Annotated in this window: 57 protein-coding genes (1 of these 57 running past the window's edge); 18 read left to right on the top strand and 39 right to left on the bottom strand. The window is 43.8% G+C overall.

What is annotated here, in order from left to right; genetic code table 11:
• The 4 genes from hemW to gpr form a co-directional block, all read right to left on the bottom strand.
• A protein-coding gene (gene hemW, locus GPK60_RS11250) for a radical SAM family heme chaperone HemW (protein ID WP_346727769.1) crosses the window boundary here: on the bottom strand, nucleotides 1-281 show its beginning. Its footprint begins 889 nt before the window's first position; the window shows 281 of its 1,170 coding nt (coding positions 1-281); it begins with the start codon at nucleotides 279-281; the stop codon falls past the left edge of the window.
• Nucleotides 271-2,085 (bottom strand): translation elongation factor 4, encoded by a 1,815-nt coding sequence (gene lepA, locus GPK60_RS11245; protein ID WP_022118843.1) that lies wholly within the window; start codon nucleotides 2,083-2,085, stop codon nucleotides 271-273. Before lepA ends, hemW begins: the two co-directional genes overlap by 11 nt.
• 80 nt (nucleotides 2,086-2,165) lie before the next feature.
• On the bottom strand, nucleotides 2,166-3,425 hold the full coding sequence (locus GPK60_RS11240; protein ID WP_022118842.1) for a stage II sporulation protein P: 1,260 nt from the start codon (nucleotides 3,423-3,425) through the stop codon (nucleotides 2,166-2,168).
• Nucleotides 3,426-3,468: 43 nt separating this feature from the next.
• The gene (gene gpr / locus GPK60_RS11235) at nucleotides 3,469-4,383 is read right to left on the bottom strand and encodes a GPR endopeptidase (protein WP_215660120.1); all 915 of its coding nucleotides are present in this window, start codon (nucleotides 4,381-4,383) and stop codon (nucleotides 3,469-3,471) included.
• Between the two features lie 256 nt (nucleotides 4,384-4,639).
• Here gpr and rpsT point away from each other — a divergent pair, with 256 nt between their 5' ends.
• The gene (gene rpsT / locus GPK60_RS11230) at nucleotides 4,640-4,903 is read left to right on the top strand and encodes a 30S ribosomal protein S20 (RefSeq protein ID WP_022118840.1); all 264 of its coding nucleotides are present in this window, start codon (nucleotides 4,640-4,642) and stop codon (nucleotides 4,901-4,903) included.
• A 79-nt stretch (nucleotides 4,904-4,982) separates the two neighbouring features.
• On the opposite strand, the gene holA is transcribed toward rpsT, so the two are convergent.
• The 7 genes from holA to hemA all read right to left on the bottom strand — a co-directional run bounded on the left by holA (nucleotide 4,983) and on the right by hemA (nucleotide 12,791).
• Nucleotides 4,983-5,960, bottom strand: coding sequence for a DNA polymerase III subunit delta (gene holA, locus GPK60_RS11225; protein WP_147631643.1), 978 nt, complete (start codon nucleotides 5,958-5,960; stop codon nucleotides 4,983-4,985).
• A 223-nt stretch (nucleotides 5,961-6,183) separates the two neighbouring features.
• Nucleotides 6,184-6,381 (bottom strand): small, acid-soluble spore protein, alpha/beta type, encoded by a 198-nt coding sequence (locus GPK60_RS11220; protein ID WP_147631644.1) that lies wholly within the window; start codon nucleotides 6,379-6,381, stop codon nucleotides 6,184-6,186.
• Between the two features lie 98 nt (nucleotides 6,382-6,479).
• Complete coding sequence (locus GPK60_RS11215; RefSeq protein ID WP_147631645.1) at nucleotides 6,480-6,665, bottom strand: PspC domain-containing protein; 186 nt, start codon at nucleotides 6,663-6,665, stop codon at nucleotides 6,480-6,482.
• 140 nt (nucleotides 6,666-6,805) lie between these two features.
• Complete coding sequence (hemL, locus tag GPK60_RS11210) at nucleotides 6,806-8,086, bottom strand: glutamate-1-semialdehyde 2,1-aminomutase (RefSeq protein WP_147631677.1); 1,281 nt, start codon at nucleotides 8,084-8,086, stop codon at nucleotides 6,806-6,808.
• Nucleotides 8,086-9,069, bottom strand: a complete 984-nt coding sequence (gene hemB, locus GPK60_RS11205) for a porphobilinogen synthase (RefSeq protein WP_215660117.1) — start codon at nucleotides 9,067-9,069, stop codon at nucleotides 8,086-8,088. Before hemB ends, hemL begins: the two co-directional genes overlap by 1 nt.
• A gap of 19 nt (nucleotides 9,070-9,088) precedes the next feature.
• On the bottom strand, nucleotides 9,089-11,518 hold the full coding sequence (cobA, locus tag GPK60_RS15705; RefSeq protein ID WP_215660114.1) for a uroporphyrinogen-III C-methyltransferase: 2,430 nt from the start codon (nucleotides 11,516-11,518) through the stop codon (nucleotides 9,089-9,091).
• Between the two features lie 4 nt (nucleotides 11,519-11,522).
• Entirely contained in the window at nucleotides 11,523-12,791 is a 1,269-nt protein-coding gene (hemA, locus tag GPK60_RS11195; RefSeq protein WP_215660111.1) for a glutamyl-tRNA reductase, read from the bottom strand.
• 207 nt (nucleotides 12,792-12,998) lie between these two features.
• On the opposite strand from hemA, the gene GPK60_RS11190 reads away from it, so the two are divergent.
• The 3 genes from GPK60_RS11190 to GPK60_RS11180 are packed head-to-tail and all read left to right on the top strand — an operon-like array spanning nucleotide 12,999 to nucleotide 15,455.
• Nucleotides 12,999-13,790, top strand: a complete 792-nt coding sequence (locus GPK60_RS11190; RefSeq protein WP_215660108.1) for a sirohydrochlorin cobaltochelatase — start codon at nucleotides 12,999-13,001, stop codon at nucleotides 13,788-13,790.
• A gap of 11 nt (nucleotides 13,791-13,801) precedes the next feature.
• Nucleotides 13,802-14,596, top strand: coding sequence for a cobalt ECF transporter T component CbiQ (gene cbiQ / locus GPK60_RS11185; protein ID WP_022119092.1), 795 nt, complete (start codon nucleotides 13,802-13,804; stop codon nucleotides 14,594-14,596).
• A 19-nt stretch (nucleotides 14,597-14,615) separates the two neighbouring features.
• On the top strand, nucleotides 14,616-15,455 hold the full coding sequence (locus tag GPK60_RS11180) for an energy-coupling factor ABC transporter ATP-binding protein (protein WP_215660105.1): 840 nt from the start codon (nucleotides 14,616-14,618) through the stop codon (nucleotides 15,453-15,455).
• 45 nt (nucleotides 15,456-15,500) lie between these two features.
• Here the strand turns inward: GPK60_RS11180 and GPK60_RS11175 are convergent, their stop codons facing one another.
• From GPK60_RS11175 to cbiD, 13 genes are all read right to left on the bottom strand, one after another.
• Entirely contained in the window at nucleotides 15,501-15,827 is a 327-nt protein-coding gene (locus GPK60_RS11175) for an energy-coupling factor ABC transporter substrate-binding protein (protein ID WP_173896578.1), read from the bottom strand.
• Nucleotides 15,824-16,615 (bottom strand): energy-coupling factor ABC transporter permease, encoded by a 792-nt coding sequence (locus GPK60_RS11170; RefSeq protein WP_215660103.1) that lies wholly within the window; start codon nucleotides 16,613-16,615, stop codon nucleotides 15,824-15,826. Before GPK60_RS11170 ends, GPK60_RS11175 begins: the two co-directional genes overlap by 4 nt.
• A 54-nt stretch (nucleotides 16,616-16,669) precedes the next feature.
• On the bottom strand, nucleotides 16,670-17,296 hold the full coding sequence (locus GPK60_RS11165; RefSeq protein WP_173866126.1) for a precorrin-8X methylmutase: 627 nt from the start codon (nucleotides 17,294-17,296) through the stop codon (nucleotides 16,670-16,672).
• On the bottom strand, nucleotides 17,286-18,815 hold the full coding sequence (locus GPK60_RS11160; RefSeq protein WP_022119097.1) for a cobyric acid synthase: 1,530 nt from the start codon (nucleotides 18,813-18,815) through the stop codon (nucleotides 17,286-17,288). The genes GPK60_RS11165 and GPK60_RS11160 overlap by 11 nt, the downstream gene beginning before the upstream one ends.
• Nucleotides 18,803-19,891, bottom strand: coding sequence for a threonine-phosphate decarboxylase (locus GPK60_RS11155; protein ID WP_147632597.1), 1,089 nt, complete (start codon nucleotides 19,889-19,891; stop codon nucleotides 18,803-18,805). Before GPK60_RS11155 ends, GPK60_RS11160 begins: the two co-directional genes overlap by 13 nt.
• Before the next feature lie 20 nt (nucleotides 19,892-19,911).
• Complete coding sequence (cbiB, locus tag GPK60_RS11150) at nucleotides 19,912-20,895, bottom strand: adenosylcobinamide-phosphate synthase CbiB (protein ID WP_173896577.1); 984 nt, start codon at nucleotides 20,893-20,895, stop codon at nucleotides 19,912-19,914.
• Nucleotides 20,892-22,313 carry a cobyrinate a,c-diamide synthase gene (locus GPK60_RS11145; RefSeq protein WP_215660100.1) on the bottom strand — a complete coding sequence of 474 codons (1,422 nt, stop codon included), beginning with the start codon at nucleotides 22,311-22,313 and terminating at the stop codon, nucleotides 20,892-20,894. The genes cbiB and GPK60_RS11145 overlap by 4 nt, the downstream gene beginning before the upstream one ends.
• Nucleotides 22,310-24,355 (bottom strand): precorrin-6A reductase, encoded by a 2,046-nt coding sequence (gene cobK / locus GPK60_RS11140; RefSeq protein ID WP_215660097.1) that lies wholly within the window; start codon nucleotides 24,353-24,355, stop codon nucleotides 22,310-22,312. Before cobK ends, GPK60_RS11145 begins: the two co-directional genes overlap by 4 nt.
• Complete coding sequence (gene cobJ / locus GPK60_RS11135; protein ID WP_276572168.1) at nucleotides 24,348-25,082, bottom strand: precorrin-3B C(17)-methyltransferase; 735 nt, start codon at nucleotides 25,080-25,082, stop codon at nucleotides 24,348-24,350. The genes cobK and cobJ overlap by 8 nt, the downstream gene beginning before the upstream one ends.
• A complete protein-coding gene (locus tag GPK60_RS11130; RefSeq protein WP_215660092.1) occupies nucleotides 25,075-26,136 on the bottom strand; it encodes a cobalt-precorrin 5A hydrolase in 1,062 nt (353 codons plus the stop codon). The genes cobJ and GPK60_RS11130 overlap by 8 nt, the downstream gene beginning before the upstream one ends.
• A 7-nt stretch (nucleotides 26,137-26,143) precedes the next feature.
• Nucleotides 26,144-26,908, bottom strand: coding sequence for a precorrin-4 C(11)-methyltransferase (gene cobM, locus GPK60_RS11125; RefSeq protein ID WP_022119104.1), 765 nt, complete (start codon nucleotides 26,906-26,908; stop codon nucleotides 26,144-26,146).
• A 1-nt stretch (nucleotide 26,909) separates the two neighbouring features.
• Nucleotides 26,910-27,596, bottom strand: a complete 687-nt coding sequence (gene cobI / locus GPK60_RS11120; protein ID WP_215660090.1) for a precorrin-2 C(20)-methyltransferase — start codon at nucleotides 27,594-27,596, stop codon at nucleotides 26,910-26,912.
• Nucleotides 27,597-27,723: 127 nt separating this feature from the next.
• Entirely contained in the window at nucleotides 27,724-28,890 is a 1,167-nt protein-coding gene (gene cbiD / locus GPK60_RS11115) for a cobalt-precorrin-5B (C(1))-methyltransferase CbiD (protein WP_215660088.1), read from the bottom strand.
• 272 nt (nucleotides 28,891-29,162) lie between these two features.
• Here cbiD and GPK60_RS11110 point away from each other — a divergent pair, with 272 nt between their 5' ends.
• Nucleotides 29,163-29,948 (top strand): hypothetical protein, encoded by a 786-nt coding sequence (locus GPK60_RS11110; protein ID WP_173896571.1) that lies wholly within the window; start codon nucleotides 29,163-29,165, stop codon nucleotides 29,946-29,948.
• A 90-nt stretch (nucleotides 29,949-30,038) separates the two neighbouring features.
• Here GPK60_RS11110 and ttdB read toward each other — a convergent pair whose 3' ends face one another.
• From ttdB to GPK60_RS11095, 3 genes are all read right to left on the bottom strand, one after another.
• Nucleotides 30,039-30,665 carry a L(+)-tartrate dehydratase subunit beta gene (gene ttdB / locus GPK60_RS11105; RefSeq protein ID WP_022119108.1) on the bottom strand — a complete coding sequence of 209 codons (627 nt, stop codon included), beginning with the start codon at nucleotides 30,663-30,665 and terminating at the stop codon, nucleotides 30,039-30,041.
• Entirely contained in the window at nucleotides 30,665-31,564 is a 900-nt protein-coding gene (ttdA, locus tag GPK60_RS11100) for a L(+)-tartrate dehydratase subunit alpha (protein ID WP_022119109.1), read from the bottom strand. Before ttdA ends, ttdB begins: the two co-directional genes overlap by 1 nt.
• Before the next feature lie 81 nt (nucleotides 31,565-31,645).
• The gene (locus GPK60_RS11095; protein ID WP_215660078.1) at nucleotides 31,646-32,911 is read right to left on the bottom strand and encodes an SLC13 family permease; all 1,266 of its coding nucleotides are present in this window, start codon (nucleotides 32,909-32,911) and stop codon (nucleotides 31,646-31,648) included.
• A 306-nt stretch (nucleotides 32,912-33,217) separates the two neighbouring features.
• Here GPK60_RS11095 and GPK60_RS11090 point away from each other — a divergent pair, with 306 nt between their 5' ends.
• Nucleotides 33,218-34,096 carry a LysR family transcriptional regulator gene (locus GPK60_RS11090; protein WP_173897985.1) on the top strand — a complete coding sequence of 293 codons (879 nt, stop codon included), beginning with the start codon at nucleotides 33,218-33,220 and terminating at the stop codon, nucleotides 34,094-34,096.
• Nucleotides 34,097-34,102: 6 nt separating this feature from the next.
• On the opposite strand, the gene GPK60_RS11085 is transcribed toward GPK60_RS11090, so the two are convergent.
• Nucleotides 34,103-35,092 (bottom strand): guanosine polyphosphate pyrophosphohydrolase, encoded by a 990-nt coding sequence (locus tag GPK60_RS11085; protein ID WP_173897992.1) that lies wholly within the window; start codon nucleotides 35,090-35,092, stop codon nucleotides 34,103-34,105.
• 204 nt (nucleotides 35,093-35,296) lie between these two features.
• Here GPK60_RS11085 and GPK60_RS11080 point away from each other — a divergent pair, with 204 nt between their 5' ends.
• Complete coding sequence (locus GPK60_RS11080; protein WP_173897994.1) at nucleotides 35,297-36,172, top strand: YitT family protein; 876 nt, start codon at nucleotides 35,297-35,299, stop codon at nucleotides 36,170-36,172.
• A 305-nt stretch (nucleotides 36,173-36,477) separates the two neighbouring features.
• On the opposite strand, the gene GPK60_RS11075 is transcribed toward GPK60_RS11080, so the two are convergent.
• Nucleotides 36,478-36,876 carry a response regulator gene (locus tag GPK60_RS11075; RefSeq protein ID WP_215660075.1) on the bottom strand — a complete coding sequence of 133 codons (399 nt, stop codon included), beginning with the start codon at nucleotides 36,874-36,876 and terminating at the stop codon, nucleotides 36,478-36,480.
• Between the two features lie 479 nt (nucleotides 36,877-37,355).
• On the opposite strand from GPK60_RS11075, the gene GPK60_RS11070 reads away from it, so the two are divergent.
• Together GPK60_RS11070 and GPK60_RS11065 are read left to right on the top strand one after the other, a co-directional pair.
• Complete coding sequence (locus GPK60_RS11070) at nucleotides 37,356-37,562, top strand: hypothetical protein (protein ID WP_173898000.1); 207 nt, start codon at nucleotides 37,356-37,358, stop codon at nucleotides 37,560-37,562.
• Nucleotides 37,559-37,726 carry a hypothetical protein gene (locus GPK60_RS11065; RefSeq protein ID WP_173896566.1) on the top strand — a complete coding sequence of 56 codons (168 nt, stop codon included), beginning with the start codon at nucleotides 37,559-37,561 and terminating at the stop codon, nucleotides 37,724-37,726. Before GPK60_RS11070 ends, GPK60_RS11065 begins: the two co-directional genes overlap by 4 nt.
• A gap of 125 nt (nucleotides 37,727-37,851) precedes the next feature.
• Here the strand turns inward: GPK60_RS11065 and GPK60_RS11060 are convergent, their stop codons facing one another.
• The 4 genes from GPK60_RS11060 to GPK60_RS11045 all read right to left on the bottom strand — a co-directional run bounded on the left by GPK60_RS11060 (nucleotide 37,852) and on the right by GPK60_RS11045 (nucleotide 43,823).
• Nucleotides 37,852-39,357, bottom strand: coding sequence for a leucine-rich repeat domain-containing protein (locus GPK60_RS11060; protein WP_173898004.1), 1,506 nt, complete (start codon nucleotides 39,355-39,357; stop codon nucleotides 37,852-37,854).
• 237 nt (nucleotides 39,358-39,594) lie between these two features.
• Nucleotides 39,595-40,017, bottom strand: coding sequence for an RNA methyltransferase (locus GPK60_RS11055; protein ID WP_252191382.1), 423 nt, complete (start codon nucleotides 40,015-40,017; stop codon nucleotides 39,595-39,597).
• On the bottom strand, nucleotides 40,018-41,943 hold the full coding sequence (locus GPK60_RS11050) for an ADP-ribosylglycohydrolase family protein (protein ID WP_215660071.1): 1,926 nt from the start codon (nucleotides 41,941-41,943) through the stop codon (nucleotides 40,018-40,020).
• A 134-nt stretch (nucleotides 41,944-42,077) separates the two neighbouring features.
• Nucleotides 42,078-43,823 (bottom strand): recombinase family protein, encoded by a 1,746-nt coding sequence (locus tag GPK60_RS11045; protein ID WP_252191381.1) that lies wholly within the window; start codon nucleotides 43,821-43,823, stop codon nucleotides 42,078-42,080.
• A gap of 337 nt (nucleotides 43,824-44,160) precedes the next feature.
• Between GPK60_RS11045 and GPK60_RS15360 the strand changes: the two genes are divergently transcribed.
• A complete protein-coding gene (locus GPK60_RS15360) occupies nucleotides 44,161-44,346 on the top strand; it encodes a hypothetical protein (RefSeq protein ID WP_014080774.1) in 186 nt (61 codons plus the stop codon).
• On the top strand, nucleotides 44,339-44,947 hold the full coding sequence (locus tag GPK60_RS11035; RefSeq protein ID WP_005348504.1) for a hypothetical protein: 609 nt from the start codon (nucleotides 44,339-44,341) through the stop codon (nucleotides 44,945-44,947). Before GPK60_RS15360 ends, GPK60_RS11035 begins: the two co-directional genes overlap by 8 nt.
• A gap of 47 nt (nucleotides 44,948-44,994) precedes the next feature.
• Here GPK60_RS11035 and GPK60_RS15545 read toward each other — a convergent pair whose 3' ends face one another.
• Nucleotides 44,995-45,129: a hypothetical protein gene (locus GPK60_RS15545; protein ID WP_005348500.1), complete on the bottom strand. Its 135-nt coding sequence runs from the start codon at nucleotides 45,127-45,129 to the stop codon at nucleotides 44,995-44,997.
• Nucleotides 45,130-45,598: 469 nt separating this feature from the next.
• Here GPK60_RS15545 and GPK60_RS11030 point away from each other — a divergent pair, with 469 nt between their 5' ends.
• A complete protein-coding gene (locus GPK60_RS11030) occupies nucleotides 45,599-47,626 on the top strand; it encodes a tetratricopeptide repeat protein (RefSeq protein ID WP_346727768.1) in 2,028 nt (675 codons plus the stop codon).
• Between the two features lie 37 nt (nucleotides 47,627-47,663).
• Here GPK60_RS11030 and GPK60_RS11025 read toward each other — a convergent pair whose 3' ends face one another.
• The 5 genes from GPK60_RS11025 to GPK60_RS11005 form a co-directional block, all read right to left on the bottom strand.
• Nucleotides 47,664-48,536, bottom strand: coding sequence for an ATP-binding cassette domain-containing protein (locus GPK60_RS11025; RefSeq protein ID WP_005348496.1), 873 nt, complete (start codon nucleotides 48,534-48,536; stop codon nucleotides 47,664-47,666).
• Nucleotides 48,537-48,539: 3 nt separating this feature from the next.
• Nucleotides 48,540-49,196, bottom strand: a complete 657-nt coding sequence (locus GPK60_RS11020) for a hypothetical protein (protein ID WP_008705633.1) — start codon at nucleotides 49,194-49,196, stop codon at nucleotides 48,540-48,542.
• Complete coding sequence (locus GPK60_RS11015) at nucleotides 49,193-50,263, bottom strand: ABC transporter permease subunit (protein WP_009265790.1); 1,071 nt, start codon at nucleotides 50,261-50,263, stop codon at nucleotides 49,193-49,195. Before GPK60_RS11015 ends, GPK60_RS11020 begins: the two co-directional genes overlap by 4 nt.
• A 116-nt stretch (nucleotides 50,264-50,379) precedes the next feature.
• On the bottom strand, nucleotides 50,380-51,558 hold the full coding sequence (locus tag GPK60_RS11010; RefSeq protein WP_215660067.1) for a HAMP domain-containing sensor histidine kinase: 1,179 nt from the start codon (nucleotides 51,556-51,558) through the stop codon (nucleotides 50,380-50,382).
• Nucleotides 51,546-52,220: a response regulator transcription factor gene (locus GPK60_RS11005; protein WP_118737430.1), complete on the bottom strand. Its 675-nt coding sequence runs from the start codon at nucleotides 52,218-52,220 to the stop codon at nucleotides 51,546-51,548. Before GPK60_RS11005 ends, GPK60_RS11010 begins: the two co-directional genes overlap by 13 nt.
• A 220-nt stretch (nucleotides 52,221-52,440) precedes the next feature.
• On the opposite strand from GPK60_RS11005, the gene GPK60_RS11000 reads away from it, so the two are divergent.
• The 6 genes from GPK60_RS11000 (at nucleotide 52,441) to mobQ (ending at nucleotide 57,573) form a co-directional block, all read left to right on the top strand.
• Entirely contained in the window at nucleotides 52,441-53,358 is a 918-nt protein-coding gene (locus GPK60_RS11000; protein ID WP_215660064.1) for a ParM/StbA family protein, read from the top strand.
• 3 nt (nucleotides 53,359-53,361) lie between these two features.
• Nucleotides 53,362-53,745, top strand: a complete 384-nt coding sequence (locus tag GPK60_RS10995; RefSeq protein WP_055290463.1) for a hypothetical protein — start codon at nucleotides 53,362-53,364, stop codon at nucleotides 53,743-53,745.
• 18 nt (nucleotides 53,746-53,763) lie between these two features.
• Nucleotides 53,764-54,480, top strand: coding sequence for a replication initiator protein A (locus tag GPK60_RS10990; protein WP_055219545.1), 717 nt, complete (start codon nucleotides 53,764-53,766; stop codon nucleotides 54,478-54,480).
• Nucleotides 54,477-55,334, top strand: coding sequence for an ATP-binding protein (locus GPK60_RS10985; protein WP_055290462.1), 858 nt, complete (start codon nucleotides 54,477-54,479; stop codon nucleotides 55,332-55,334). The genes GPK60_RS10990 and GPK60_RS10985 overlap by 4 nt, the downstream gene beginning before the upstream one ends.
• 170 nt (nucleotides 55,335-55,504) lie before the next feature.
• Nucleotides 55,505-55,726: a DUF3847 domain-containing protein gene (locus GPK60_RS10980; protein WP_009265797.1), complete on the top strand. Its 222-nt coding sequence runs from the start codon at nucleotides 55,505-55,507 to the stop codon at nucleotides 55,724-55,726.
• A 137-nt stretch (nucleotides 55,727-55,863) separates the two neighbouring features.
• On the top strand, nucleotides 55,864-57,573 hold the full coding sequence (gene mobQ / locus GPK60_RS10975; RefSeq protein ID WP_215660061.1) for a MobQ family relaxase: 1,710 nt from the start codon (nucleotides 55,864-55,866) through the stop codon (nucleotides 57,571-57,573).
• The last annotated feature ends 98 nt before the right edge of the window (nucleotides 57,574-57,671 follow it).

The raw sequence follows: 57,671 nt of genomic DNA, 5'->3' as shown, positions 1-57,671 counted from the left end.
TCTTCCCGGATATCCGGGAAACGCTCCCGGATCGCCTGCATGATCCGCATGATCTCACTGCCCTCCAGAACAGAAGGGGTACCGCCACCGAAAAAGATCGTAGATACCACGTAATCCTCCGCCAGATCAAACTGACGGATCTCTTCTATCAGGCAGTTGACATATTGTTTCTGAATTTCTTTTTCTGCCGGAAAAGACAAAAAATCACAGTATGCACATTTCCGGACGCAGAATGGGATGTGCAGATATAATTCCAGTTCTTTTTTCATATTATTTATCATCCAGCTTCAGCACGCTCATAAATGCTTTCTGCGGAATCTCCACGCTGCCGACCTGACGCATACGTTTCTTTCCTTCTTTCTGTTTTTCCAGAAGCTTTCTCTTACGGCTGATATCACCGCCGTAACATTTTGCAAGTACGTCCTTACGCATTGCTTTTACAGTCTCTCTGGCAATGATCTTGCTGCCGATCGCTGCCTGGATCGGGATCTCAAACAGCTGTCTTGGAATCTCCTCTTTTAATTTTTCGCACATCTTGCGTCCGCGTTCATACGCCGATCCTTCAAATACAATAAAGGAAAGGGCATCGACTTCTTCTCGGTTGACCAGAATATCCAGTTTGACAAGTTCGGAACGCTTGTACCCTTTCATTTCATAGTCAAAAGATGCATAACCTCTGGAACGTGATTTCAGAGCATCAAAGAAATCGTAGATAATCTCATTGAGCGGAAGGTCGTATTTGAGCAGTGCTCTTGTCTCTTCCATATATTCCATACCAAGGTAAACACCTCTTCGCTCCTCGCAGAGCTGCATGATCGAACCGATGTATTCGGTCGTGACCATGATCTCGGCACTGACCATCGGCTCTTCCATGTACTCGATCTCAGCCGGATCCGGAAGGTTTGCCGGATTTGTCAGCTCCATCACTTCTCCGTTTGTCTTATGGACTTTATAAACAACGCCAGGAGCCGTTGTCACAAGATCCAGATTGTATTCTCTCTCCAGACGCTCCTGAATGATCTCCAGGTGAAGCAGTCCTAAAAAGCCACAGCGGAAACCAAAGCCAAGTGCGATCGATGTCTCCGGCTCAAACTGCAAAGATGCATCGTTTAACTGCAGTTTCTCCAGTGCATCTCTCAGATCCGGATATTTTGCTCCGTCTGCCGGGTACATACCGCAGTAAACCATCGGATTTACCTTTTTATAACCAGGAAGTGGCTCCGCACATGGACGGTCTGCATCCGTGATCGTATCGCCGACACGGGTATCTTTGACATTTTTCAGACTCGCTGTGATATAACCTACCATACCGGCACGCAGTTCATCACACGGGATAAACTGTCCTGGTCCGAAATAGCCGACTTCTACGACTTCTGCCTCAGCTTTCGTCGCCATCATGCGGATCTTTGTGCCGCGTTTTACAGTTCCTTCTTTGATCCGGCAGAAAACGATGACACCTTTGTAGGCATCATAAAGAGAATCAAAGATCAGTGCCTGAAGTGCTGCTTTCGGATCACCCTGCGGTGCCGGGATCTTCTGCACGATCTGCTCTAAGACCTGATCAACATTCAGCCCGGTTTTGGCTGAGATACGCGGTGCATCCTGTGCCTCAATGCCGATCACATCCTCGATCTCATTGACCACGCGGTCCGGATCTGCACTTGGAAGATCGATCTTGTTGATAACCGGAATGACATCCAGATCGTGATCCAGTGCCAGATAAACATTTGCCAGTGTCTGTGCCTCGATGCCCTGTGCCGCATCGACAATCAGGATCGCTCCGTCACAGGCTGCAAGGCTTCTGGACACCTCATAGTTAAAGTCCACATGTCCCGGAGTATCTATCAGGTTAAATACATACTCTTCGCCGTCTTTTGCTTTGTAGATGATACGGACGGTCTGTGCTTTGATTGTAATGCCACGTTCTCGCTCCAGATCCATATTATCAAGTACCTGTGCCTGCATCTCACGGCTCGTCAAAAGGCCGGTCATTTCAATGATGCGGTCTGCCAGTGTGGATTTGCCATGGTCAATATGTGCTATAATACAAAAATTTCTGATATTCTTCTGATCTATACCTGCCACAATTCTATCTCCTTATTCCTAAACTTGCATTCTAAGTGGCATTTTAGCACATATTGTCTTTGTCTGGCAATCTTTTTCTGCTATCTGCCGGCAAGCACCCTGTCCAGGATATCTGCCAACGGCTCCATGGCATTTTTCTCTTCTTCTACGGTGTTCAGCTGGCTGCCCGCCTCGATCAACAGTGCCCGCGGCTTCAGATGCAGATTGTAGCGAAGACTCTGAAGATAAATATGTCTGGTGAACCCCGGATAATATTCCTGTGCTTTGATCTGAAGCTGAAAGGAAAACGCCAGATTCTCTTCAATATACGGATTAGGCAGATAGTCAACGTTTCCGTTTCTCGCAGTCCGGCTCAGCCCGTTAAAAAACATGATCTTCGCCACCTGTTTGCCATCGATCTGCGTGACCAGCTTCTCCCCATCCAGCCCATCCCGGTGCAGGTCGATCACCACCTCAACCGTTGGATTGGCCGCAAGAATGCTGCTGATCTCAGTCTCCGCCAGATTGTATGCCGTGTTGCGATCCAACACACCGTCTATCATGTCAAATACGCTTGTATTATGGATTACATTATATCCATACTTGTTTTCCAGCAGCTCTGTCAGATAATTTCCCATGCCCACAATCGTATCAGAAATATTTCCTTCTTCCGAATCTGCAAATGCTTCCTGCGAATGGGTATGATAGATCAGAATCTGCGGCACAGATGCATCTTTTTTTATGCGAAGATCCTGACCTGCAAGTTTCTCTGCATTGATCTGCTCCGGATCCGCTGTCGTAGATGCATCTACGGTATAATAATTTCCGACCAGCGTCTGGAAATCCTGAAGTTCTTCCATATTTACCGTTTCCTGCTGTTCTTTTGTTTCTTCGGTCTGTGCTTTTTTGTTTTTCTTTCTCTTTTTCTTTTTTACTGCTTTTTGAATGACCGTTTTTTCTGTCTCCTCCATGGATTCTGCTTCTGCCTTCTGCGGCATCTGATCCTGTGTGTTCTGTACTTCTGAAGACTTTTGCGTTTCCTGTGTTTTTTCACTTTCCGGATTTTTTTCTGTTTCTTCCCGTACTGTCAGCTGCGGCTCTTCTGATAAGAAATAGGACTCCTTGCTCTCCCAGTAAGTCAGAAGCGGAACGACTTCTTTTGTAAGCAGGGAAAGCCAGCTTTGATTCTCTGTACCTTTCACTGGTGCAAGTGTAAATACCGGTGCATAGAGCTGTGCTGTTTTCCTTGTCAAATTTTTGCCCCCACCTGCGATCGACACACCCTTCACCAGAACATAAAGCCCCAGGCCGAAAATGACTGCCCACAGACTTCCGTGTATCCAGTTTTTAAAACGCTTCATGCCCTCACCTCATTCATTGCAATATATGAGGTGTTTTTTTTCATTATGCAAGCTGAAGGGCAAGATTGAGCCCTTCTGAAATCGTATAGCTCAGACGTTTCACCGTCTCATCAATATCCTTTGGCGTCACAAACATCGTATTTAAATGTGATGGAATCCTTTCTTTGATCAGCTGATATTTCTGTGCATAATCTTCCATATCAAGGGCATGAATCAGACTCTCCATCGTATCATTGACAATGGTTGCCGCATCTACAACAGTGGGCACGCCGATGGCAATGACCGGAATGCCAAGAACCTGTTTATTTAAACCATTTCTGTGATTTCCGACACCGGAACCCGGATTGATCCCGGTATCTGTGATCTGGATCGTACGATTCAGCCTGCGTGTACTGCGGGCTGCCAGAGCATCCACTGCAATGATCAGGTCGGGATGCGTTTCCTTTACCACGCCTCTGATGATCTCCAGCGTCTCCATGCCTGTCTGAGCCATCACGCCCGGAACGATGCCGCTGACCGGATTTCGCTGTTCTTCCCCAAGCGAAGCTGCCCCGAATTCCCGGATCATATGCCTGGTGATGCAGATGTTGCCAACCACATAAGGTCCGAGTGCATCCGGTGTCACATCCCGGTTTCCAAGTCCGACGATCAGCACCGATTTTTCCTCTTCTCCCATCAGACTTTTCAGATGTTCTGCCAGTTTCTGCGATATTTCCCGGTGATAATCCTCATCCGGTGCCGACATATTCGGGGCTTCCATGGTAATATATGTCCCGACCGGTTTCCCCATCGTTTTTGCCCCGTTTTCTGTCTCGATCATCACCCTGGTCGTATGGATCTCCAGTTCTTCATCATCCTCCTCTTCAATCCGCACACCCCGAATTTTTACGTCATCTTCTTCAAAACTTTCTCTTGCTTCCAGTGCGAGGTCTGTTCTGATACGAAATCTTCCAAACATGCTCTGTTCCCTCCTGCTGTTTCGTTTTTTTTGCCTGATTTTGTTTCCATCTGATCTGCTTTTATCAGTGTCTGTAATTCTTATAGAAATATTCCATATTTTTTCAAAATTTGATATTGACATTTGGCAGGCTTTGGTTTAGACTATGAGAGTATGTTTGAAGTATGTTCATTAGAACGTCCGTGTCCGGCTTTAATGTAACAGAAATCATATCATTTTATAGAAAAATTAGAATAAAAAATTGGAGGTGTACAGATTGGCTAACATCAAATCCGCAAAGAAAAGAATCCTGGTTAACAGAACAAAAGCTGAGCGTAATAAATCAATCAGATCTGCTGTTAAAACTGCTATCAAAAAAGTAGAGGTTGCAGTTGTTAACAAAGATAAAGAAACTGCAGTAAATGCACTGGGTGCTGCTACAGCTATCATCAACAAAGCTGCATCGAAAGGCGTTTATCACAAAAATAACGCTGCTAGAAAAGTTTCTCGTTTAGCAAAAGCTGTAAACAGCTTAAATTAAACCAATTTTTATAAATATATAACCCATCAGGTACCGTCAGCCTGATGGGTTTTTTATTTTGAAGGCAAAAACACTCTTATCAACTCGAATATTTGACAAGCAGAAGCTCCACGCTCATCACATCGTTCATACGCCCTGTTTTGACTGCCTCTTCCATCCTGACGCAGTCCTGCAGAGCTTCTTTTAAGGTTTTCAGTGAAAAGTATTCTGCCTGTCGCAGACAGTTCCGCACAATAAATCCTGCCATTTTCAGACGCTCCGAAATCGTTTTTGCACTGTATCCTTCCTCGGAAAGCTCTTTTACCTGCATCAGAAGATTAAACTGGCGTGTGATCAGATAGAGAATACGCATCGGCGGTTCTTTTAATGCCAGCAGATCATAGTAAAGCTCCATAGCTTTCTTCTGCTTTTTCTCTGCCATCGCATTGATCATATCGAAAATTTTATTTTCCGTCTGCTCACTGCAGATCACTGCGACATCTTCTTCAGTAATGGATTCTTTCTCCATACAGTAACAGATCAGTTTTTCCAGTTCCTGGCGTATCCGCTCCATATCCGTCCCCGTTTTTTCCAGAAACTGTTTCATCGCACCGGAAGTGATCATTTTTCCCTCTGTTTTCAGTATACCAAGTATCCATCTGGTCAGCGTCTGTTCGTTCTGTGCCGTAAACTCAACCACACTGCCTTTTTTGCTGACTGCTTTATAGAGCTTACCTCTTTTGTCTACTTCACTTTCCACAAACAGCATGATGGTTTCCTCTGGTATGGACGGGATGTATTCTGCCAGCTGCTGATTAGCGTTCTTAAAAAATCCGCTGTCCTCGATCAGAAGCAGGCGATGTTCTGCAAAGAACGGCATGGTATCCGCCTGCGCGATCATTTCTTTTACATCGATGCCTTTTCCGCTGTAAATGCTCAGGTTAATAGTATCCCCTTCCGGAAGAACTGCATTTTTTAAGCGATTTTTGTATTGCTGCTTCAGATAGGCTTCTTCTCCATAGAAGAGATATACCGGCTTAAAGCTTCCTTTTTTGATATCCTCCACCACAGACTTCATATGGTTTCCTTTCTTCTGTCATGGCATCCGAAACAGATTTATCTTAGTCGGAGAAGACTCCCACTTCTATAAGGACGAGCAACAAATTTGTCTTAGTGGGAGTGCAATCTCCGACTAAGATAAACGCTCCGCGAGGATGCACAGCGATTCTGTTGGGTAAATGTCAGCAAAGCTGACCAGAATCGCGTGCCAAGTCTCACGTGCGTTCGACTTGAAAAACCGCTTAAGCACCGGACTTTTTCTCTTCACGCCGTCTTCGTGTCATAAGGCCTCCGATGCGGCCGGTTTCCTTTGCAGTCAACGCCTTCCAGCCCTGCTCCATTACTTTATCGAGAAGTCCCAGTTCTTTTGCGATCTCATATTTTAATTCTTCTTCCGGTGCCAGATTATTTAAATCAATTTTTTCTTTTTTCTTAGACATATAGACCATACCCCTTTCTTTTCTGGAGTATGGCCTGATTTTTCATTTACTATTCATAAATCTTACAAAAGGGATCTGCCAGGGAGCAGATGCTGCTTTTAGTACTCTTCCGGCATGATGATCGCTGCAATGATATACAGGATCACTCCAGTACTGGTGCAGCCAAGTAATACACACAGAAGACGCACGATTGTCGGGTCAATACCAAAATATTCGCCGATACCGCCGCATACGCCACATATTACCCTGTTCGTTTTTGATTTGTAAAGTCTCTTTGGTTCCATAATCTTTCATCCTTTCATAAACTTTTTCCTGCTCACTTATAACTCACCTTCGTCAAAAATATTGCCAATCCTGGCCGAGTACTTTTTCCATTCTGTTTTATACAGTTGAAGGTTTCCTGTTCGGTTCGCTCGCCTGTCGTTCACTTGCACATTAAGAAATTCTCCGCCTTCTGCAGTGCATAAGCCAGATTTTCTTCCGTATGTGCCGCTGACACAAACATGGCTTCAAACTGTGCCGGTGCAAGATGGATTCCATTGTCCAGCATATATTTAAAATACCGTGCATACTCAGCAGTATCTGAGGTTTTGGCGGAAGCATAGTCAACAACCTGCTGTTCTGTGAAAAACAGGGAACCGATTGAGCCGACATGGTTTACCTGCCATGCATGTCCGCTCTTTCTGACATTTTCTTTCATGGTTTCAAAGAAAGTATCGCTTTTCTGATTGAGTTCTTCATAAATCTGCGGATTGTTTTTCAAAATGGTAAGCTGTGCAATGCCTGCTGCCATGGCAACCGGATTGCCGCTTAAGGTTCCTGCCTGATAAACCGCTCCGACCGGTGAGACCATCTCCATGATCTCGCGTTTTCCTCCGTAAGCTCCGACCGGCATGCCGGCTCCGATGATCTTGCCGTATGTCACAAGATCGGCATCGATACCAAAATAACCCTGTGCACCCTGAAGTCCAAGTCGGAATCCGGTGATCACTTCATCGAAGATCAGAACGCTTCCATGCTCGCTACAGAATTTTCGAAGTCCTTCCAGAAATCCCTTTTTCGGCGGAACAACGCCCATATTGGCTGCCACCGGCTCTACGATCACGGCAGCGATTTCCTTTGGATATTCGGCAAACAGTGCCTCTACGCTTGCCAGATCATTGTAAATGGCAGATAACGTATCCTGTGTACATCCCGCCGGTACACCGGCACTGTCCGGGATTCCGGCTGTCATAACTCCGGAACCTGCTTTTACCAGAAGTGCATCGGAATGTCCATGATAGCATCCGGTAAATTTTACGATCTTATCCCTTCTTGTATAACCTCTGGCTGCACGGATGGCACTCATCACGGCTTCTGTTCCGGAATTGACCATACGCACCATTTCAAGTGACGGGATCACATCTGTCATCAGCTCTGCCATCTCTACTTCTTTTTCAGTGGCGGCTCCAAAACTCAGTCCTTTTTCACATGCTTTGATCACGGCTTCTTTGATCGCCGGATGGTTGTGTCCGAGGATCATCGGTCCCCAGGAACCGATAAAATCCAGATATTTGTTTCCATCGACATCTGTCATATAAACACCGTCTGCCTGTTCAATAAAACGCGGCGTGCTGCCAACACTTCCAAAAGCACGCACCGGGCTGTTCACGCCACCCGGCATCAAAGTAACTGCTTTTTTAAAAAGTTCTTCTGATCTTGTCATCATCCAATCTTCCCTTCATCCATCATTTTTGCAATCTCTTTTGCAAAATAGGTGAGATAAATATCGGCTCCGGCACGGTAAGCACCGACTGCCATCTCACCGACGATCCGTTCTTCATCAATATAGCCTAGTTTGGCTCCTGCTTTTACCATAGCATATTCTCCGCTGACGCTGTAGGCTGCAACCGGTGTGTTGACCACTTTTCGCACTTCTGTGATCACATCCTGATAAGCCATCGCCGGTTTTACCATAATGATATCCGCTCCCTCTTCGACATCGAGCAGAGCCTCTTTGATGCCTTCTCTTTTATTATGAAAATCCATCTGATATGTTTTGCGATCACCAAAAGACGGAGCAGAACCTGCCGCTTCACGGAATGGACCATAAAAGGCGGATGCATATTTCACGGCATAAGACATGATCGGTGTGCCTGTATGTCCCGCCTGATCGAGCATCGTACGGATCGCACGCACACGGCCGTCCATCATATCGGATGGTGCTACCATATCTGCTCCGGCTTCCACATGAGAAAGAGCGGTCTTTGCAAGCAGATCCAGCGTCCTATCATTGTCCACATCGTGTCCGCACAACATGCCACAGTGTCCGTGTGATGTGTACTCGCACATACAAACGTCCGTGATCAGATACAGTTCCGGGAATTTTTCTTTTGCTTCCCGAAGTGCTCTCTGCACAATGCCATTTTCGTTGTAGGCTCCGCTTCCCACTTCGTCTTTCTGATCCGGGATGCCAAAAAACATCACATTTTTCACACCGGCATTTAACAGCCGCTCCAGTTCAAATCCCATGCAGTCCACACTGTAACGGTACTGTCCGTCCATGGACGGGATCTCCTCCCGGATGTCGTTCCCTTCTTTTACAAACATCGGATAGATCAGGGAAGACTTATCCATTCTCGTCTCTCTCACCATTCTTCTGAGTGTATCGTTTCCTCTTAATCTTCTTGGTCGGATTGTCATATCCATCTTTTGTTACCTCCTACATTTAAAGCTGCTTCCGGCACAGCTCTTTTACTTTATCCAGAACGCTGTCCATCGTTGCTTTTTCAGACATCCAACTCTGCATTCCAAGCTCATCTGCTGCCTGCTTCGTCTGTTTTCCGATGCATACTGCCCGGACAAGGGAAAAATCAAGCCCTTTGGCTGCCTGTGCGAACCCTCGCACGGTCGATGCACTGGTAAAGACCGCAAAATCAATCTTTCCCTGTTCAAATTCTGCCTTTTGATCGATCAGTTCTGAGCTTTCGTACAGAGTGCGGTAGGTTGGAACATCATCGATCTGCACATCCGGTACTTTCTGAAGTTCCAGTATCAGTTCCTGATTTGCAGTCTCTGCCCGCGGTATCAAAATCCGCTCTCCCCCCGTGCAGGCCCGGGCAAGGCTGGATCCCAGATGTTCTCCGTCAAAAATTTCCGGTTTTAAATCTGCCAGAATACCATGCTTTTTCAGTTCCTTTTCAGAACCGCTTCCTATAACAGCAAATTTCGCCGCCGCAAGTTTGCGGATATCCGCTTCATGTTCTGCCAGTTTTTCAAAAAAGACTCTCACTCCGGTCGGGCTGGTAAATACGATCCAGTCATAACTTTGAATAGCTTCCATACTTTGCTTCAGTTTTTGATTTTCTGAAATCGCTTCTGTTTTGATCGCCGGAAGTTCCAGCACTTCTGCCCCTTCTCTTCGAAGCTTTTCCGCCATTTGGGAAATCAGTTCTTTTGGTCTTGTGACCAGGATTTTACGTCCTGCAAGCGGCAGTGCTTCATGCCATGCAAATCTATCGGCCAGAGCACATACTTCGCCAACCACGATGATGGCCGGTGTCTGAATCCCTTGTTTTTGTACCTCTTCCGGCAGTGTTGAAACGGTTGCACTGATCCGTTTCTGTCCTGCCGTGGTTCCCTGCTGTAAAATGGCAGCAGGCATATCTGCACGCATACCCGCCTTTAAAAGTCCATCGCAGATATCTGCAAGTGCCGTCACTCCCATCAGAAAAACCAGAGTTCCCTTTGTCCTTACCAGTGCCTCAAAATCAATATCATAGGTATCGCCTTTTTTCTTATGCCCGGTAATGATATGTACCGAAGAGCAGAAATCCCGGTGCGTGACCGGAATCCCGTTGTAGGCAGGGACTGCAATCGCAGAAGTCACACCCGGTACGACTTCATACGGTATCTGATGAGCCTTTAAAAGCTCCAGTTCCTCCCCGCCTCTGCCAAACAGAAACGGATCGCCGCCTTTTAACCGCACAACCCTCTTGCCTTCCAGTGCTTTTTTCACAAGGATTTTGTTGATCTCTTCCTGCGGCATCAGATGATGGCTTGCCCGCTTGCCGACATTGATCTTTTCGGCATCCTCTGGGATCATACTTAAAATAGCCTGACCTGCCAGTGCATCATAAACAACAACTTCTGCCTTCTGAAGCACACGCTTTCCTTTCAACGTAAACAACCCCGGATCGGAAGGACCTGCTCCTACCAGCCAGACTTTTCCCGGTTTTATATCATCTTCTTTTACAGCAGTGCAGCTTTGTGCATGACATTCTTTTTTCAGCCCTTCTGCGAGCAACATGCCCATTGTTTCGGCATCTTCCGGATTTCCTTCGATCTGACCTTTTTTATATATTCCGGTTGCTTCCTGGTAATACAGGCCACGTAGCAGAAGTTTTCCGTTTTTCATTTCTGCATAGGCAGCGATCGGTGAACTGCACCCGCCATTTAAATATTTTACAAAAGCCCTCTCTGCTGCCTGTGCTGTCTGTGCCGCCGGATCGTTATAGGCTTTCAGAAAAGCATAATCTTCTCCTTTTCTTCCCTGAACCGCCAGAATCCCCTGCCCTGCTGCCGGAATGATCTCATCCGGCTCAAAATAGCGATAAATGCGGTTTTCCAGGCCAAGCCTCTTTAAACCTGCTGCTGCCAGGATCAGTGCTCCGTATGCTCCTGACTGAAGTTTCTGCAGCCTGGTCTGGATATTTCCTCTCACCGGAAGAAAAATTACATCCGGATACAGCTCTTTAAGCTGCAGCATCCGTCTCTGGCTGGAACATCCGACCGGAAGCGTTCTGTCCCATTTTTCTGCGCCTTCCGGAAGCACCAACACATCTCTTGGATCCTCTCTTTTGGAAAATGCAAGCAGCGGCAGCTCTTCGGAAAGTTCCATCGGCATATCTTTCAGACTGTGTACGGAAAGATCGCTGCATCCATCTCGAAGTGCTTTATCCAGTTCCTTCACAAACAGACCTTTGCCGCCGATTTTCTCCAGCGTGCGATCCAGGATTTTGTCACCGGTCGTTTTCATGGTCAGAATTTCTACCTGACATCCCGGTTTCTTCTCTCTGATAAAATCCTGGACCATCTCGCTTTGGATCACCGCCAGACGGCTTCCTCTGCTTCCTATGACAATGTTATGCTCTGTCATATTTTTATTCTCCTTTTTCATTAAAGTCAAACGCATTTGAAACCTGGCACGCATAAATCTCTTCCAGTCCATCTATGCACTCCCGAAATGCTGCATCGCTGATCCGTCCCCGCAGTTCAAAAAGCATTTTGTTGGTCACTTTCTGTGCCGCTCGATGGATCTGTTTTTCCAGTGTTTCTTTTTCAGATACTTCCATTGGAAGCTGATGCAGGATTTTATACAGACGCAGATCCAGGTCTGTCGCAACTTCTTCTTTGATCTTTCCGATACGCGGTATCACATCAAGGCATCGATACCAGTTGCAAAATTCTTCCATCTGCTCTTTCAGAATGGATTCTGCCTCTCTGATTCCAGCCTTCATTTTCTCGCTCAAAACATCGACTTTGAAATAGTCGATATCATAAAAACGGATGTACATCAGTTTCTGCACCTCCGGATCAATATCACGCGGCACTGCCAGATCTACAAGGATCAGTTCATGATCCAGATCAACTGCCTGAAGTCCTTCTTTTGTGAGCGTATAATTCGGGCTTGCCGTGGCACTGACTACAAAATCACAGGAACTGATCAGACCCATGCGTTTTCCATAGTCAATACGCCTGCATCCCTGCGGAATCTGCACGACACCGCTGCGGTACTGACGCACGGTAACGGTCACATCCGCGCCTTCCTGCTGCAGAACGGTTGCGGCAAGTTTTCCCATCTCCCCGTTTCCGATGACCATACATTTTTTGCCTTTTACTTCCAGACCTTCCTGTCGAAGTGTCTGAAGTGCCCGGTGGATCACCGAATGATTGCCTGCGGAAAACGTCACATTTGTCCGCACTTTCTTGCCGGCAGTCACCGCCATGCGAAACAACACTTCCAGCACATTGTCCGCCGCATAATGCTCTCTTGCCGTCACAAGTGCTCCCTTTACCTGTGTCAGAATCTGATCTTCTCCTAAGATCCTGGATTCCAGTCCGCAGGCAAGACGGAACAGATGCTGCACGGCATCTTCTTCTTTTCGCTCCGTAAAATATTTCTGATACTCATCGTTATGGATTGCCCGTATCTTACACAGAAGTTCATAAAGGGCGATCACACACCCCTCTTCCGTGCTGACCCAGAGTTCCATACGGTTACAGGTCGATAACAGGACACAGCCACAGATTCCTTTTTCCTGTTTTATGATCTCCAATGCTTCCACTGTCTTTTTTTGGGTAAATGAAAAAATCGTCCGGATATCAATCGCAGCTACGCTGTGATCGATCCCTATCATTTGTATTGCCATAACGTTCTTCCTTTGAAAAATAGATTCTGTAAATATCCTGTCAATCATAGCACAATTCCCGACAAAAATCTACTTCCGGAATTGACTTTTGAGATAGCGGATGTTACACTTCTTTTACTCATACGATTTCGTTTTTTGATCTGCAGTTACTGCACAGTCTCAGAAAACTTTTCTGCTATGCTCAAAAAGAAAGGATTTATCAGATTTATGTGTACGAATCAATCAACAACCAAAGCTATCCTCGTTGTAAGCTTTGGCACCAGTTATCACGATACAAGAGAAAAAACCATTGACTGTATTGAACAGGATATCGCACAGACATTTCCTCATCACCATATTTACCGTGCCTGGACCAGCAAAATGATCCTTAAAAAGCTGAAACAGCGTGACGGTATACACATCGATAACGTACGAGAAGCCATGGAACGCATGCAGCGTGACGGCATTACCGATGTGACAGTTCAGCCAACCCATGTGATCAACGGCATTGAGAATGATCTTATGAAAGAGGATGTTCTCGCTTTTTCAGATTCCTTTTCCAGGATCACTTTCGGTGTCCCGCTGCTTACTTCCGAGCAGGACAGCCGTGAAGTCGTCAAGGTTCTGACTGATGCTTTTGGCGACATCCCAAAAGACGAGGCACTTGTTTTCATGGGACATGGAACACCGCATTATGCCAATGCGATCTATGCAGCACTGGATTACACCTTTAAAGATCTTGGTTACTACAATCTTTTTATGGGAACTGTAGAAGCTTACCCGTCCATGGACTCCCTGCTGCGTCTGGTCGGCAGTCTGAAGCCGTCCCGCGTCCATCTGGCTCCGTTTATGATCGTTGCCGGTGACCATGCACACAATGACCTGGCAGGAGACGATGCTGATTCCTGGAAATCCCAGTTTGAGCAGGCCGGTTATCCGGTTCTCTGTCATTTAAAAGGTCTTGGTGAATACGAAGGAATCCGCCAAATTTTCCTGCGGCATATCCGCGAAGCACAGTAAAGGAGTTTTTTATGCATATGCATCATCATAACACCGGAGGTATTGCTATTGATTCTTATGCCTGTAATTCCAGGCTTCGGCATATCAGTGCGGGATTCAAAGCCGGATTTTCCATGCTTCTGCTTCTGTTCTGTATTTTTGCAGACCATCCTGTTATCTCTGTTTTGTTGATCTTATTTGCTGCTTCCGTCACGGTTTTTCTTGGCGGTATTCCTTTGCATGATTATCTTTCCGTGCTCGGGATTCCCGTTTTTTTTGTGCTACTTGGCGGCATCGCCATCGCTGTCGATCTCTCTTTACAGCCGACTGGCGATTTTTACCTGAATCTGTTTTTTTGTTACCTTTGTGTCACGTATGCCGGCATTCTGAAAGCGTTTTTTTTGATGCTGAAAGTGTTCGGTGCTGTAAGCTGCATGTTCCTAATGACACTTTCCACACCGTCACACGAACTTTTCTCGGTTCTCCATAAGATTCACTGCCCTTCTCTTTTTACAGAACTGATGCATATGATCTACCGCTACATTTTTATTCTGCTGGAGGTACAACATAATATGCAGATTTCCGCGGAAGCAAGGCTTGGATTCTGCGATTTCAGAACCTCCTGTTATTCTTTCGGGCAGATTGCAGCCAATCTTTTTATCGTTGCACTGAAAAAAGCGAATGCCTATTATGATGCAATGGAAGCACGCTGCTATGATGGAACACTTTGTTTTCTGGAAGAGAAAAAGAAACTGCCCCTTCCGTACATCATAGCTTCCGGAACCTTTTTTCTGTTTCTTGTTGTTCTTTGGCTTTTCATAAGATGAATTTAAGATAGGAGATAATATGAAAGAATCCATTCTTGAAGTAAAAAATCTGCATTTTGCGTATGACGAACACCATACGGTTTTAGATGGGATCAGTCTTTCTGTCTTTGCAGGTGAGCGTATCGCCATACTTGGTTCCAACGGAGCCGGAAAATCTACATTTTTTCTGAACCTGAACGGAGTGCTCACTCCAGCCGAAGGCGAAATTTCATACCGCGGTACAAAAATCACCAGAAAAACACTGAAAAAACTGCGTCAGCATATCGGTATTGTCTTTCAGGATGCCGATAATCAGATCATTGCTTCTTCCGTTCTTGCTGAAGTCTCTTTTGGTCCTATGAACCTGAAGTTGCCTCGTTCGGAAGTCGAAGAACGTGTAAATACTGCGTTAAATTATATGAACATCTCACAATTTAAAGACCGCCCTCCCCATTATCTGAGCGGAGGTGAGAAAAAACGGGTATCGATTGCAGACATTATTGCCATGAAATCCGAAATTATTATTTTTGATGAACCAACTGCATCTTTAGATCCTCTGAATGCTGCCATGCTTGAAGAAGTCCTTGAAAAGTTAAGCCGGGAAGGAAAGACACTTCTGCTCTCCACGCACGACGTGGATTTTGCCTACCGCTTTGCAGACCGTATTCTTGTTTTTGACAACGGCCGCATACTTGCCGACGGCACGCCGCTTGAAGTTTTTAAGAATATTTCCGTCTTAAAACAGGCTAATCTGAAACGCCCGCTTTTGCTGGATGTCTGCGAAGATCTGGCTGCACATGGATTTTTTCCGAAAGGATCTTTTTATCCCAGGGATTTTTCAGAATTTCATACATATCTTGCACAGAGAAATTCTTTTTAATAAAAACTGCCGCACAGTTTGAATCCGTACGGCAGTTTTGTTTTCTTATTTTTTTTCTTCCTCTTTATCTTCCCATTTTTTCCGTTCATAAAATCTTCCCATCAGAAATGCGATCACACCAACTCCGATCCCGGTCTGTACACAGAAGATCAGACTTTCAATTTCTCCAGGCAGTTCACTTCCTGTAAGACTTTCTATAACCGGAGTAAACCATGGTTCATAAGCTTCTCCTTTGATTTCTTCTACCATAACACTGCCCGCATCATCGGAACCGCCAAATTCTGCTCCTTTTTTTGCAAAGAACGGAACAACTGCGAGCAGCACAGCTACAACTAACAGAAGAAGGATTGTTTTTTTATTCTTCGCACTCATTCTTTTTCCTCCTCGATCTCAAAATCAATCGCTTTTAGTTCACTTTTTGCAAAACTCTCCAGTGCGATCACAACAACAACGGTAAGAATTCCTTCGATCACTGCCAGCGGAAGCTGTGTCGGTGCAAATATACCGAGAAATTTTACAGCAGATGCTGTTACCCCACCCTGTGCAGACGGATAGGCAAGTGCAAGCTGCACACTGGTTACGCAATAGGTAAACAGATCTCCAAGTGATGCGGCAAGAAAAACCGTGATACGGCGGTTGATCCTGGTTTTTGAAAGTCCCTTATAAATCAGCCAGGACAGGATCGGACCTGCAATCGCCATGGAAAAACAGTTTGCTCCAAGTGTTGTCAGTCCACCATGGGCGAGCAACACTGCCTGGAAGATCAGAACAATGATTCCAAGTACACTCACTGCACATGGTCCAAACAGGATTGCACCAAGACCGGTTCCTGTCATATGGGAACAGCTTCCGGTCACAGAAGGGATTTTCAGGGATGACAGCACAAATACAAAAGCTCCTGCCATTGCGATCAGTGTAATGGATCTGCGGTTTTCCTGCACTCTCCTGTTCAGCGATCGAAATCCAAATACTAAAAACGGCAAACAGACAATGCCCCATGCAATACAAAATGCCGGAGGCAGATATCCTTCCATAATATGCATGGCATTTGCTGTCGGTGCCACAGCCAGAATAGCTGCCGCTGCATAAACAGCCTTTGCAAGCCACGATATCTTCTGATTTTTAATTTTTTCTGTGTTATTTTTTCTTTGCTTCTTCATTTTGTTTTCCTGTTCCTTTTCTTTTTTCTTAAAAAACGTCTGCAAATGACTCTGTCACATATTATAAAGCAGTGCATTACAGATGCAGGCTGCGATGTTGCTGCCTCCTTTGCGTCCTCTTGCTACAATATACGGCACATCTGCCTGCATGATCAGTTCTTTTGACTGTACGACGTTGACAAAGCCGACCGGAACACCGATCACAAGTTCTGGTTTTAACTTTTTCTCTTCGATCAGCTCATAAAGCCGGATCAGGGCAGTCGGTGCATTGCCGATTGCAAAAATCAGCGGTCTGTTCATGGCTGCCGCCTTGTCCATACAGGCAGTTGCTCTTGTCGTCCCGTTTTTCTTTGCTGTCTCTGCCACATCTTCATCTGACATAAAGCAGAAGACTTCTCCGCCGTATGCTGCCAGTTTTTTCTTATTGATTCCGGATTTTGCCATCTGCGTATCGGTCACAATGCAGGCTCCGTTTCGGATCGCTTCTTTTGCTTTTTCAACAACACCTTCGGAAAAACAGAGATTATCTGCATAATCAAAATCTGCACTAGTATGAATGCAGCGTTTGATGATCGGTTCTTGTTCTTCCGGAAAGGTTCTCTCCCCAAGTTCTTCTGTGATCAGTTCAAAACTGCGTTTTTCAATTTCCCGCGGAAGTACATTTTCCAGTTCAATCTTCATCATCTGTCCCCTCTTCCATAATTTCATAAATACGCGAAATATCCATATGTTTGCGAAGTGCATCTGCAAGAATATTGTACTGGATTTCTTTGAATTTTGCAAAATCCACGCCTGCGATCTGTGTCATATCCAGTCCTTTGGCTTCTCCGATGGCTGTTACGATCGCTTTTACTACTTCTTCTTTTTCAAAAATTCCATGTACATATGTTCCATAAACATTTCCATGACAGACGCCATCTGCTTTTGCCGCACCTTTCTCTTCTCCGGCAAAGCTTGTGATTTCCGTAAAAGCAGCTGTCTGTTCTCCCAATGTCGTGCTGCCCATATGGATTTCATAACCTTCCATTTCCATATCACTTAGATTTTGCAATATTCCGCCAACCTTTTTGAATCTTCCGGTTACTCTTGTCCTGGTCTTTTTCTCGGTAAATACCGTGTCCGTATCCAAAAGCCCGATGCCTTTCATCTCACCTCCGGCCTCCACGCCATGCGGATCTTTTAAGGTTTTTCCAAGCATCTGATAACCACCGCAGATCCCGAAAATGATCTTTCCCTCTGCCGTCGCTTTGCAGATGGCATTTTCCAGTCCGCTCTGCCTCAGCCATTTTAAATCTTCCATGGTATTTTTTGTTCCCGGAAGCAGGATCATATCCGGATTTTTCAGTTCGGAAACGGAAGTCACATAACGCAGTGAGACACCCTCCATGCTTTCAAACGGATTGAAATCGGTAAAATTGGAAATCCGCGGGAGGCGGATCACTGCAAGATCGATCGCAGCCACTTCCTGGTTCCCGCAGAAACGTTCGGTCAGGCTGTCCTCGTCCTCCACTTCAATGTGCAGATACGGCGTAACTCCGACTACCGGAATCCCCACACGCTCTTCCAGCATTTCAATGCCCGGATCGAGAATGCTTTTATCCCCGCGAAATTTGTTGATGATAAGACCTTTGATGCGAGCACGCTCTTCTTTTTCAAGCAACTCCACCGTTCCGACCAGCTGTGCAAATACGCCGCCGCGGTCAATATCTCCGACCAGAAGCACCGGTGCATGTGCCATCTTTGCCATGCCCATATTTACAATGTCCTCGGATTTCAGGTTGATTTCTGCCGGACTTCCCGCACCTTCGATCACAATGATATCGTATTCTTCTGATAACTTATGAAAAGCCTTCAGGATATCCGGCACCAGTTTCTTTTTATAACGGAAATAATCTCTCGCACTCATCGTCCCAAGCACTTCTCCGTTTACGATCACCTGCGATCCGACATCGTTTGTCGGTTTTAAAAGAATCGGATTCATATAAACACTTGGTTTGATGCCGGCTGCCTCTGCCTGCATGACCTGTGCACGCCCCATCTCCAGACCTTCTTCGGTGATAAAGGAGTTCAGTGCCATATTTTGTGATTTAAAAGGAGCTACTTTGTAGCCATCCTGTGCAAAAATGCGGCAAAGCCCGGCTGCCAGCAGACTTTTTCCTGCATTTGACATCGTTCCTTGTACCATGATTACTTTCGCCATCCGTATATCGCCCCACTTTCTTTTTGTTTCTCCCGGATAATATCCTGAAATATTTTAATCAGCTGATCGTTCTCTTCTCTTGTCCGCACTGCAATGCGGAAATACCCTTTTGAAAGCCCCCGGTAATTGCTGCAGTCGCGGATCAGAAGCCCTCTTTTTTGGCACTGCTCTTCCAGATCTTCCGGGCCTTTGAAAAACAGATAATTTGCCTGAGAATCAAATGTCTCCATCTCCAGAAGATGCAGTGCCCTTGCCAGGTATTTGCGTTCTTCCCGGATCAGCCAGCGTGTATTATGTACGTAAGTATCTTCCGAAAGTGCCGCAATGCCTGCCTCCTGTGCCGGTATGGAAACGCTCCATGGCTGTATGACATCCCGGATTTTTTCCATAAGATCTGCATCTGCACTTAAACCATAGCCAAGACGCAGCCCCGGTATGGCATAAATTTTCGTAAAGGCATCCACAAGAAACAGATGCGGAAAACGCTCCAGAAACGTTCGCATGCTGTAACTGTCCGGTGCCATCAGAAATTCGTGGAAACATTCATCCAGCAAAAAATGTATCCCATACTTTTCACATTTCTCTGCGATCCGCACCAGAAGTGGCTGCTGTATCAGAACACCGGTAGGATTGTTTGGATTGCACAAAATAATCATATCCAGATCATCTGAAAGTGCTTCCAGATAAGCAAGATCCAGTGCATAGCCCTTCTCTTCCCCCAAAGGATAATAAAAAATCTCGCATCCGACTGCCGAAAGTGCAGCCTCATACTCCGCAAATCCCGGCTCCAGAAGCAGTGCTTTTTTCGGTTTTAAGGCCGCTGCAAAAGCATAGAGCAGCTCAGACGCACCATTTGTACAGATCACCTGCTCTTCTTTTACATATTCATGTTCTGCGATCGCATGGCAGAGCTTCCGGCACTGTACATCCGGATAATTTACAATCTGTTCCATGCTCCGATAAACCGCCTCAATTACAGAAGAGGGCGGTCCGAGTGGATTGATATTTGCGGAATAATCCAGAGTGCAGGCCTCTGAATAAATATCTCCGCCATGTTTGTGACGCTTGTTGTTCATGGTATGTTCCCTTCCTGGCATCATAACAATGTGAGTATGTTAAAGCTGCAATAAAGAAGCATAACAACGATAAGAAGCAGCCCTGCAGACGCATACATCAGCCTGTTTGCTCTTCTGATATCCTCACATTCCACGGGACGCAGTGCATCTCCGATCGTTTTCTTTTTATATAAAGTTCCAAAATACCAGGCATCTCCGGCAAGCTGCACGCCGAGTGCCCCTGCCATGGCTGCCTCCGTCTGTGCCGAATTCGGGCTGGCATGGTTATAGCGGTCTCGTTTGAAGATCTTCCAGGCATTTTTTGCTGACAGACCGGTAAGTCCTGCTGCCGCCACCATAAAAAGAGCAGACAGTCTTGCCGGAATGTAATTGAGTACATCGTCCACCTTTGCTGCAAAACGACCGAAATACAGATATTTCTCATTCTTATATCCGACCATAGAATCCATCGTGTTGACTGCCTTATAAAAAGCTCCGAGTACAGGCCCGCCAACTGCCAGATACAGAAGCGGTGCCATCACTCCATCTGAGGCATTTTCTGCCACTGTCTCTACTGCTGCTTTTGTTACACCTTCTGCCGTCAGCTGATCCGTATCTCTGCCAACAATCATGGAAACAGCACGGCGTGCTGCCTTTAAATCTTCTTTTTTCAGTTCTCTATAAACCTTCATACTCTCATCTTTCAGAGATTTTGCCGCCAGCATCCAGTAGCAGAACAATGCCATCACAGCCAGATGCAGATACGGATGGATTTTTCCGGCCAGATACAGCACAGCTGCCACCGCTCCGGCTGTTACGCTGCAGACGATCACTGACAGAAATACACCGGCTGTTTTTTCGCCCTGTCCTGTCTTTGGAAAAACCGCCCGAAGCCCTTTTTCCGTAACGGAGATCAGATTGCCGACCAGCCGGATCGGATGATAAAAGCAGTGCGGATCACCGATCAACAGATCAAGAAACACACCGAGCAAAAGTGCCATCATCCCTTCTCTTCCATATATCATGATACTTTTTCCCTTTCCAGTTTTTTTGCCATACAATTTTCCAGGAACCGAAATGCGAACATCGGATTGGAATAATAATATAGGTGCGGAAATCCCATCAGACTGCCATCTTTTGCATAACTGCAGCTCCAGCTTCTTTTCCCGGCCGGTTTTTTTGCCAGACAGGCACTTCCCGGATCGGTGCTGTCAAAATAGTGGAATTCATGGGCACGCACCGGAAATCCCTGCTGCCATATGTTTCTTGCCTCTGCCTGTTCTTCGTTCAGATCCAGTGTGATATATCCAAATCTTCCCAGCTTTTCGGTGCGGTACGCAACTGCGTTTATCACGCCTGCCATCGGATATGTCTTTCCTTCCATGTCCTGCATTTCCTGATGAAGGTACATAAAACCGCCGCACTCTGCCAGGATCGGAATCGCTTTTTTTTCACAGGAGCGGATCGATGCAAGCATTTCGCTGTTTTCGGAAAGCCCTGCTGCAAACAATTCCGGATAACCTCCCGGCAACAAAAGTCCATCTGCGTTTTCCGGCACTTTCGCATTATGGAGCGGCGAAAAGAATGTGATCTCTGCCCCCAGTTCTTCCAAAAGCTTCAGGTTGTCTTCATACAGAAAGCAGAATGCCTCATCTTTTGCCACTGCGATCTGTGGTCTCTGAGTGCGTATCTTCTGAACGTGCGGATCTGCAAAAAGCTGTTTCAGGGATTTCGGCATATCGTCCTCCATCTCTTTCGCACCTTCCGCCATCTGCAAAATGCTTTCAATATCCAGCGTTTTCTCCAGAATATCCGCCAGACGCTGCATCTGCTCTCTTAAATCGCTGATCTCGTCCGGGAGTACCAGCCCGAGATGACGACTCTCCAGATGCCAGTCTGCAATTTTCGGGACATATCCAAACACACAGATTCCCAGTTCCGATTCGATCTTCGGTGTCAGCATGCGGCAGGTCATCTCAGAAGTCTGATTTAAGATCACGCCTTTTATTTTACTGTCTTTCTGATAATCCAGAAAGCCTTTGATCTGGGCAAGGATGGACAGGCTCATGCCTTTGGCATTGACGATCAGAATGACCGGCGTGTCGGTGACCCTGGCAAGATCATAGGAACTTGCCTTTGTGCGGATGCCGCCAAGTCCGTCGTAATAGCCCATCACACCCTCGATCACGGAAAGATCGGTCTGCTGTGCCGTTTTTGCAAACAGACAGCGTGTCATCTCTTCTCCGGTAAAAAAAGTATCCAGATTCCTGGAGATGGTACCGAGCACTTTTGTGTGAAACATCGGATCAATGTAATCCGGTCCGCATTTAAAGGAAGAGACACGATATCCTCTGTTTTTTAATATTTGCAATATCCCGCAGGTGATCATCGTCTTTCCGCTTCCGCTTGACGGTGCTGCAAGCATAAATCTTGGCTGTTTCATGCTGTTTCACCTCCTGTGCAGGAGAAAATATAAACCGGATTCTGCCCCATCATCATCTCATAAGAGCCCAGTTTCTTTCCCTTTGCCACCGATACCTGTGCGATATCCACATCGGTAAACGCCATGCTCTTCAGGCACTGCATCGCTTCTGCTACCGTCTCCAGGGCAATCGCATTGATGACAACACGCACCCTTGGGTTCTGTTCCAGCAAAACTTCCAGGATTTCTTTTAAATTTCCAGAAGAACCTCCTATAAAAGCATGTGTCGGTGCCGGCAGCCCCTCTAATGCCTCCGGAGCCAATCCTTTGATGATCTCAAGATTGTCTGTTCCGAATTTTCGTTTATTCTGCTCCAGCAGATCAATGGCTTCGTCTTTCTTTTCAATCGCATAGACAACGCCGTCTTTTGCAAGACTTGCCGCCTCAATGGAAACCGAACCGGTTCCGGCTCCGACATCCCAGACAACAGCATCTTTGTGCAGTCTTAATTTTGACAGCGAAATGCTCCGCACTTCGCTTTTTGTCATCGGGACTTTCCCACGCAGAAACAGATCGTCATCCAGTCCGTGACCAATGCGTTTTTTCACATCCGGATTGCAGATCAAAAGCACACTAAGCGGTGCAAAATCCTCTTTCATAAGGCTTTCTGCTGTTCCCTGTACGATCCGCTCCTGTTCATAGGACAGATCAGTCCCGACTGCAACCTTCACATCGCCAAGACCATATTCTTTCAGTTTACAGCAGATTTTTGGAATTCCGTCTTTTTCACCACATAATACAAATACTTTCTCATAATATTTGACTGCATCGATCAGATTCTGTTTTCTGCCATGCAGGCTCAAAAGATGGACATCCTCCCAGGAAACGCCCAGTTTTCCGCAGAAATAGACCACCGAAGAAATGCCGCTGACCGGGTAAATTTCCATCTGTTCCAGTCCTTCCGTGCGTTCAATCGCATCGTACAGTTTTTTTGCTCCGCTGTAAAAACCGATATCTCCGGATAAGAGTACCGCTGCCGTCTCATACTGCGGATGTTCTGCCAGATAAGCGGCAATCTCGTACGGTTTATAAGATTCAAAGACTGCCTTTCCTTCTGTTTTCACGGATTGCAGCATTCTTCTGGCACCGATCAGAAGATCCGCCGACTGACAGATCTGTTCCGCCTCCACGGTGCGGTTCTTTTCATTTCCCATGCCAATCCCGACCAGATACAGCTGTCGTTTCGGACAAATGCCAAGCCGTTTACCAAGAAGGCTTCGGATCTGTCCTTCATCACATATTGCATATAAATTTTCTTCCTTTTGATCTTCCTCAATTTCTTCGGATCGCTCCCCCGGTCGTTTTATAACGACCAGCTTTGCTCCTGCTTTTTTTGCCGCACGCAACTTTTCCAGAAAACCTCCGGCTTTTCCGGATTCTTTTGTCACCATCCATGAAGCCTGTGCCTGCCTGAGCATCGCCACATTCAGATCTTCCGTAAACGGTCCCTGCATACAGATCAGATTCTTCCCGGAAAATCCCAGCATGGCACACTCCGATACTGCCTCCGGGGTGGAAAGCACTCTTGCCACCACCCGGTCCTGATAATCCGGGATCACCTGATAGGCAGAAAGCTCTTTGCTTCCGGTCGCCGCAAAGATCCGCCCCTCTTTTTTTGCAAGAAAAGCTGCCGCTTCTGCCACGCTTGCAACTTCTGTGACATCCTCCATTTCCTGTTTCCAGGAAGCGTCCGTCTCTTTTCTCGCAAGACGGATGTACTCTGTTCCCGTCCGGCTGCATGCCCTGCGGATATTTTGGGATACGATCACCGCATACGGATGCGTTGCATCTATGACCAGCGTGATCTGCTGCTTTTGGATCTGCTGCTCCATCTCTGTTTCGTCCAGTCTTCCGGCGTGGACATGAAGATACTTCCCTTCTTCTAAGAGCGTCTCTCCATACTGCGTTGCCACACAGACTTCCGTCGGTATCTGATTTTTCTCCAGAAATTCTGCCAGATTTCGCCCTTCTGTCGTCCCGGCAAACAATAAAATCTTATCCATGGATATAACCTCTTGGTGTGACCATTTTCCCATTCAGCATTTTGGTCTGAGAATTTCCGATATAAACCGTTGTAAACATATCCACCCTGGTATCCCGCAGCTCTTTTAACGTCATCACACGAAACGTTTCTCCCTCACGCCCGATATTGGAAACCGTTCCGCACACGGTATCCGGATCTTTGCTTCTCATCATCAGATCACAGGCCTTCTGCAGATAGTCGTGACGTTTTTTGCTGGATGGATTGTAAAGGCAAATCACAAAATCCGCTTCGCTTGCACAGAGCAGACGTTTTTCAATCTTTTCCCACGGTGTCAACAGATCACTTAAACTGATCACTGCGAAATCGTGGATCAATGGTGCTCCAAGCACAGCTGCCCCGCCATTTGCCGCCGTCACACCCGGGATCACTTCCACTTCCACATACGGATACTCCTGACCGATCTCCAGCATCAGACCTGACATGCCATAGACTCCGGCATCGCCGCTGCAGATCATCGCAACGGTATAACCTTTGTTTGCTTCTTCAAATGCCAGACGGCAGCGTTCGATCTCTTTTTTCATCGGCGTTGTCAGGAAACGTTTGTTTGCAAAATGTTCCTTTACAAGCTCCACATAAACGGTATAGCCCACGATCACATCACACCTGCGAAGTGCTTCTGCCGCCCGCATCGTCATCTGCTCATAAGCTCCTGGTCCAATTCCTACCACATATATCTTATTATCCAAAATCCACACTCCAATCTTTGAGAGCCAGTGCGACGGTCACGCCGTTTGCCGCCCGCTTTTTCAGAAGCAGCTCTGCACCGCCTCCTGCAAGAATGGCACTTCGTTCACAGACACAGTCCACACCGGTTGTCTCTTTTACAAATGCTGATGCCGTGAAATCTCCTTCGAGATCCATCAGTTCTTCTTTCGTATAAGTATAAAATGGAATCGCATGCTTTTCACAGAACGCAAGGATTCCCGCTTCTTCTTTTTTCAGATCAATGCTGGCTGCCGCAAAAATGCTGTGTATCGACACATGACAGCTTTGCAGTGCTTTTAAAACTTCCTGCTCGACCGTCTCCTGCGGTGTGCCTTTTTTGCAGCCGATTCCAAGGCTTACGATCCGTGGGATCAGGTGCAGCGTCACGGCAAACGGGTTCTTTTCTTCGTTCAAGGAAAGCACCATACCGCAGTTTCCCTCAAATCGCTCTCCATCCGCAAGTCTTTGCAGTTCGCATGGGATTTCGCCTGTCACCGGAAATTCACTGAAAAATCCGACCGGCTCTTCATCGAGCACCGCCGCAGAGACTGCTTTTGCCGCTTTCAGATCTGAGATCCACAGATTCTGCTTTTTTGCAAACACATCGACCGCAAAACGTCCGTTGATATCGGTTGCTGTCGTAATGACCGGAATCGCACCGGTCAGATTTGCGAGCACCGCTGTCAGCTCATTTGCCCCGCCCAGATGCCCGGAAAGCAGGGAAATCGCAAAAATCCCCCTCTCATCGAGAACAACAACGGCCGGATCTTTGTCTTTTCCCTGAAGATAAGGTGCTATGCTCCGCACCGCAATGCCGCACGCACCGATAAAAAGCAAAGCATCCATGCTTTGGAACATTTTTTCTGTCCACGCTTTTGCGGAAACCTTCAGTGGAAACAGATGATATTTTCCTGCATATTTTTCCGCTGCATAGGACTCGCATACATATCCGGAACGCTCCAGCATTTCCCGCAGCCGCTCATTTAACTGACTGCCATGCTCCGTAAAACTGACGATCCCAAGTTTCTGTCCCATTTTCCTGTCATCTCTCTTTCGTTGCCTGACGAAATTCTGTTGTAAAGGCCGGATTGTAAAGCTCCGAACGTTCATAATGGCTGTGCGTTACCGCATCTCCGATGATCATCAGTGCAGTCTTCGTGATGTTGTTTTCTTCTGCTGCCTTTGCTAATGTTCCTACGGTGCAGATCACCGCTTTCTCATCTTCCCAGGTTGCTTTATAGACAATCGCTGCCGGCGTATTTTCCGAATAACCTCCTGCAATCAGACGCTTGGATAATTTTTCTGCCATACCAGTGCTTAAAAAGATTACCATCGTTGCCTGATGTGCCGCAAAAGAAGCGATCTCTTCTTTTTCCGGCACCGGTGTACGGCCTGCCATGCGTGTAATGATCACGCTCTGTGATACACCCGGAAGCGTGTATTCCATATTTAAAGCAGAGGCTGCCCCACAGAAGGAACTGACACCTGGGCAATAGTCATAAGAAATATTTTCTGCATCCAGTACATCCATCTGCTCACGGATTGCACCGTAAATGCACGGATCTCCGGTATGCAGACGCACCGTCGTCTGTCCGTCTTTTTCTGCCTGACGCATCACATCCAATACTTCCTCCAGCGTCATCTTTGCACTGTCATAAATCTTGCACGCCTCTTTTGCATAATTTAAAAGCTCCGGATTGACCAGAGAACCGGCATAAATGATCACGTCCGCTTCTTCCAGAAATTTCCTGCCTCGAACAGTGATCAGATCTGCCGCTCCGGAACCGGCTCCGACAAAATGTATCATTTTAATTCTCCTTTACAATAATAAGCGAATAATATCCGGCATTTTCCGGAATCTCATCCACCGTTTGATAGATTTTTTCATTTTCCATACCGCAGTTTTCGATCATCATCGCCTGCATACCGGCTTTTTTCAGAAGCTCTTTCACCTGTCCGATCTTTCTTCCTGCTTTCATCAGGACTTTTGTTCCGGGCAATTTCAGGGCATCTTCGATCTGATAGGATGCCGGTATCACATGAAGCTCTTCTGCCTTTTCTACAAGACCGATATTGAGCTTTGCCGCTACTGCACAAAATGAAGTGATCCCGCTTGTCAGTTCCGTCCTGTAACCACGCTGTGCAATCCGTTTATGTACATAAAGATAAGTGGAATACACAGTCGGATCTCCAAGTGTTAAAAATACTACATTCTGTCCTTTTTGCAGACACTCCTCCACGCGGTCTGCCGCCTCTTCATGACTTTTTTTCAACAATTCCCTGTCTTTTGTCATCGGCATCGGCAGTTCCAGAAACGTTTTCTGTTTTAATTCTTCTACTGTCTGCACGGCGATCTGGTATGCCACGGTTTCTTCTGCTTTTTCTCCGGGCAGGGCAATGATCTCATTGTCACGGATCAGTTCCGCCGCCCGGAAGGTCATCAGTTTCGGATCTCCCGGTCCGATCCCGACGCCATATAAGGTACCTGTATTCATTGTTGCGTATACTCCTTCTGTTTTTCCATTTAATACGTTTTCAGTGTTCAGCGTGTCAATAAGTCTAAAGTGCTCATTTGTTTAAGCACAATCACACTTTCATCTTCTGACACTTAATCATATTATTTTATAAGTCATATTTGAATTTTTCGGCAAGTTTTTCGGCTCCTTTTGTCTCACCAAGATAGCCAAAACGGTTGGAAAAGAGGATCGCCTCTGTCTGGATTGCACCCTCTACCCGGTGCTGCATATACTGATGCACCTTTTCTGCCATCTGCTCCATCACCGCATCCTGAAGTCCGTGCATCCTGATAATCTCCATGGCTTCTTCTGTAGTGATGGTCTCAAGGATCGCTTTTGCCGTCTCAAGATCAGCTCCGGATCGCAGGGCATGTGCACACATCAGCTCTGCCCTTGCATCTGAATGTCTGGAATGCGTGTTCATAATGCCACCGGAAACCTTGACGAATTTCCCGATGTGTGCCACAAACAGCACGCCCAGAAATCCTAATTCCACTGCCATATCCAGCGTCTCACCGACATAATTGCTGCACTTCATCGAGCTTTCCACATCAAGCTTTGTGTTTTCTTTCACAAAATCGGCACCGTAATTACCAGGTGTCAGAAGCAGATACTTGGCACCGTTTTTTCGCTTCATCTCCATCTCCAGACGGATGCTGGCAATCAGAGCCTTTTCACTCATCGGCACGACAATTCCGCTTGTGCCAAGCACCGACAAGCCACCTTCGATCCCAAGTCTTGGATTGAACGTTTTTTTTGCCACTTCTTCGCCGCCCGGTATGGAAATGCAGACCTGTATTCCTTCTGTATACTCACACATTTCGCATACTTCACGCACTGCTTCCGTGATCATCTCTCTGGGAACACGGTTGATCGCTGCCGCTCCGACCGACTGCTCAAGCCCCGGCTTTGTGATCCGCCCGACACCTTTTCCGCCGTCAATAAAAACCTGCTCCTCTTTTGTTTTTCCGCATTTTGATACGACTGCATAAACCAGCAACCCATCTGTCGCATCCGGATCGTCTCCGCCATCTTTCCGGATCGCACAGGAAGCCTGCTGTTCATCAAAGCAGACATCCAGCGGCATCAGATGTAATAAAATGCCGCGTGGCGTCAGAAGATCGATTTTTTCAATCTTTTTCTGTGACAGAAGCATCCAGGTTGCCGCTTTTGCCGCTGCTGCTGCACAGGATCCGGTTGTATAGCCATATCTGAGCTTTTTACTGCCTTTTGTCACGAAATAACCTTCCAGTCCATTCTTCTGTTCTGCCACTGCATTTCCTCCTTCTTAATGCCGTTTCCGACATACTTTGCAGTAAATAATTATAAACTTTTGCTTATATCATGTCAACGTTTACAGTCCCTGCACGCATGCAAAATTTCCTCACATCACTTTTTTCTGTCATGAAAAAGCAGGATCCATTCCGGTAAAATACAGGTAGCACTGGATTTTTCAGAAAAAACGTACTACAATGGCGTTGCGGTACATAAATTCAGGAATGCCTCCGGCATTCTTGCCCTGCTATTTTGAAAGAAGGTGTTTGTATGACTCGTTACTATGTCTCTCACTATTTTGATTTTAAGAATATCGGCATTTTTCTGCTGGTTTCGCTGATCGGACTGATCGCCGTGCTTGCCATCGTACTGTTCACGGCCAAACTTCAGGTTCACAGGCGGCTGAACTATGAAGGGCTGGATGAATGCGATGTGGCAGAGATCACAAGAAGACACCGGTTCCGTGAGATCGGCATGATTGAAAGCTTTTACGAAATGACATTCTCCAGTACCTCGGTTCTTCTGTTTCTTTCCCTTTACTATATCATTGACGCAAGGATCCCTCAGGCATTTTTCTACTGGAGTAAATATCAGGATTTTATCCTGTTGCTTTTTCTGATCCTGTCAGTATTTTTCACCGGATGGCTGGATCGTTTTTTAGTTCCGCTTGAGTATCTGCCGCCGGATCAGAAATCTTCCGTAAGACTGGTGTCGTCCTTTTATATTATTTTAATTCTTATGTACATAAAATTTATTTACGACGATTCCAACTACGACGCCCTGATCCTGTATTTTGTTTCTCTGGCGATCGGCCGATTCGTCTACTTTGATTTTACGGCAGAAGATTTTATAAGCACCATTTCAAAACTGTTGAAAAATCTCTACCTGCTGATCCTGATGGGCTGCTATTCCGGCTTTGTCTGCTGGTTTGGCTTCCACGTCGGTTTTCTGCTGACTTCAAACGGCGTGATCGTCAGCACACTGCTCGCCCATCTGTTTATGGATGCCTCGATCTTTGTACTCGACAGAACCCGTCTGATCCGGTTTGTCCTCTGAAAAAAACAGATATCACAAAAGACACAAAAAGATCCCCTGTAAAGAGCATGGCATTAAACTCTTTGCAGGGGATTTCCGTTCTCTGTTATTTTATTTGATGAAGCCGACGTGTTTGCAGATCTCTTCGATCGCTTTGTCTTTTCTTTCGTTGAACAGCACTTTGTTTTCCTCAAACAGGTTGCGTCCTTCGGTATCGATCGATACGATCAGCGGGCCAAATTCTTTTACACGGCAGTGCCACAGAGTTTCCGGCATACCAAGGTCACGCCACTGTGCATCGACGATCTCTTCTACTTCCATGGCCGCTACTACTGCATTTCCGGCCGGGAATACGCAGTGGATCGCTTTGAAATTCTTGCAGGCATATTCCGTGTTCGGTCCCATGCCACCTTTGCCGATGATCACTTTGACACCGGTCTGTTCCACAAATTCTTTTTCGAATTTTTCCATTCGCATACTGGTAGTCGGTCCTACGGACACCATCTCGAATTTATCGTTCTCCAACGGACGGATGATCGGACCTGCGTGGAAGATCGCCGCATCTCTTACGTCAACCGGAAGTTCTCTTCCTTCTTCTACCAGTCGTCTGTGTGCCACGTCACGGCAAGTTGTCATGCTTCCATTGAGATATACAATATCTCCGATATGGATATCCTTAAGATCTTCTGCAGATATCGGTGTTGTTAGAATCTTTTTTCCATCTTTCATTTCCAGCATTATAATGTCACCCCCGAATGTGTTGTGATTGTATAGTTCAGATCTTTATCAAAAATAATATGACCGCGTCTGTGTGACCAGCATCCTACGTTGACGGCAACACCGATCGTGGACGGATGTCTTGCTGTATTCTCGATATGTACGCCCATAACGGAGTAATTTCCGCCCATACCCTGTGGTCCGAGACCGATCGCATTGATGCCGTCTTCCAGCAGTTTTTCCATATAAGCGGCACGTTCGTTCTCATTGTGGCTGCCAAGCGGACGCATCAGTGCTTTCTTGGAAAGCAGAGCTGCGGTTTCCACGGACGTTGCCACACCGACACCGACCAGAAGCGGCGGACATGCATTTAAACCATAGGAAGTCATTACATCCATCACAAATTTTGTCACACCTTCGTATCCGGCTCCCGGCATCAGTACCATGGCTTTTCCCGGAAGCGTACAGCCGCCGCCTGCCATGTAAGTATAAATTTCACATTTGTCACTGTCCGGAACGATGTCCCAGAAGACTGTCGGTGTTCCTTTTCCGACATTTTTTCCGGTATTGTACTCATCAAACGTCTCTACGCTGTTGTGGCGAAGCGGTGCTTCAAACGTTGCACGCACTACGGCTTCTTTTAAAAGTGCCTCAAGCTCTCCGATCAGCGGAAAGTTTGTTCCGCATTTCACCCAGAACTGCAGTACTCCCGTATCCTGGCAGCTTGGTCTGTTCAGTTCTTTTGCCAGGTTCTGATTTTTTTTCATTGTCTGATAGATCACTTTTGAGAGAGGGCTGTCCTCTTTTTCTGCAAGCTCATCCAGCTTTGCGATAATGTCATCCGGCAGCATTTTTCCGATATAGGCAACAAAGTTTGCCATATACTGTGTCAGCTGCTCTACTTGTTCTTTTTTGCTCATCTTTTTGCCTCCTGTGGTCAGATTTTATATTTTAAATTTCCTGTAGCCTTAAAATGATTTTGCACATCCTGCTGATCTTCCTTATGGGAAAAACGGAAATGCAATCGGTAAAATAATCATGCTGATGATCGTTGCAATTATGATCAGTGGGAATCCTGCTTTTACATAATCCATAAAGCGATATCCGCCTGCTCCTACGACCATGGTATTTGCCGGCATGCCGATCGGTGTGGCATAAGCACAGGAACCGCCGATCACACATGCCATCAGTACTGCTCTCGGGTCCGCCCCCATTCCTTCCGCAATGGAAAGACAGATTGTAACCATCAGTGCCGTTGTCGCCGTGTTTGACATGAAATTTGTCATCACACAGCAGAGAATAAATACAACAAATGTCAGTATGTATGGCGACAGATGACTTCCCAGTGCCCCGATCACCGTGTTGGCGATCGTTTCACCCGCTCCGGTCTCTGCCAGTGCAGATGCCAGCGAAAGCGTTCCTCCAAACAGGAAGATCGTTTTCAGATCAATGGATTTCAATGCTTCTTTTTCAGAAATGACACCCGTCAGAATCAGGATCAGTGCCCCGATACATCCGGAAATGGAAAGCTTGATGCCGATCTTCTTCTCGAAGATCATCGCCAGCAGTGTAAGTACCAGTACGATCAGTGATAACCACTGTTTCCATGCCGGAACGTCACTGAAATCTTTGGCGGTATCAAACCCTCTCTCCTCTGTCACATCATGATCCGGAAGCAGACGGTAACCAATGGTTGCATAGAACAGGATGCCGATGATCAGGATCGGAAGTCCGACGATCGCATACTCAAAAAATCCGAATTCCATGTTGATCTCTTCCAGTGCACTCTGGGCGATCAGATTGCCCGGTGCCCCGATCAGAGAAAGGTTGCCGCCCATCGCCGCTGCAAAGACCAGCGGCATCAGAAGGCGTGATCTTTTGTATCCGGATCTGGCAGCAATCCCGATGACAACCGGGATCAGCACCGCTGCTGTTCCGGTATTGGAAAGCACACCGCTCATAAATCCGACGATGACCATAATGGCTACGATCAGCATCCGTTCTGTCTTCGCAAATTTTGTTACGATCCCGCCGATCTTGTTCGCCATCCCTGTCTCAAACAGGGCACCTCCTACAATAAACATTGCCACAAATAAAATGACATTGCTGTCGATGAAGCCCGCAAAGGCTGTTTTGATATCCAGGACTCCTGTTACAACCAGCCCGATACAGACGATCATCGATGTTACCCCCAGCGGTATTTTTTCCAGTACAAACATGATTACCGCAAACAGGAGGAACAATAATGTGATCGTTGTTGCACTCATTTGTATTACCCCCCATTTTCTGTTTTGCTTTTTGTTTTGCTGTTTTCGCTTTACCACCGGTGGTTTTCTTTGATGGTGCCAGTATAGCACTTGTATTTTTCGCTGTACATTTACGAAAATAAATGCACGCATAAAAAATATTTATAAAAAACCGGATTTTTCGTCAACTCGTTTAAAAAATATGCTATAATAGCCTATAAAATAGGGGTTGTTTTTGTGAATTATGTCCGAATACTGCCTGAAAAGATGTGCATATTTTTTTGTGCATCCAATATATCCAGAATATCAAGAAAGGATTGCTGTCAAATGAAAATGATACAGTTAGAATATTTCTGTGCCGTCTGTCAGTACCACAGCATCACACAGGCCGCCCAGAAGCTTTATGTCACCCAGCCTGCCATATCCAACGCGATCAAAGAACTGGAGAAAGAATACTCCATCAATCTTTTTATCCGATCAAAAAATCATATGTCCCTGACAAAAGAAGGGGAGATTTTTTATCAGAAGGCAAATCATTTGCTTACACAGTTCCGCCAGACCACATCCGAACTTTATGATCTCGGAAAACAGAAACCGTCCCTTCGCATCGGGATCCCGCCTCTGCTCAGCACTATATTTTTTCCGGATCTGCTTCTTTTCTTTCGCAGAGAATATCCGGATATTCCGGTCATTTTGTCCGAATACGGCTCCATGCGTGCCGCCGACCTGGTTCAGGAAGAGGTGCTGGATCTGGCACTGGTCAATATGCATTTTTACAATATTGATAAGATGAATACCCTGCGGATGCAGCAAGATCACATTGTCTTTTGCGTATCAAAAGAACATCCTCTTGCAAAAGAAAAAGAAGTGACGGTTGAAATGCTGAAAGAAGAACCTCTGATCCTTTACAATACCGATTCTGTGCTGAACAAAACACTGCTGGCCCTGTTCGAAAATGCCGGTCTGAAGCCAAATATCCTGCTTTATGCCAGTCAGCTTTACACGATCCGTTCCTTCGTCCTTAATAATCTCGGCGGTGCTTTTCTTTATTCTTCTCTATTAAAAAACGACCGCAATCTCGTAAAGATCCCGGTCGTCCCGCTGATTTATCAGGATATTGGACTTGTATGGAAAAAGGGCAAATATTTAAACAACAGCGTTGAGGCTTTTCTTTCTTTTGCCGGAACACAGGTAAAAGATTCCTGATGTCTTTTAATCGATCAGATCATTCTGGAAACGTGACAGGTGCTCATACGGCAGGATCAGTCTGCCATGGTACAGTCCGCATCCATCGTTGATCAGGCTCTTGCTCATCGCCGTGAACATATTAACGTCTATTTTTGTCAGATCCAGATTCAGAAGCTTCATGCCTCTTTCATATGCTTCGTCAAAATAAATGCATTCACCTTTCGGGATCGTGTCTCGCTGGATACGTTCCTTTTCTTGGCGTTTTTCGTATTCCAGATGGTTCGCCGGTCCGATCTCGGCAATATCATCCATCCGCTTGGTACGCAGCTGCAGTTCCATATAGCTTCTGGAACTGTTGTCGTAAAATGTAATATGAAGGGACTGATATCCATTGTGGCTTTTGTTGCATACATAATCGCGATAATACGGCTTTACATCGTCATTTAAGAGTGAGGAAGTGCTCAGTTTGACTCCTTTTGCATCTTCTGCATCAAAGCCACGCTCTTCAAGAAATCCCGGCAGAGCATTGGCGATCTCATAGAGGCACTTCAGCTCCTCCGTTTCCAGATCTTCTCCCTGTTTCAGGTGACATTTCGGCATACAGATCACGATGCGGTATGCGATAAAATCACGAAAACAGCTCAGGCGGCTCTTAAGCTTGTTCACTGACGGGTACTTACCGTATTTTGTATAGTAGTCATAAATATAAGAGACAATATAACCGTTGAATTTTTCTTCTGCACGGATCAGCGATTTGATCCTTCCTTTAAAAGTAAAAGCAAGGTACGGATACTGTTTTGCCATATATTTATAAAATTCCCGGATTTGCTGTGACTGAGCAGTCAGGAAATCATTGTGCTCCAGCAGTCCCTTAATCAGAATCAGAAAATTGCTGTGTGCCATGTCAATCTCATTGTGACTTTTTCTTGCCTCTTTTCGCAGTGCATCGGTATACTGCTGCAGAATACGGAAGATCGTATCTCCGGAATATAAATAGTCATTTAAAGTAATCATTTGTTTCTCCTGAATGTTAAAAAGTTACTTTGTAACGAAGCAATTCACAGGCATCTTCTGGTGTCTGGTAATGTGCTTTGGCATTTTAATTTTATTCTAACAGAATTTTTTCATCCGGTCAAAGAAATTCGCTTGTCAGGAAGAAGAACAGGGCGTATAATAAGGTGCTGCATATCTGGATTCATACAAATGAGGAGGATTTCTATGGAACAAAATAAGGAAAACACATCTTCCGTTTCCCGTACTTTAAAAGAATACTTTATTATTACCGTTGCCGTACTCATTATGGATATCGGCATCTATGTTTTTAAATTTCCAAATAATTTTTCTTTCGGCGGAGTATCCGGAATGGCTGTTGTTTTTGCAAAATTTCTTCCCTTTACTGCCTCTGTAATCAACCTGGTCATCAACCTGATTCTTTTGGTGGTCGGTTTCGCTTTTCTTGGAAGAAACTTCGGACTGAAAACAGCCTACGTCACCGTTCTCTCTTCGGTACTATTAAATGTTTTTGAGCATCTTTTCCCGATGTCAGGACCGCTGACCGATCAGATTTCGCTGGAGCTTTGCTTTGCGATCTTGCTGCCGGCAATCGCAGCTGCCCTGCTCTTTTTCGAGAACGCCTCCGGAGGCGGGACAGACATCATCGCCATGATCATCAAAAAGTACTCCACGATGAACATTTCCACCGCTTTGCTGCTCTGCGACCTGCTCATTGTAGTTATGGCATTCTTCGTTTTTGACACTCTGACCGGACTTTGTTCCATCCTTGGGCTGATGGCAAAGACACTGGTCATCGACAAAGTGATCGAACGCATGAAGCTGAACAAGTTCTTTACTATTGTATGTGATTATCCAGAACCGATTTGTGATTTTATTACAGGAGAACTCGGTCACACTGCAACCACTTATCATGCCGAGGGAGCCTACTCTCATACACAGAGAACCGTTATTTTGACCGTTGTCGATGTCAATCAGGCAATTCTGCTGCAGCGTTTTATCAAAAAAAATGAACCCACTGCTTTTATTACCGTTACCAAAAGCAGTGAGATCATCGGAAAGGGATTTTCCAATTACATCTGAGTTCCCTTATTTTGGCATATTCGCCTGAGAGTAGAATTCTTCATAATATTAAGTCCTCCCTGCACCAGAAGATATTCTTTTCCATTTACCGATACTTCCTGATACAGGTAAAGTGGACATTCACAATCCGCTTCGCTACTTGCTCATGAACGCAGTCGCTTCGCGACCTGTCAGTGGGAGCTTTCAACTCCCACTGACATAAGCATCCCCCCCTCACCCACCGCTTAGTGCTCTGCACACTTGAAGCGGGGGGAATGCTTCTCTGCGTTCAAACTCCGTAAGATATTCCAGAACCTCCTGCTTTTTCAGCTCTGAAACTGATCCCAGTTGGTATTTTCCAAAATTTCTTTAAAATCAAACTCAATATCTCTGAGTTTATTGTACCATACCGTCCCCAGTGCATCCGGCGAGCGATAATTCTGCGAGGAACAGATGATCACCGGTATCGGATGCTCTCTTTGTTTCATCTTTTCCAGCAGAATAAATCCTGCCTCTTCATTTTCCTTTTCTCCTTTCGCCAGTGGATAGTGCATGTCTGTAACAATCAGATCCGCTTCGCTTGTCTCCAGATATTCCCATAAGGCCTCCTGATGGTCAAACATCACAATATTTTCCACACCACAGAACTGTAAAGCTCTTTTTATATGTATCGATTTTACAGCTGCATCATCAACGATCACTGCCTTCAGATCTCGAATTTTCATTTGTTCTCCTTTCTTTTTCCAGATATTTTGCCACTAAGCTTTGTCTTCGGGTTCAGTCCTTTTTGACCGGAGACACGATCTGCTTTTCTTTTTCCGACAATCGATATTGCATACCCCTGTCTCCTCCCTCATGACTTTTACTGTTTTAGCTTTTCCAATCTAAAATCTGATTTTGTCTATAAAAATCCTAATTATAGTATATCTTCACCGAATATGTTCGTCAATGGTGATCTATTACTACTTCTTCCGGTGAAACATCAACCTTTTTTAATGCATACAAAAAGCTTTGTAAGAATTATTTCAATTTCCTGCCTCTTCTGTGCTATACAACGATTACTGTTGACAAAATGTGCATCTGATCCTAAAATATTCCGGGCTGCCATACTTTGCTCGATTCTCTGCAAAAAATTTGTCTGATGCATAGAACAGACATCAGCTATTATAAAAAACTGTTTCAGACAGTCGGGAATATCTTGCGGATGATAGAAAAAGATAATCTGACCAAGTACCTGCTGTTTCTGGAGGATGTCTTCCCATATATGGAGAAATACCAGTACAAGAAAGGTATGAAAGAGATTATCCTGGAGATGAAGCAACTTTTGAAAGACAATGAAAATATTGCCGTTACCGACTGCTTTATACCAATAACAGCATTCCCCAAATCAACAATTATGCTGCCTTATTGACAGAATTGCAGGAACCGGAACGGGCAATGGCTGCTCTCCGGAAACTTGCCCAGACCATCAAAGAATACAACTCCGATACCTGTCTGGACTATGCCCTGGTACAGGAATCCAGAGCTTTAAACGATGAAATGGAGATGCTTGTCAAGGATGCTTTGACGAGTTAATTTGTAAAAGTATAAAACTCTAACAATGGGGAGGTTCCCCTCCCCATAAAATTTTTTCTTAAAACTTACACAAAAAACTTGACAAACCCGGTTTTTTCGTAATTTCTTTCGGATTCTTCTATCGTCTATTTTTTGATCTTCACAGATTTCTTCTGCCCCTTTCCTTTGAACAGACGCTTGTAAGACTTCAGTTGTTTCTTCGGTACTTTAATAACGCATTTTCTGTTGATGCCTGTGAGAGCACCTTTTCCGACTTTCTTTAATTTTGTACTCTTCACAGTAATCTTCTTGAGGTTCTTGCAATTCTTAAAGGCATTCTTTCCGATAGAGGTTACATTCTTTCCAATCGTTACGCTCTTTAACTTTTTGCAGCCTTCAAAACTGCCGGTTCCGATCTCTGTAACCGTGTCAGGAATTACAACTGTCTGCAGCTTCTTACTGTTCTTAAATGTTTTTGCCGCAATGCCTGTCACCTGATACTTCACATTGTTAATTGTAACGGTTTTGGGAATTGTAACCTTCTTTGCCTTTTTCTCCTTGGCAGACAGCTTTGTAAGCGTTACTGATGGCTTACTTTCAGAACCATCTGATTCTGTCACCTTAAATTCCCTGCCTGTTTTCTCTTTCAGAGATGTTCCAGCCGCAGGCACATCTGGTTTCGGTCGTGAATAGTTACAGTGCAAGGTAAAAGGAATTGAGATATTTTGACGCAAGTCTTCATCATAAGCTCCGAAAACATTTAATACATCACCGCCACTACCAAAGCTGATTGCATTCCACTGTTCCTGTGTGCCTGTATAATATACATCTTTTAATCCGCTACAGAACCAAAATGCAAGATCCCCTATGCTCGTTACACTCGACGGGATCTCTATACCGGTTAACCCGCTGCAGTCATAAAATGCATAATACCCTATGCTCGTTACACTCGACGGGATTTTTGTGTTTTTACAGCCCTGTATAAGAGTATTCGTCGCTTTTTTTATAATGGCATTACAGTTATCTCTGCTGTCATAGACCTCATTGCCAGCTTCTACGTTTATACTTGTTAACCCGCTACAGCCAGAAAATGCAGCTTCCCCTATCTTCGTTACACTCGATGGGATCTCTATGCCGGTTAACCCGCTACAGCTAGAAAATGCTTGATCCCTTATGCTCGTTACACTCGACGGGATCTCTATGCCGGTTAACCCGCTACAGCCAGAAAATGCAAAATTCCCTATGCTCGTTACACTCGACGGGATTTCTATGCTGGTTAACTCGCTACAGCCAAAAAATACTTCATTCCCTATGCTCGTTACTTTAATATCCTTAATTTTCGTGGGTATTTCTACAGCTCCCTTTGCATTATAATCACACCTTGTTATTTCCACATATTTTGTTTCATCCGGTTTCTGATAAATGCAATAGGACAGATATCCTTCTTTTCCATCCTCAACCTTTGTATCTTCCGTTTCTGCCTGATCTGCTTCCAGCTCCGGCTTTTCTGCCGTTTCCTGTTCTGCTGCTGTATCTACAGTCACGGCTGTTTCATTCTCCGAAACGGTCTCCGCAGATACCGGTACTGAACTGCAGATCACTGCTGCAGTCAATGCCATTGTCAACATTTTTTGTACGTGTCTCTTTTTCATTTGGTCCCTCCTGATCTCTTTTTATATGATACTGAAAGTATTTTAGCTTTTATCATGTATCTTCGATACATGACAGCACACGTTCGGGTGAAACTTCTTCTCCACGAGATGCGTATCCCCTTTTTAGATAAATCTGTTTTAGTATATATTTCACCTGCAGACAAGTCAAGCTTTCTTTCGTTTTTCTTTTATGTGTTTTTTCTAAAAAATATAAGGAAAATAAGGCTTTCCACACTTTTATAATAGTATGATGCCAGGGTCAAAAGGTCTAAATCTTGACATAGGACCATTCCTCGGCTGTTTCAATTCTTCTACCACATTAGGAGCATCATACATTGGCAAGCCTAAATCTCTCTTTACCTCTGCGATATATGCGGTATGTACTTTGAAGCCGTATTTAGCTTCTATGTACTCCTTTATCATTTTGTAGGTCACTCGTTCTTTGGGCTTATAGCTTTCCGCTCTTTTAGCAATATTATCAAGTGGAACTTTTCCCTTACCCTCGCCAAACTCGACTTTTACGTTGATATGTCCGTCTGGCTTTTTGTGGGAAAGCAGTACTACCGTCTCCACGTGGGTCGAGACGATGCCGTGAATGTCGACACAACACGGGAACAAATCTACCCCCGCAGTACACGGGAACATATCAAGCATTTTCATTTAGTCATAATGATATTGTGCTGTAATGAATGGATGCAAAGCGCTAAGTAAAGCATTTCCTCCGTTCATCTGCACATATCTGATTAGCACTTCAGCCAGGTATTTCTTCTCATCACCGGAAGAATAAATCTTTTTACGCAGTCCTTTTTCGTCACGAAATTCATAGTGAAAATCTGATGCCATCTCATAATCAAGGCTATATTTTTCAAATCTTCCGTCTTCTTTTACAAACACAGAGAGAAACCATATTCCCTGATTATCCAATTGAATCGTTAGTCTCCATTCTCCTAGAGTTTTGTCATGCCAGGCATATCTTGCACCGGCGTGATGCTCTCTTTTTATGCCTTCATATCCCTGAATGTAAGCCAACGAATATGCTTGACCACCGGAAATCATCGGATGTGGGGAAGACGTTTCTTTCTTCCCTATATCTTCCTTTTTCAACAGCAGCTTGGAAAGCTTCGTAGCAAAAGATGTACCTGTCTTGTTATTGCAATTTTTGGAAAAACTTTTCTCCACTTTCTGCGTTAATTCCGGATATTCCGGCTTGTCTTCGTAGTGGAGCAACGTGTTCATCAGATAATACAGACTGCCGCTTGCAATTGCGTGATAAATCAGCACACCATTGCAAGCATAATCCGCTCGGATCTCCATACAGATCCCGTAAAGCAAGTCTGCCTTTGTGCCGCACAGTGCAGACCCCAGCGAATAGGCGGAACCCTGCTTCCATGCCAGAACTTTCGGCAGAAACCCAAGCGTATAGGCTTCCTTCATGAAACCGTTATAGATCAGCTCTTCTAACGCGCGGTGGGTTGTGTTTTCCTTATAAGCCGAATAATTGCGACACCATTGGTTCAGTTCTTTATCCCGATACAGAACTTCCATTAGAACGACATATTTATTGCAGAATGCGGTCACTGCAGTTTCAATATCCGCTGTTAGCGGATCAGAGGAAGCGGCTCTGCGCTGTATAGGGGGAACGGCCCAATCCGTCCAATATTTCTTGATTTCGTCCCGATTCAATATAGGAGTACACCCGCCGACACGATCGAAAGTTCCGGCTCTTTTCCAGCATACCTCGTGAAATTCGTCTGCGATGTCGATGAATTCCTTTGGAAGATATGACATCGCCTGCGCCTTGATTTCCAGCATGGCGGAATCAAATTTGTCATAAACCCAGCCACTATACGATCCCGTCTGCACAGCGTAATAGGTCCAGGCGATCGACCCGGCGATGGCTCCCGTGGTATCGCAGTCACCGCCGATTGAAATTACATTCCGGATGGCATCTTCAAAATTCTCAGATTCCAGAAAGGCGACAATTGCCTGTGGAACCGAGCCCTGGCAAGAGCCGTCAAATTTGTAAGTCTCCCGTAAGGAATCGAGCGTAAAATCCAGATTGTAATAGTGTTCGCTTATGTACTGCCCGATCTCTTCCTTTGTTCTTCCGCATTTCGCCAGAAATACCGCAGCGGAGACAGCTTCTGCTCCCTTGATACCCTCCGGATGATCATGTGAGACGCTGGCACTGGCACGTGCCAATGCCAACGCCTCTTCCATCGTAACGGCTGCCAGCCCACAGGGAGAGACGCGCATTGCAGAGCCATTTCCATAGCTTCCGTAGGGCTTGGGATTTTTCTGGCGGAGCCACTTAGCAAAGCTTCCGCCGTAAGCTCCTGTCGGATGGGGATACCGCCGTCCGAAATCCTGCATCACCTCAATCAGAAATTTCTGAAAACCCTTTCCATTTTCGCCCCGCTTGAATTGCTCTTCACGGCTCAGCAGGATTGCTTTCGCTACTGCCACTGTCATAATTGTATCATCGGTATAATCGCATCCCGGTGAAAAAAGCGGAAATTGCTTTGTTATAATATTATTGAATTCATATTTTGAACCGACGATATCGCCAATAAATGCACCGTACATGTTTTGTTCCCCCTTTTTATTTGCTGATATCGGAATTATTGCATATCAACTTAAGCTTATGGTCCCCCGTAAAGCGACCTTTTGCCAAAAAATTCTATTCCATTCACCTGAGCAAGATGCAGAAAAGTAGCTTCCTATTGGAAATCAGAGGCTTCCCTATCCTCCGGTGAGAACTCCACCCGCACCTTCTTGAAGTCGATTTCTCCATTGGAAAGCAATACAACCGTCTCAACGGTACTTTCGTTGTCCCAACAAAGTTCCTGTGTCTCCCTGTCTCCAAAATACACCGGAAAACGGAACTTTATGTGCTTCAGGAATCTGCCATCTGGCTGCTCCTGCTCGTAAATGTCCACCTGTTCCACAAAGCTGTTAAGAAATTCTTTCTTCTCCAGGTCGGTGAACTTATCATATAGTTTATCAAAATATAAAAGAAATTGATAGACGTTTTCTTCTGATATTTTCTGTTGCTGAATATTCAGCAGGCGGTTCTTGACTTCCTCTATACTGTTCTCCACGCCTTCAATCTCATCATACAAACGGTATAACCTTGTCTCCATATCCTGATATTTCTTCTCATAAAATTTATCCATGATATCCAGATTGTCCATCTGCTGTCCAAGTCTTGCTTTTGCTCCGGTCAGCTGCCTGTGCTGCTTTTCCAATCCTTCAATCTCTTTTTCTATTTCTTCTGTATCAATTCTTGAACCGATTTTATTCAGAATTGCTTCTTCAAATTTAGGATTCTTCACCAGCTTCCGAATAACTTCTTCCACTGCATTGTTAATCTTCTCCTCACTCCATTGTTTACGATATCCACATTTATGACCATCTACCAGGCGACGATGTTTGCAGGCATAATAGAAATAATCCTTATATAAAGTTCCGTCTTTCTTTTTCTTTCGGTTCACGTTTCCATACATACCACTTCCACATAACGGGCATCTCAATATTCCAGATAAAATATGCTCATGATCGAGACTATGTGTCTTTTCATATTTCACACCTGTTTTTTCCCGTTTTTGATGTGCCAGCTCCCAGTCTGTTTCTGAAACAATCCCTTCATGGATACCATCGTGCAGCATATAATTTTCCTGCTTTACAATGCGGTATTCATTTCTTGTACCAGAAACTTTCTCGTTTTTCCTTCGTCCATAAGCCAGCTTTCCACAGTATACCGGATTATCCAGAACGCCTTTTATAAATGATGCGGCAAATGCGTCCAGTGTATTATTCTGTCGTTTTTTCTTTTTATATCCATGCTGGTTCAGCCATGCGGCAATCGCAGAGATTCCCATATTGGTATGAATAAATTTGTTATAGATCAGACGAATAATCTCTGCTTCGTCCTCTGCAATCTGCAATTCTCCATTTACTAATTCATAACCATACGGAGCAAATCCACCATTCCATTTTCCTTCCCTGGCTTTCTGCTTACGTCCTTCCATTGTCTGAACAAGGATATTCTCTCGTTCGATCTCTGCCACCGCAGACAGAACAGAAATCATCAGCTTTCCACTATCTTTTGAGCTGTCAATTCCATCTTCTACACAGATCAGATTCACTCCAAAATCCTGCATCCTCTGCAGAGAGTTTAATACATCTGCTGCATTACGACCGAATCTGGAAAGCTTGAACACCAGTACAAACTGTACCTCATCTGTTCCATTCTCAATATTATCCAACATTCTCTGAAATTCCGGTCTGCCCTCTACGCTCTTTCCAGACTTACCTTCATCTGAATACTCATTTACGATTTCCATATTCTGAAATTCCGCATATCTCTTGAGTTTTTCTTTCTGAGCATCCAGACTGTAGCCATCTACCTGCATGGTTGTGGATACTCTGGTATATATATCGCATTTAATCTTTTTATTCTTCATAATCTTCCTCGCAGTATAACTCTGTTTTATTGTCCCAACCTTATTTTAGTACTTGTTCCAACTATTTTCAATACTTATTTTCCGTATTGACGCATTTCTTCGCCAATCGTATAATTAAGTTAGATACAGAGCATTTCTGTTATCAAAATATTGCCCGCCCACCATTGGCGACTTATAAATGATTGGCTCGAAAATATTGTTCGCTTACCGGAAGCGTCTAATAAATGTCCGGCTTGAAAATTATTTAGAAATAATTTCTGTTTTTGATATTGTGTTTTTATCACACATTGCATATACTATAAATACACAAAAAAGCCAAAAAAGAGGAGGTGTTAGTATGGCTACTTCAAGTATTACTCATAATTTTGTCGTATCCAATCCAAATAGCGTAAAGCGTTTTGTCGCAGCAATTGACGAAGCCGACCGTGACCGCACACCAAAGCAGACACTTCCCGGACGTCAGTTAACGAACCCACAGGAAATCTTAGCTTTAATGTCAAAAAGGAAGAAAAAACATGTCTGATAAATATTTTACCGTTAATATTCGGGCATATTTGGATAAAGACGAACCGACATATATCGGAGAGGAAAGTCTTTACGACTTACTCTCCGATTTTTCTTGTCCCAAAAATCCCGATGTGGAATACTTTTTATTACATAATGCGATTGAGTTTACCAAAAAAGATCAATCTATCACTTATCTGGTATTTGATGCTGAAGATGCTTCACTGGTTGGTTATTTTTCACTTACAATAAAACCAATCTCTGTCCGTGCTTCAAATATCAGCAAGACAATGGCAAAAAAACTGTCCCGTGTCAGTATTTTGGATGAAGAAACACAATCCTATACTACCGCAGCTTACTTGATCGCCCAGTTGGGAAAGAACTATTCTCTTCCAAAGGAAAAACGAATTCCTGGAAATATTCTACTGGGATTTGCACTGGAAACCATATCCAGTCTCAAATATTCCGTAGGTGGCGTTATGGAGTTTCTTGAATGCGAAGATAATGAATTTCTTCTGAGCTTTTATACGCAGAATCATTTCAAGCCATTTGATACGCGTATTACCGCTTCTCAGAATAATGAGCCACACACTCTGCATCAGCTTTTAAAATTTATTTGATTTAAAAATGCATGAAAAAAGCGACAGTCTGATTTACATTTTGTATTTCAGGAAACTGCCGCTTCTTTTTCTTCCTTATTCTGTTTTTCTTCCTCCAACTCCCGGAGGACTTCAGCGCCGTACTTATCAATCATCCGTACCAGAAAATCAATGCACCGCTCAAATTCAATATTCTGTTGCATAAGCTCCTCCCGTTATTGTTTTGATCTGAGCTTATTTTACAGAACCTGCCGGAAAACCACATTGAATAGAAATTGATTGTAAATTGACACAATCAATTTAAAAATATCCGCATTTTCTTGAATCGAATATATGTTCGTGTTATGATAGATATACTTAATCTTAACTACGAAAGGGGAATTTCTATTGAATCGATGCGATTTTTCTTCTATTAGCACTTGCTTAAAAAATCATATCAGCGAAAGTAATCAAATGAGTCAGCCTGATTTTTTATACGAATTATTTGAAGATTTTATGGATGATCCGGCAAATCAGGATTTTTCTATGGATAATGGTCTGGTTTGTCGTTGGCTGACCGGTCAAGCAAAGATCAGTCCCAAAATATCTGCCTACTATTCCAAACCCAGTAATCAGAAAAAACTGGCAGAAACCATTCACCAGAATCTGCTTCCATTGATGTCTGACTGCAATATGGCTATGCAGGATATATACACATTATTTATACAAGATGACACCATCTCCGATGCCAAAAAGAAAAATCTGGCTTCTCTGTACAAACCAGCCAGCTCACGTCTGCTTTTTCTTGCAAAGCTGATTTCTTTTGGCATGGAGCGACAATTTATCAAACGTGATACTAAAAATCAAAAATTACTTGCCGGAGGTGCCCTGTCACCCATTGTGCTGGATTATATTATGGACAGTGAGGTTCCGAAACCATGCCGTCATTTTATCGGAAGAGATAAAGAACTAGAAGAATTATATACCATGCTTGAGGAAAACCGTCATGTTTTTCTTTGCGGAATTGCCGGTATTGGTAAAAGCGAACTTGCCAAAGCCTACGCAAAACATTACAAAAAGCATTACACTAACATTCTATATGTAGAATATACAGGTGATCTTCATCAGGACATTACTGACATGGATTTTATTGATGATCCACCAGAAATCAGCGAACAGGAACGGTTTCAAAGACATAACCGTTTTCTGCGTTCCCTGAAATCCGATACTCTGCTTATCATAGATAATTTTAATGTCACAGCTACACAGGACAGTTTTCTGTCAGTAGTATTAAAATACCGCTGTCAGATTTTATTTACGACCAGAAGTAATCTGAATGAATACTGTACTTTTCAATTAAAAGAAATAAAGGATATAAACATTCTTTTCCAACTGACATCTGCATTTTATTCAGAAGCAGACAAGTATCGTTCGACCGTCGAAAAAATCATAGAGACCGTACACTATCATACTTTTGCTGTAGAACTGGCTGCAAAACTTTTGGAAAATGGAATTTCAACTCCAGGTCAGTTATTAGCAAAACTTCAGGAAGAAAGAGCATCTCTCGATAATGAAGATAAAATTAAGATAATCAAGGATGGTCAAAGCAGTAAAGCCACTTATTATAGTCATATCCATACTCTATTTTCACTATATGCTTTATCCCGAAAACAGCAGGATATCATGTGCAATTTGTGTTTTCTTCCTTACACTGGTATTTCTGCCCGCATATTCGCCAAATGGCTGGAACTGCCTACCTTAAATGAAATTAACGACTTGATTGAAACTGGTTTTGTGCAGACAACTACACGTCACACAATCTCCCTGCATCCTATGATTAAGGAAATTGCCCTTTCAGAGACAAAACCATCTGTAAGTAGCTGTCACATATTACTGGATTCTTTACAGAAAATATGTTTAATGCATGGAATTGAAGTCGATTATTACAAGAAGCTGTTTCAGACAGCAGGAAACATCATAGAATTGATTGAAAAAGATGATATACCAAAATATCTACTTTTTCTGGAAAATGTTTTTCCATATATGGATAATTATAATTACCAGAAAGGTATGAAAGAAATCATTCAGGAATTAAAAAATTTTTTGAAGCCTAAAGACATTGGCACCGATTCTGACCGGGCATTGTTACTGGATTTTCAGGCTACTCTTGAAATCAAGCCAGAAAAAGCAATAAAACTGGAAAAGGATGCACTTGCCCAGATAGAAAATATCACTGCTGACAATGCTCGCCTTGTTTCCAACCTTCATGCCAATCTCGGTGGACTTTACCGCATGAACGGTCATCCCGATCTTGCAAGAGAACACATGGAAAAAAGTATCTCACTGCTTGACCAATTTAACCTGCTTCATATAAATGACAGCATACCTCAGATTGCCAATTATGCAATGTTCCTGACAGAACAGCAGGAACCCGAAAGAGGCATCTCTGAATTGCAAAAATTATCCGGCATCATCAAGGAATACCATTCCGATGACTGTCTGGATTATGCCAAAGTACAGGAAACCCTTGGAACCATTTATCTGATGACTGCCAATCTTCCGCAAGCCAAAACACATTTTAAAAGAGCTTTCAAAATATATGAAAAGATCTGGGCTGATGAACCAGAAATGATTGAAGCAAAATATCAGGAAATTCAGGAGTTATATCCACAGATTGGATTTTGCATTGGAAAAAATCTATCCGGTCTTTTAACAAAATAAGCATAATTTACGGCGGGCAACTTGCCCGCCGTTATATTCAACTATTCGTCAAATAAATATATGCATCTTCCAAAGTGATATCATTATCCAGGACACAATTCTCATTTGGCTTTCCTTTGCTTAATACTTTCATATGAATTCCATTTTCTACATACTGCTTAGATGATATAGAATAATTGGCTTCTAACAAACGGGCTTCTTCTGCATTTTGTACCGTACAATTCCAAACACAGCCCTTTGCATTTTCCAGCAACCCACTCACGCTTCCAGAATATAAAAAACTTCCCTTTTTCATAATGGCAAGCTGTGTACAGGTTGCTGCTAAATCTTCTACTACATGAGTGGAAAACAGCACAGTTCTATCCTTTGAAAAATCAACCAAAAGATTGCGGATCCTGATTCTTTCTTCCGGATCTAACCCGGTGGTAGGTTCATCAATAATCAAAAAATCCGGATTATTAAGAAGTGCCTGTATGAGTCCGACACGTCTCTTCATACCACCAGATAATTGCCGCATTTTTTTATTCTGATGCTCTGTAAGAGAAGTCTTTTCCAGATAATAGGTAATTCTTTGTTCGAGGTCATTTCTGGCTACTCCTGACAGTCCCCCCATATATACAAGACATTCTTTCACCGTAAGATTCGGATATAAGTCGATTTCCTGTGGAAGATAACCAATCTTTTTCTGTATTTTCTCATAATTTCCCTCGTTATACAGAATTCCATCAAGGGAAACCATTCCTTCCGTTTGTTTTAAAACAGTTGTAAGAACCCTCATCAAAGTGGTTTTTCCAGCACCATTCTCACCCAAAAGTCCGTAAATTCCCTTAGGTATTTCAAGAGATGCCTTATTTACTGCAACTACACCATTTTTAAATCTAACTGTTAAATCATTTATTCTAATACTCATAATCTATCCCCTTTTCTTTAAAGTCATTGGTAATACTGCAAATAAAAACAGCCCCGCTATAAAAGACACAAGCGTTCCATAAATCCAACTCTCGGACATTAATTGAGTAGGTTCACAAAAGCTGAAAGAAAACAATCCCAGATTTCCGAAAAATGAACTTCCCGCTTTTGATATAAGTCCAATGACAATTCCAAATAAACATCCAATACCTGCCCACATATTTCGAAGCAATGTACACAAAATCACAGAGCATATACTCCAAAGCCAGATAGTTCCAAACATTGCAATGAAATATAAAAGAAATATCTGAATACCCGAAATGCCTTCGTTTACACTGCCCGGTTTTTGCCAGAAAAACAAAACATATCCAACACAGGAAAGTATTAATAAATATAATATTTGAACGCCCACTCTCTGCGATATTACTTTTAACTGCTTTTTTTGATCATACAAATGAAATACATCGGCACGCTTACTTTTTACTTCCATCAAATATGTGTCACTACAAAAAATAATTGTTAAAAATGCTATTGGCGACTGAATCGCTGAACCGATTTCTTCATAGTATATAATCGGATGAATAGCACACAATATCAGTATAAATGCACATGAATAAAAAATCTTATATAACGACAGGCAGTTTTTTAGTTCCGTTTTCAATGAACCCTCCTCCTTTTCCAGATTGTAACAGAAATACATACTAATATAACTGATGAAATTACAAGAATAATCTGATTTATGTTTGACATTTTGGCTACATGTGTTTCAAAAAATCTGCCAGGGAATCGCACCATAATAGAGAACGGTCTCATATAATAAATATCATTCTTCATGGTCAGCATATTTGAATATATAATGTGTAAAAACAAGATTGGTGCTGCCGGAAGCGGATTTTTAAATATTAATGCTGTAATTGTATAGACACAACATATCATCAAAAGATTCGGAACAATATAGATCAGAGAATTCACGCAAAAATCAATTGGTGTTACTGGAAAGCCCGATTCTAAAGACGTTTTCAAACACAGCATAAAGAATATAACATTCAAAATCACTAATACTCCCAGCATACTAATGAATCCGCTTATTACTTTCCCACATATATATTGGATTGCCGTAACAGGCTTTGTATGTAATAATTCATAGGTACTTTTTCGTGTATCCTGAATAAATAAAAATGATAGCAAGACTGTTGCAAAAAAGGCCATATGCAATCCTGCAAAATCCGTAAATTTTTTGGCAAAGTACCAGGAAAAAGAATGTTCGGATAATTTCCGCTCGATATAATGATTGATTTCTTCTGCTGTCCCCTTATGAATTTCAAGGTCCTCATAAGCATATATTGCATTATAATAGCCATATTGGGATTCCAAAAACTCAGAAGCAGTCTTTACATCCATATTCTGAATTTCTTTCATTACATGATCTGCTTCCTGCCTGCTAAATCCAAAACCATTTTTGGAGGTGTCCATTAACGTCTCTTTGATCGTATCTTCCCACTCCCTTCTTCTTTCTTTATCATCAGATGTGGGAATGTACCCATCCATGACATCAGCATCTTCCAATGCTACGTCATTTTGTGTGATCTGTTCATTCTGTTTGATATAATGAATTTGCAAATACGATGACAGACATTGATACATACTGGCAACTATAATAATCAAGCCAATCCACAAAACAGGGTTCTTTAAATAATCAAGTATACTTCTTTTTATGATTGTTTTCATTGTATCTCTTCCTTTCTTTATTTCTTTAACAACATCATACAAATCAATTCTCAATAAATTCACAACAAAAAAGACTAAAACCACTTTATTTGTGATTTCAGCCTTATAAAGTATTTTTATTCAGCTTTGAAAAGAGCTTCTACATGAGCACCGCCTTGTCTGGCATTATATATTTTCAAATTTCCTCCATGCTTTTCACAGAAAATACGAGAAATATACATACCAAGGCCAAAATGCTTTAAATCATCTTGTGGATTCTTATGATAAAATGGCTCTGTTACTTTTTCCTCAGTATCCACAAATCCTATTCCATCATCTTCAACAGAAATTATAAGAAAACCATCCTTTTTCTTTATCTGCAAAGCAATACTTTTTTGTGCATATCGAACCGCATTTTCCAGTAAGTTGTCTGTCACTTCCATGACAAGTTCCTCATTCACTTTCACAATGTTTTGTTCCTGCACTCTTTCTACCTTACATAATTTACTTTCCTTCTTGGACAGCATGGCAGCTTCTGCCTCAATCTTTTTTGCCAGTTCCGATAACTCTATCTCTGAGCATTGCAGTTCCCTCTGTTCTAAATGGGACATTTTTCTCATGTTTTCCGTGAAATGCTCTATACGGTCAATCTGATACATGCCTGTTTGTAAGATATCAATAACATCCTCTGTTTTTATACTCTCGGCAGAAACAAACTCTAAGAGCATTTCCTGATACCCACGCAATATGGAAAGTGGAGAACGTATATCATGTGCAATTGCATTCCGCAAAGCCTTCTCGTCATCAATCATTCGCCACATCTTTCTGTTGTTATCTGCTAAATCACTTCGCATCATTTCAAATTCTTTACACAAAGTTCCCATCTCATCTTTATTTTCATAGGACACATGAAAATCCAGTTCATTATCTGCAATCATTTGTGAGGCATCTTTTAGTTCCTGTAGAGGTGTCTTTAACTTATTTTTATAAAAAAAGAATACCGCAACAACACTCCCAACAATCGAAAAAATCAGTACCGAATATGTTTCCATAAAGTCACACATTTCCGAAAGATGATAGTCCAAACGATTCATCTGCGATTGATTAGGTCTTGATATCTCAATCTCGTATTTCTTTCCATATTGCTGAAACACGTCCGTATAATCTGCATAATCAATATATTTTTCCCATATTTTATTCTGCATATTTCCTGCAAAATGAACTGTAAATCCAGATAACAGAAATGCTGCCGTTAAGCTGATCACAAAATAAAGCAGAATTGTTTTTTTCAGTGACAAGTTTCTTATTTTTTCCATCGGTATCCAATCCCCCATACAGTTTCTATGTATTCTTTTTCTGAATAATCCGCTATTTTTTTCCTTATACGCCGTACTAATTCCGTTATCGTTCTACTGTCCCCTTCCGCATCATATCCACAGACTTGTGCATATATACGTTCTTTATCAAACACCTGCCCTGGATGCATGGATAAGAATTCAATAATCTGATATTCAATTTTTGTGAACTCCATCCTGTGTCCGGCTATAGCTACTATTTTTTCAGAATAATCAATCAGCATTTCATCCATGAAACGGTATTCCGTTTTTTGTTGATGCCTTTCTTCTCTCTTTATGTTTGTGACAATCCTTGCTTCCAACTCCCGAAGACTAAATGGTTTCGTAATATAGTCATCCCCACCCGAAAGCAACCCATTAATTTTATCATCTTCATCAACTCTTGCTGTTAGAAACAAAATCGGGCATAACACTTTACTGCGTATCAGACGACATACTTCAATCCCATCCATGCGTGGCATATTGATATCCAACAAAATAATATCCGGTTTCATTTTTATTTTATTTAATGCTTCCATTCCGTCTGTAGCCGTAATGGTTTCATATTGTTTCATATCAAAATAACTACAAAGCATTTTCACCAATTCTTTATCATCATCGACAACTAAAATCTTGTATTTCATCCAAACCACCTCCAGTATCCATATTATACGATAAAAAACAATGAAATCACAACAAGAGTACATGAAGAATGTACGCACAATATATCTTTTTTCTCAATTCCAGCTCAATTTCCACTCAATGTCTTTTACCTCCGATTTTCGTATGCTTATCTCACAGCAAAGCAGTACCACACCGGTATGACCTGCTGAATCAATCAATACGAAAACGGAGGTATTTTTTATGCGAGAACTCAAAAACACAAAAATCATCGCTGTAGATCATGGCTATGGCAATATGAAAACAGCAAACACCGTCACCCCAACCGGCATCAAAGCCTATGAAACTGAACCGATCTTCACCGGGAATATTCTGGAATACAACGGCATTTACTACCGGATCGGCGAAGGACACAAAGAATTTATCCCGGATAAAGCTATGGACGAAGAATATTATCTTCTGACACTAATGGCTATTGCAAGGGAACTGAATGTCTTTTCCATCCGTGAAGCAGATGTTCATCTGGCTGCCGGACTTCCTCTCACATGGATCAGAAATCAAAGAGAAGCTTTTCGTTCCTATCTGCTCCAGAATCCAGAAGTCCATTACCTTTTTAACGGCAAAGAGTATCATCTCCGCTTTGTGGGATGCAGCCTTTACCCACAGGGGTATCCGGCTATCGTAAACCAACTAGGAAATTTCAAGGGAACCAATCTCCTTGCAGATATCGGAAACGGAACCATGAACATTCTGTATGTCAACAATAAGAAAGCGCAGGAGAGCCGATGCTGGACAGAAAAACTTGGTGTAAACCAGTGCATGATTGCCGCAAAGAACGCTGTTCTGGACAAATTCGGAGTGAAAATTGAAGAATCCACAGTAGAACAGATTCTGCGGTTTGGAACAGCTGACATTTCAGCACCATATCTGGATTGTATCAGTTCTATTGCCAGACAGTATGTGGCAGAACTTTTTTCCACGCTCCGCAAATATGAATACAATCCTGACCTGATGCGCCTGTATGTAGTTGGCGGCGGTGGATGCCTGATCCGTAACTTCGGAACGTATGACAAATCACGAGTCACCATCATTGATGACATCTGCGCCACCGCCAAAGGTTACGAATCTCTGGCTTATATGAGCCTGAAAAGGAGGGGATAAACCATGCAGAACAATATCCGCAACACCAACCTGCGCTTTAATCTGGGCAAAGAACAGCAGCGGAGAGCCTGGGAATATTTACAGACAATGGACAGGCAGGATTTTAAATCTTACAGTCAGGTAATCTCTCTTGCACTGGTAGATTATTTTGACCGCTACTACCGCACACAGGCTGATCCTTATCTGGAAACAAGAGAACGGGAAGAACTTTTTGTGAAACAGATTGTAGATGCAGTGGAAAACAGTCTGAAACAGGCATTGCCACTTTTTCTTTCCGGACTGACTGCAGGCATGGCGCAAAGGGAGCCCCAAATCAGGGCGTCCTTTCCAACACCTGAAAATTCACAGCCAGATAGTGATGTAGACTGGGATTTTCTTGGAGAATAACTGATTGGAGGTGAACACATGACGGACTTTCTGACAGCAGACACCAACCTGCCATCTTATATGATGTTTCCCCGTTTTCTTCTGGACATGGAAATAAACGAAACTGCCAAAATGCTTTATATTATCCTGCTCGACCGGGCAAGGCTTTCCCAGAAAAATGAGGGCTGGTCAGATATCAATGGTCATGTGTTCATTTACTTTACAATTGAAGCACTGGCAGAAGTTCTCCATAAAAGCCAGATGACGGTTAAAACTGCTCTGGCAGTACTGGAAAAACAGGAGCTTATCTTCCGAAAACGGCAGGGCCCCGGACAGCCCAATCGGATTTATGTAAAACTCCCAAAAGAAACCATCCACTATACAGACAGATTTCTTTCCCTAAGACAGACAGAAAACTGTCCTATTGACAGACAGGATTCTTTCCCTGATACAGACAGAAAACTGTCTGGTAATAAGAAAGAGATAAAAAAGAACAATTTAGAAAAAAGAGGGAGTAAGGAGCCACTCTCACCCTATGGAAAATTTCAAAATGTTTTTCTGTCAGAAAAAGAGCTTGAAGATATCCGGCAGACAATCCCTGACTGGAAGGATTATATTGAACGCTTATCCGGTTATATGGCTTCTACCGGAAAGCAATATCAGAACCATGCAGCTACCATCATCAGTTGGGCAAGACAGGATCATCCTGCTTCCCGGCAAAGGAATTACGAAAGTGAGGAATACGAAACACTATGACAAGATTTACAGAAAAAGCAACCGCTATAACACCAAACAGAGAGATTCAGCCTGATGAATATTTTAACGAAACAGACCACCTGATCTACTGTTCCAAATGCAATACGCCAAGACAATGCCGGCATGAATTACAGGGAAAGGTTCTTATTCCTTCCATCCGCTGTAAATGCCAGCAGGAAATCTTTGAGCAGGAAGAGGCCCAGAGAAAACTTCATGAAAAACAAATGGAAATAGAGCATCTTAAAACCAGCGGCTTACAGGACAAAGCACTCTATGACTACACTTTTGCCAGGGATAACGGCATCAATCCGGAAATAAAACTGGCACACAATTATGTAAGTAACTGGGAAGAGATGAAAGCAAACGCTTCCGGATTTCTCATCTGGGGTGATGTAGGTACTGGAAAATCTTTTTTTGCAGGCTGCATTGCCAATGCCCTTCTGGAAAAAGGCGTTCCTGTACTGATGACCAACTTTTCCCGGATTCTGAATACCCTTACCGGAATGCATTTTGAAGACAGAAACCAGTTCATCAACAGCTTAAACCGCTACAGTCTTCTGATTATTGATGATCTCGGAATTGAGCGGAACTCTGACTTTGCACTGGAACAGGTATTCAATGTGATTGACAGCCGTTACCGCAGTAAAAAGCCCCTGATCATAACGACCAATCTCACTTTATCAGAGCTGAATAACGCCGCTGATATCGCACACAAACGAATTTATGACCGCATTCTAGAGAGATGTATTCCTGTCCGTATCAATAACCGGAATATCCGTCAGGACAACGCTTCCGCCAATTTGAAAGAGGCGAAGAAAATCCTGCTAAGCAATCCTGATTTGAACCAGAATTGAAACAACGGAGTATAACTCAATAGTTATTTCTCACTGGCAGTGGTGCTACTTTCTTTTCATATTCATCACCAGAAATATGCCACTGTCAGTTATCCGAAACTATAGTACTAGACCAGAAGATTTTGAAACCAAAATTGCCCGGATACGGGCATAAAAAGGAGGTGCCAGATATGGCAGATAAAAGGACAATAACACCAGAAGAAAAGGCACTTTTACAGGCAAAGCACCGTCAGGAAGAAGCTGAAGCAAGAAATCGGAAAAAAGAGCGTGATGCCAGAACACACCGATTAGTCCAGGAAGGAGCAATTCTGGAAAGTATTGTTCCCCATATTAAAGAAATGGATTTAGATTCCCTAAAACGGGAGCTGATGATCCGGTTACGGGGAATGTAAACGCACAAGTTCTACTCCCGAAGGGCGCACTTACTCACCACCTGATAAATCAGGCAGTGGTATCCCCTTCGGGGCTCGTGCGCTCTGCCGAGGGCTTTATCCGCTGTTGCAGGCAACATCGAAAGGAGGTGCCAGATATGGCAATTTATCATATGCAAGCCAAAGTCGTCAGCCGTGGTTCCGGTCGGTCTGCTGTTGCTGCTTCTGCTTATATGAGCTGTAGCCGCATGTACAATGATTATGACGGCATCCAGCATGACTATACCAGAAAGCAGGGGCTGATCTATCAGGAGGTGATGCTTCCTTCAATGGCTCCATTGGAATGGAATGACCGGGAACAACTCTGGAATGCTGTGGAAGAAAACGAAAAGACCAAAGACAGCCGACTTGCAAGAGAATTTGTTGTCGCACTCCCCGTTGAGTTGGATAAAGACAGCAATATTTCTCTTCTTCAAAATTTTATTCAAAAGAATTTTGTAGATATGGGAATGTGTGCTGATTTTGCCATTCACGATACAGATGGTCACAATCCCCATGCACACATTCTTCTTACTGTCCGACCACTAAATGAAAATGGAACATGGCAGTATAAAACCGAAAAAGAATATCTCTGTATCAAAGATGGAGAAGAAAAAGGATTTACTGCTTCTGAATTTAAAACTGCTCAGAAACAGGGATGGGAAAAGCAATATCGCTATAAAGTTGGGAAAAAGAAAGAATATCTGACTTCCTCTGCCGCACAGGAAAAAGGATATGAACGGATTGATAAACACCCCAAGAGCAGCCGATATGGCAGACAGAATCCTATTTCCGAACAATGGAACAGTGATGAACAACTCCATATCTGGAGAGCAAACTGGGCAGATGCCGTAAATAAAATGCTTGCACGTAATCAGATAAATGCCGCCATTGATCACCGCAGCTTTGCAGCTCAGGGAATCACCGAACAGCCAACCATCCATGAAGGCTACATTGCCCAGAATATGGAAAAGAAAGGCATGATAGCAGACCGCTGTGAAATCAACCGTCAGATTCGTGCGGATAACAAAATGCTCCGAGAATTAAAAGCAAAAGTAGCAAAACTGGCTGAAGCTGTAGAAAAGTCTATTCCAATAATTGCAGAAACCTTGGAAGCAATCCGAAATCACATGATTTTTACACAATATCATTTGCTCCACAATGAGATGCAAAAAGAAGTGATCTATGACTGGATGAATCATTTTAATCCAATACTGAATAAATACAACACAGTTAAAAAGGAACTCAAAGCTAAAGTTACGGAACGGAAAGAACTGAATGTGCAAAAGGATAAAACCAGTATTTTGAATCCCATCCGGCATATAAAATTAAATCAGCAGCTTACCACTATTACCGAAGAAATCGAAGAACTGAAATCACAGAAAGAACAGCTAATCTTCCAGGCAGAATGCTCTACCGATAAAGATATGACGAATCTATCCAAGAAATACGACCAGATGAATAACAATCTTGATATCCTAGATTCTCAGGACATCTCACTCAAAAAACATCTTGAAAAAGATGCCGCCGCTTTCCGGGAAGAAAAATTTCGTCCTGAACCTGAACAGTATACAGAATTGCTGGACACCAGAATCCAGATACGTCCTGATTTTCGGGATAAGCTAATCGAACAGCTCAAAGGTACTTTCGGTAAATATTATGACTATCACCGTCGTGATATTGCCGCCAATGAGGTAGATTATCTCAATGTGGAAGATCCTGATGTTTTTTCCCATCGTGCCTGGGAACTTGAATATCAGAGGAAACAGGAGATGCGGCGAAATCAGCCTGCCAGAGCTAAGAAAAGGTCCTATGATATGGAATTATAACCATTTTTAAACAGATAATGATTATTCCAGGGCTCTTTGAGCCACCTGTCCGGACTTTGAGAGCCACCATTCCGGAGAATGAGAGCCATATATTCCGG

The sequence above is a fragment of the Ruminococcus sp. MCC718 genome, assembly GCF_018783905.1.
GTDB lineage: Bacteria > Bacillota > Clostridia > Lachnospirales > Lachnospiraceae > Hominisplanchenecus > Hominisplanchenecus faecis.
Note: the sequence above shows the minus strand (reverse complement) of the source record. Positions and strands in the feature narration are given on the sequence as shown.

Excerpts from the sequence above, each read along its gene's own strand:
- GPK60_RS11110 (WP_173896571.1), top strand. The coding sequence starts at position 29,163 with ATGACTCGTTACTATGTCTCTCACTATTTTGATTTTAAGAATATCGGC.
- holA (WP_147631643.1), bottom strand. The coding sequence starts at position 5,960 with ATGAAGTCTGTGGTGGAGGATATCAAAAAAGGAAGCTTTAAGCCGGTA.
- ttdB (WP_022119108.1), bottom strand. The coding sequence starts at position 30,665 with ATGCTGGAAATGAAAGATGGAAAAAAGATTCTAACAACACCGATATCT.
- GPK60_RS11190 (WP_215660108.1), top strand. The coding sequence starts at position 12,999 with ATGTGTACGAATCAATCAACAACCAAAGCTATCCTCGTTGTAAGCTTT.
- GPK60_RS10980 (WP_009265797.1), top strand. The coding sequence starts at position 55,505 with ATGGCAGATAAAAGGACAATAACACCAGAAGAAAAGGCACTTTTACAG.
- GPK60_RS10985 (WP_055290462.1), top strand. The coding sequence starts at position 54,477 with ATGACAAGATTTACAGAAAAAGCAACCGCTATAACACCAAACAGAGAG.
- GPK60_RS11085 (WP_173897992.1), bottom strand. The coding sequence starts at position 35,092 with ATGATTACTTTAAATGACTATTTATATTCCGGAGATACGATCTTCCGT.
- GPK60_RS11090 (WP_173897985.1), top strand. The coding sequence starts at position 33,218 with ATGAAAATGATACAGTTAGAATATTTCTGTGCCGTCTGTCAGTACCAC.
- GPK60_RS15360 (WP_014080774.1), top strand. The coding sequence starts at position 44,161 with ATGGCTACTTCAAGTATTACTCATAATTTTGTCGTATCCAATCCAAAT.
- GPK60_RS11220 (WP_147631644.1), bottom strand. The coding sequence starts at position 6,381 with ATGTCTAAGAAAAAAGAAAAAATTGATTTAAATAATCTGGCACCGGAA.
- cobM (WP_022119104.1), bottom strand. The coding sequence starts at position 26,908 with ATGATACATTTTGTCGGAGCCGGTTCCGGAGCGGCAGATCTGATCACT.
- gpr (WP_215660120.1), bottom strand. The coding sequence starts at position 4,383 with ATGTTTGGAAGATTTCGTATCAGAACAGACCTCGCACTGGAAGCAAGA.
- GPK60_RS11175 (WP_173896578.1), bottom strand. The coding sequence starts at position 15,827 with ATGAGTGCGAAGAATAAAAAAACAATCCTTCTTCTGTTAGTTGTAGCT.
- GPK60_RS11030 (WP_346727768.1), top strand. The coding sequence starts at position 45,599 with ATGGCTATGCAGGATATATACACATTATTTATACAAGATGACACCATC.
- GPK60_RS11145 (WP_215660100.1), bottom strand. The coding sequence starts at position 22,313 with ATGAAACAGCCAAGATTTATGCTTGCAGCACCGTCAAGCGGAAGCGGA.
- GPK60_RS15545 (WP_005348500.1), bottom strand. The coding sequence starts at position 45,129 with ATGCAACAGAATATTGAATTTGAGCGGTGCATTGATTTTCTGGTACGG.
- GPK60_RS11095 (WP_215660078.1), bottom strand. The coding sequence starts at position 32,911 with ATGAGTGCAACAACGATCACATTATTGTTCCTCCTGTTTGCGGTAATC.
- GPK60_RS11005 (WP_118737430.1), bottom strand. The coding sequence starts at position 52,220 with ATGAAATACAAGATTTTAGTTGTCGATGATGATAAAGAATTGGTGAAA.
- GPK60_RS11010 (WP_215660067.1), bottom strand. The coding sequence starts at position 51,558 with ATGGAAAAAATAAGAAACTTGTCACTGAAAAAAACAATTCTGCTTTAT.
- GPK60_RS11240 (WP_022118842.1), bottom strand. The coding sequence starts at position 3,425 with ATGAAGCGTTTTAAAAACTGGATACACGGAAGTCTGTGGGCAGTCATT.
- cbiB (WP_173896577.1), bottom strand. The coding sequence starts at position 20,895 with ATGATATATGGAAGAGAAGGGATGATGGCACTTTTGCTCGGTGTGTTT.
- GPK60_RS11170 (WP_215660103.1), bottom strand. The coding sequence starts at position 16,615 with ATGAAGAAGCAAAGAAAAAATAACACAGAAAAAATTAAAAATCAGAAG.
- hemL (WP_147631677.1), bottom strand. The coding sequence starts at position 8,086 with ATGACAAGATCAGAAGAACTTTTTAAAAAAGCAGTTACTTTGATGCCG.
- GPK60_RS10990 (WP_055219545.1), top strand. The coding sequence starts at position 53,764 with ATGACGGACTTTCTGACAGCAGACACCAACCTGCCATCTTATATGATG.
- hemB (WP_215660117.1), bottom strand. The coding sequence starts at position 9,069 with ATGGATATGACAATCCGACCAAGAAGATTAAGAGGAAACGATACACTC.
- GPK60_RS10995 (WP_055290463.1), top strand. The coding sequence starts at position 53,362 with ATGCAGAACAATATCCGCAACACCAACCTGCGCTTTAATCTGGGCAAA.
- cobK (WP_215660097.1), bottom strand. The coding sequence starts at position 24,355 with ATGGATAAGATTTTATTGTTTGCCGGGACGACAGAAGGGCGAAATCTG.
- hemA (WP_215660111.1), bottom strand. The coding sequence starts at position 12,791 with ATGGCAATACAAATGATAGGGATCGATCACAGCGTAGCTGCGATTGAT.
- GPK60_RS11035 (WP_005348504.1), top strand. The coding sequence starts at position 44,339 with ATGTCTGATAAATATTTTACCGTTAATATTCGGGCATATTTGGATAAA.
- cobA (WP_215660114.1), bottom strand. The coding sequence starts at position 11,518 with ATGACAGAGCATAACATTGTCATAGGAAGCAGAGGAAGCCGTCTGGCG.
- cbiQ (WP_022119092.1), top strand. The coding sequence starts at position 13,802 with ATGCATATGCATCATCATAACACCGGAGGTATTGCTATTGATTCTTAT.
- GPK60_RS11055 (WP_252191382.1), bottom strand. The coding sequence starts at position 40,017 with ATGAAAATGCTTGATATGTTCCCGTGTACTGCGGGGGTAGATTTGTTC.
- GPK60_RS11080 (WP_173897994.1), top strand. The coding sequence starts at position 35,297 with ATGGAACAAAATAAGGAAAACACATCTTCCGTTTCCCGTACTTTAAAA.
- mobQ (WP_215660061.1), top strand. The coding sequence starts at position 55,864 with ATGGCAATTTATCATATGCAAGCCAAAGTCGTCAGCCGTGGTTCCGGT.
- GPK60_RS11070 (WP_173898000.1), top strand. The coding sequence starts at position 37,356 with ATGATAGAAAAAGATAATCTGACCAAGTACCTGCTGTTTCTGGAGGAT.
- GPK60_RS11075 (WP_215660075.1), bottom strand. The coding sequence starts at position 36,876 with ATGAAAATTCGAGATCTGAAGGCAGTGATCGTTGATGATGCAGCTGTA.
- GPK60_RS11160 (WP_022119097.1), bottom strand. The coding sequence starts at position 18,815 with ATGGCGAAAGTAATCATGGTACAAGGAACGATGTCAAATGCAGGAAAA.
- GPK60_RS11025 (WP_005348496.1), bottom strand. The coding sequence starts at position 48,536 with ATGAGTATTAGAATAAATGATTTAACAGTTAGATTTAAAAATGGTGTA.
- GPK60_RS11060 (WP_173898004.1), bottom strand. The coding sequence starts at position 39,357 with ATGAAAAAGAGACACGTACAAAAAATGTTGACAATGGCATTGACTGCA.
- GPK60_RS11215 (WP_147631645.1), bottom strand. The coding sequence starts at position 6,665 with ATGGAACCAAAGAGACTTTACAAATCAAAAACGAACAGGGTAATATGT.
- GPK60_RS11165 (WP_173866126.1), bottom strand. The coding sequence starts at position 17,296 with ATGAAGATTGAACTGGAAAATGTACTTCCGCGGGAAATTGAAAAACGC.
- ttdA (WP_022119109.1), bottom strand. The coding sequence starts at position 31,564 with ATGAGCAAAAAAGAACAAGTAGAGCAGCTGACACAGTATATGGCAAAC.
- GPK60_RS11180 (WP_215660105.1), top strand. The coding sequence starts at position 14,616 with ATGAAAGAATCCATTCTTGAAGTAAAAAATCTGCATTTTGCGTATGAC.
- GPK60_RS11155 (WP_147632597.1), bottom strand. The coding sequence starts at position 19,891 with ATGAACAACAAGCGTCACAAACATGGCGGAGATATTTATTCAGAGGCC.
- GPK60_RS11130 (WP_215660092.1), bottom strand. The coding sequence starts at position 26,136 with ATGGGACAGAAACTTGGGATCGTCAGTTTTACGGAGCATGGCAGTCAG.
- GPK60_RS11050 (WP_215660071.1), bottom strand. The coding sequence starts at position 41,943 with ATGTACGGTGCATTTATTGGCGATATCGTCGGTTCAAAATATGAATTC.
- cobI (WP_215660090.1), bottom strand. The coding sequence starts at position 27,596 with ATGAATACAGGTACCTTATATGGCGTCGGGATCGGACCGGGAGATCCG.
- GPK60_RS11015 (WP_009265790.1), bottom strand. The coding sequence starts at position 50,263 with ATGAAAACAATCATAAAAAGAAGTATACTTGATTATTTAAAGAACCCT.
- GPK60_RS11045 (WP_252191381.1), bottom strand. The coding sequence starts at position 43,823 with ATGAAGAATAAAAAGATTAAATGCGATATATATACCAGAGTATCCACA.
- GPK60_RS11000 (WP_215660064.1), top strand. The coding sequence starts at position 52,441 with ATGCGAGAACTCAAAAACACAAAAATCATCGCTGTAGATCATGGCTAT.